The following is a 55158-nucleotide window of genomic DNA, read 5'->3' on the forward strand; positions in this document are numbered from 1 at the left end:
CCCCCCCCCCCCCCCCCCCCCCCCCATCCCCACAATCTTCAAGCTCAAGTCGTCAACCGTCATCATGCCTAGGCTAGTGGCTAACGGCTAACGGCTAACGGCTAACGGCTAACGGCTTACGGCTTACGGCTTACGGCTTACGGCTTACGGCTCAGTTTCTGGCCAGCAGCGAGCGATCATAGCGCACCGTCTTCTCCGTCGGGCTCAGCATCGTGACGCCCTCGCTCTCGCCGCCTCTGGACAGGCTCTCGAAGATCACCCGGTAGGCGAGCACGGCCTGCACATAGTCACGGGTCTCGCGGAAGGGGATGCTCTCGACGAACAGGTCGAACGCTGCCGGCGCGTCGCGCAGCCAGCGGTCGACCCGGCTGGGGCCGGCATTATAGGCGGCCGCGGCGGCCAGGCGGTTGCCGCTATAGCGATCGATCAGCTCGCCCAGGTAGGTGCTGCCCAGGCGGATGTTCACCCCGGGGTCGAGGATGCCGTAGGGGCCGGGGTCGCCGATCCCCAGGCGCCGGCCGAGCTGGGCCGCGGTGGCCGGCATCAGCTGCATCAGGCCCCGGGCGCCCGCGGGGGAGAGGGCCACAGGATTGTAGGCGCTCTCGCGCCGGGCGATGCCCATCAGCAGGTAGGGGTCGACGCCGGCCATGCCGCCCCAGCGCAGGAAGTCATCGCGATAGGCCTCGGGGAAGCGCCACGCCAGGGCGTCCCACATCTGGCCGACGATGGTGGTCTGCACCAGCTCGGCGAGCCAGCCCTGCTGCGCGGCGTAGTCGGCCAGGGCCCGGGCCTCCCCGGGGGTGGCTCGGGCCACGGCTCGGTACCATTCGCTGCTGGCCAGCCCGGGTTCATCGATCCGCCGCAGCGCCTCGGTACGCCGTACCACCGGCCAGTCGGCGACGTTTCGGCGGGTGGCCGCGTCGACGCTGTGGCGCTCCAGGTTCAGGGCGTAGGGGCGACCCAGGCGATCGGCGGCAGCAAAACCGAAGAAGTTTCGCTCACCGGCGGCTGCGGCATAGGCCGCCTCCGCGGTGGCGGGGTCGCCCTGCTGTTCCAGGGCGCGGCCCATCCAGTACTGCCAGCGGGCCTCCCGGCGGGTCGCGTCGGGCATGCGATGCACCCAGTCGATGACCCCTTGCCAGTCACGCTCGGCCAGGGCCGAGCGCACGCGAAGCTCCAGCAGCTCGGCATCGCCGAGGCGTGCCACGACCTCGTCGCGCCAGCCACCGTGCTGCTCGACGTCGCGCACCATCGCATAGAAGGCCAGGTCACGCTCGATGGCGTCGCGATGGCGGGGCGCCAGCGAGAGGTGCGGGGCGATCTTGCGCCAGGCCTCCAGGGCCGCCTCGGTGTCGGCGCGGGTGAAGCCGTGCATGGCCGCGGCGAACAGCGGCCCGCTGCCCCGGCAGCCGGGCCCCGCACAGGCCGGGACCTCGGTCACGGCCGCATAGTCCTTCTGCAGCCGGTCGAGGCTGGTCCTGGCGGACTGCCAGTCGGCGTTCAGCTGCCGGCCCAGGTAGTTCATCAGGCCGGTCTCACCGGCCTGCCAGGCGAGCATCATGCGCTCCCAGATATGCGCCTGGCCGATCTCGCCCCGGGCGCGCAGGGTGTCGAAGAGGGTGTCGCAGGCATCCGGCTGGGAGCGGCCGACGAGCCAGAGCTCGCGGCCGCCCCGGGCGGCGTCCGCCGGCGCGCGATCGAGCAGGGCGGTGTAGTAGTAGCACTGGCGGGCGGTGCCCTCGGGCACGCCGTCAGCGACCGCCAGCAGGCTGGCCGGGCGCCCGGCGTGGCCGTACTTGGCGATCGCCTGGCCGCGCATCCAGTCGCTGAGCGGGGAGTCCTCGTGGCGCTCGATGAAGGCCAGTACCCGGTCGGGATCCACCTCCGGCAGGCGCTGGCGCAGCCGGTGGTAGTCGACGTAGCCGGCGAGGACATGATCCTCGATGGCGTCCCGGTCGATCTTTTCCCACTGGGCGTTGCGGGCGGCCTCCAGGGCCTCCCGCATGGCGCGGTCATCGGCCTGGCCGGCCAGGGGCAGGCTACACAGGATGGCGGCGATCAGGGCCTTGCAGCGGCCGAATGACGGGGACATATCGTGACCTCTTGCGGTTCGCGGTCGTCAATCTGCCATGGTGGCCGATGGCAGGGCACTTGAGTAGTGTCGCCGTTGCCCGACAGGCAGCGGCTGTCCGTGAGGGAGTGGATATCCTATCGTGTAGCGGTATTCCCGCCTGTCGGCAAGGAGATCGAGATGGCCAGATTCCGTGGCGGCTTGCTGGTGGCGCGGCTGCGGCGTCGCGCCCACGTGCTGGGCCATATCGGCCGCGCCCTGCGACTGTTCCTGCCCATGACCCGCGATGTGCTGCTGCGACGCTACCGCCCGGTGCCGTGGGGGGCCTTCCTGTGGATGCTGGCGGCCCTGGCGTACCTGGTCTCGCCGCTTGACCTGATCCCCGATATGTTCGTGCTGCTGGGGTTGGTGGACGATGCGGTGATCGTCGGCTGGCTGTTGACCCGGGTCGACCGGCGTCTGGCGGGCTATCGTGCCTGGCGGGAGCGCGGGGCGGGGAGTGACCCGCCTTCCGGCGACGATCGAGGCGACGTGGAGCCGCCATCTTGATACGATCGTTTGAAATCTTCGTTTCCCTGTTGCCACCTGCGAGGCCCGGATGACCCACGGCCAGACCCCGAGCGACGCCGACTGGCGTCGCGCCCTGACGCGCTTCGTCACGGCGATCACGCACACCCGTGAATTGGGCCTCGAGGTGCTCGAGGTCACCCCCGAGGTGACCACCATGCGCCTGCCCTGGTGCGACGACCTGCTCGGCGATACCGCCCGGGGGCTGGTGCACGGTGGGGTGCTGACCATGCTGCTGGACACCGCCTGCGGTTCGGCAGTGTTGCCGGCCCTACCGGCGCCGGAGATCTGTCCGACCCTGGACCTGCGGGTCGACCACTTCCGGCCGGGGGTGGCGGGGCGGGCCATCCTCGCCGAAGCGCGCGTGATTCGGGTCACCGAGTCGGTGGTCTTCACTGAGGGCATCCTGTGGCAGGAAGCGGGGCGGCCGCTGGCCCGAGGCATTGGCAACTTCGTGCGGCTGGGGCCGCGCAATACGCCCGACGGCTTCGCCGAGGCGCTGTTCGCGGAGGAGGACGACCATGCGTGAGGGCTTCGACAATGTCGAGTGGCTGGCGAGGACCCGCGCCGAGGGCGATGTCGAGGCCTGGTTGGCCCTGGTGCCCTACGCCCGGCGCATCGGGGTCTCGGCGGTCTCCGACGACCCGCAGGGCGAGGGCCTGCTGTTCCGCCTCGACCCCCGCGAGGGCAATGTCGGCAACGTCCTGCTGCCGGCGCTGCATGGTGGGGTGGTGGCCGCCTTCATGGAGACCGCGGCGACCCTGGACCTGATGCTCGCCACCCGTGCGCCGCGCCTGCCGCGCATCGTCGACATCTCCATCGACTATCTGCGCACGGCGCGGGTGGTGCCGACCCTGGCCCGCTGCAGCCTGCTGCGCGAGGGGCGGCGCATGGGCAACGTGCGGGTCTGCGCCTGGCAGGAGAGCGAGGCGGTGCCGGTAGCCACCGCGCGGTTGCACTTCGTGCTCGGCGATCCCGCCGAGGCAGGCGCTTGAAAAACGGCTACCGGGCCCCATATCGACGACAGTTCCGTACCGGTGGCCTCGCCACCATCGTCATGTCGAAAGAGGGGTCCCAGCCACATGACTACCGCGACTCATGAGGAAACCCTCGGCTTCCAGACCGAGGTCAAGCAGCTACTGCACCTGATGATCAACTCCCTGTACTCGAACCGGGAGATCTTCCTGCGCGAGCTGATTTCCAACGGCGCCGATGCCTGCGACAAGCTGCGCTACGCGGCCCTGGACAACGACGCGCTATACGAAGGCGACAGCGAGCTACGCATCGAGATCGACCACGACGCCGAGGCGGGCACCGTGACCGTGCGCGACAACGGCGTCGGCATGAACCGCGACGAGGTGATCGAGAACCTCGGCACCATCGCGCGTTCCGGCACCGCCGAGTTCCTCAAGCAGCTCTCCGGCGAGCAGCAGAAGGATGCCCGGCTGATCGGCCAGTTTGGTGTCGGCTTCTATTCCGGCTTCATCGTCGCCGACGACATCACCGTGCGCACCCGCAAGGCCGGCAGCGCCGAGGCCGAAGGCGTCGAATGGCATTCCCGGGGTGAGGGCGAGTTCACCGTTGCCGATATCGAGCGCGAGGTCCACGGCACCGAGGTCGTGCTGCACCTCAAGGAGGATGCCCGCGAGTTCGCCGACGACTTCCGCTTGAAGAGCCTGGTGCGCAAGTATTCCGACCATATCGAGGTGCCGGTGCGCATGCCCAGGGTCGAGGCCGCCAAGGACGAGGACGGCAACGACATCGAGGGCAGCGAGACCACCACCTGGGAGACCGTCAACGAGGCCACCGCGCTCTGGGTGCGGCCCAAGAGCGAGATCTCCGACGACGAGTACAAGGGCTTCTACAAGCACGTGGCCCATGACTTCAGCGATCCGTTGACCTGGAGCCACAACAAGGTCGAGGGCAAGCTCGAGTATACCAGCCTGCTCTACGTGCCCGGCCGTGCGCCCTTCGATCTCTATGAGCGCGATGGCGCCCGGGGCGTGAAGCTCTATGTGCAGCGCGTCTTCATCATGGACGACGCCGAGCAGTTCCTGCCGCTTTACCTGCGCTTCATCAAGGGCGTGCTGGATACCCGCGACCTGTCGCTCAACGTCTCCCGCGAGCTGCTGCAGCAGGATCCCAAGGTCGAGAAGATCAAGTCCGCCCTGACCAAGCGGGCGCTGGACATGCTGGGGAAGCTGGCCAAGGACAAGGCGGCCTACCAGACCTTCTGGAACACCTTCGGCAGCGTGCTAAAGGAGGGCCCGGCGGAGGATTTCGCCAACCGCGAGAAGATCGCCGGCCTGCTGCGCTTCTCCACCACTCAAACCGACAGCACCACTCAGGACCAGTCGCTGGCCGACTACGTCTCGCGCATGAAGGACGGGCAGGAGAAGATCTACTACATCGTCGCCGACGGCTTCAATGCGGCCAAGTCGAGCCCACACCTGGAGATCTTCCGCAAGAAGGGCATCGAGGTGCTGCTGCTGCATGACCGCATCGACGAGTGGCTGATGAGCCATCTCGACGAGTTCGAGGGCAAGCACCTCGTCGACGTGGCCAAGGGTGAGCTCGATCTCGGCGACGTCGAGGACGAGGAGGAGAAGAAGGCCCAGGAGGAGACCGCCAAGGCCAAGCAGGACCTGGTCAAGCGCGTCAAGGAGGCGCTGGGTGACGAGGTCCAGGAGGTCAAGGTGACCCACCGCCTGACCGACTCGCCGGCCTGCGTGGTGCTGCCCGAGCACGAGATGGGCTTCCAGATGCGCCGCATCATGGAGGCCGCCGGCCAGCCGATGCCCGAGGTCAAGCCGATCCTCGAGCTCAACCCCGAGCATGCGCTGGTAGCGCGCCTCGAGAGTGTCGAGGGTGAGGGCTTCGAGGACCTGGCGCGTATCCTGCTCGACCAGGCGATCATCGCCGAGGGCGGCCACCTCGACGATCCCGCCGCCTACGTCAAGCGTCTCAATGCGTTGCTGAGCGCTTGATTCCCATTCGGCCGTCCATGGCTGGCACCTCCTCAATTGCTGCCGGCCGCCCCAATGGGCGGCCGGCATGCGTTCAGAGCACGTTCCAGTAGCAGTGCCGCTGGGTCTCGCAGCGTGAGACTCGGTATTCTAGTGCTTCGCCCTGAAGCCCACGAGCAATCCTGCGGATCTCCAGCAGCGGCGAGCCTAGCGCCACGCCTAGATGCTTCTCCTCCTGAGCACCCGCTGCCACCGCGAAGAGACGTTCTTCCGCTTTTGCCACGCTTTGTCCGAATCGCTGCTGGTAGAGCTGGTAAAGAGTGTTGGGCAAAGTCTGGGGCTCTTTTTCCAGTGCCGGGAAGCGAGCCGCATCGACTACCAGATCCTCCAGCAGCGCCGGCATCTCGTCCAACTCCCTTACCCGCTGGATGTGCACCACTACTGTTCCTTCTTTAGTCCCCAATACCTCTGCCTCATCCGCCGTGGCCGTTCGGCGCTCGCGAAGCAGCACCCGGGTCACGGGTAGCGAGCGAGTACCATCGATGCGTGTGAGATGGAAGAACTGGAACAGTGAGCGGTCACTGTCGTGGGTTGCAACCACGGTGCCCTTGCCCTGATGACGAATCACCACATGATCGCTGGCCAGGGCATCTACAGCCTTGCGCAGAGTGCCTACGCTGACCCCGTACTCCTGCGACAGGGCTGACTCGCTGGGGATGAAGGTACCTGGTGGCCAATCCCCTGAAACGATGCGTGATAGCAGTGCCTCCTTGATCTGCTGGTAGAGCGGTCGATAGCTGGGTTTCAGCGGGTCGTTCATGTGCGGTCCCTTGGCTGTGTTGCCTGTGCAGCATCCGTTTCCATCGAATGCTACGGCGTTGAAGGATGATAGCAAAAAAACATGTAGATGACTTGACTACCCTGTATCATATGTCATATATATGAATTGAGGCTTCGCAGTATCCCGTTCGCCACAGTCGTGATCTCGAGCTCGAATCGAGATAACGCCAACAGACCTCACAAGTGGAGAAGAAACATCATGAGCATCGACTTCGTAGTACATGATGCCGACGACAGCGTCGGCGTCGCGGTGGTCGAGGGAATTCAGGCCGGTCAGGAACTGACCGGGTGGGTCATGCAAGAGGATCAGACCATTACCTGCAAGGTGAGCGATCCCATTCCCATTGGCCACAAGCTGGCGATCCGCGACCTGGCCGAAGGTGACACCGTCATCAAGTACAGCGTAGATATCGGTCGCGTTATCAAGCCGATCAAGAAGGGCGAGCACCTGCACGTCCACAATGTCAAAACCAAGAGGTGGTAAGCATGGAAATCAAAGGTCGCAAGTTTCTGGGCTATCGTCGCGAGAATGGTCGTGTCGGTGTCCGCAACCACGTCATCGTGCTGCCGGTCGACGACATTTCCAACGCTGCCGCGGAAGCCGTGGCCAACAATATCAAGGGCACCCTGGCCATTCCGCATCCCTACGGTCGGCTTCAGTTCGGCGCCGACCTGGACCTGCACTTCCGCACTCTGATCGGCACCGGCTGCAACCCCAATGTCGCCGCCGTCATCGTCATCGGCATCGAGCCGGGCTGGACCAACAAGGTCGTCGACGGCATCAAGGCCACCGGCAAGCCGGTCGAGGGCTTCTGGATCGAGCAGAACGGGGATCACAACACCATCTGCGCCGCCTCCAAGAAGGCTCGCGAGTTCGTGCAGCACGCCAGTGAGCTGCAGCGAGAGGAGTGTGACGTCGACGAGCTGTGGGTCTCCACCAAGTGCGGTGAGTCCGATACCACCTCGGGCTGCGGCGCCAACCCCACCGTCGGAGCGGCGTTCGACAAGCTGTATGAGGCGGGCTGCACGCTGGTGTTCGGCGAGACTTCGGAGCTGACCGGGGGCGAGCATCTCGTCGCCGAGCGTTGCGCCACTCCGGAAGTTCGCGAGCAGTTCCAGGCGATGTTCGATCGCTACAGCGACATGATCGACCGCCACAAGACCAGCGATCTCTCCGAGTCCCAGCCGACCAAGGGCAACATCGAGGGCGGGCTGACCACCATCGAGGAGAAGGCGCTGGGGAACATCCAGAAGATCGGCAAGCGCTGCCAGGTCGACGGGGTGCTGGACAAGGCCGAGCATCCCGACAAGCCGGGTCTGTGGTTCATGGACTCTTCGTCCGCCGCCGCCGAGATGGTCACCCTGTGTGCTGCCTCGGGCTACGTGGTGCACTTCTTCCCCACCGGCCAGGGCAACGTGATCGGCAACCCGATCCTGCCGGTGATCAAGATCTGTGCCAACCCGCGGACGGTACGCACCATGGGCGAGCACATCGATGTTGATGTCTCTCACCTGTTGAAGCGTGAGATCAACATGGAAGAAGCCGGCGACCAGTTGCTCGAGATGATGCTGCGCACCGCCAATGGTCGAAATACCGCGGCCGAGGCCTTGGGACATCGTGAGTTCGTGCTGACGCGTCTCTACGAGAGCGCTTGATATCAACGACACACCCCCGCCCCACGGTGGGGGAGTTTCCTTTGCCTTCATCGAGAGAGGAGGTGCCTCTTCGTTTTCTAACTTCTAAGGCGTCGGGTTAGTGACAAGCCCGACGGTGCAATGCATGCAAGCTCAAGACGACAACGACAATATCTGGAGGTACGTCATGCGAGTCACTCACTCAATCGCCCTGGCCACGGGGTTCGGAATGGCCATCGTCGGCAGTTTCACGCCTCTGGCAGCTGCGGATGACTTTCCCAGCAAGGATGTTCAGTACGTGATTCCGTTCGGGCCCGGCGGCGAGTCCGATATCAGCGCCCGGCTGCAACAGAAATACTTCGAAGAGATCACCGGCGAGCAACTGGTGGTGCAGTATATGCCCGGGGGCGGCGGCGCCGTGGGCTGGTCCCAGCTCTCGGACATGTCCAACGACGGCTACAGAATTATGGGCTCCAACCTGCCTCACATCATCCTCAAGCCCATGGGCAAGGACGTCGGCTTCCAGACTGAGGACCTGAACAACTTCTTCTACTTCCATTACTCGCCCGACGCCATCTTAGTGCGCAACGACAGCCCCTACGAGACCCTTGACGACCTGATCCAGGCCGCCGAGCAGACCCCTGGGGCGGTGACCTTCTCCGGCAGCGGTACCTACAGCGCCAACGACGTGGCAAACACCCGCTTCCAACAACTCGCCGACATCACCACCACCTACATCCCGTTCAAGGGCACCGGGGCGGCGGTGACGGCGCTGCTCGGCGGCCAAGTCCAGGCCGAGTGGGGCTACACCACGGTGGCCGCCAACCATCAGGACAAGGTACGCATGCTGGCGGTAGCGGCCGAGGAGCGTCACCCCATGTTCCCGGACGTGCCGACCTTCAATGAGCTTGGCTACGACATGGTCGGCGGCGCCTACCGCGGCATGGCAGTGCCGGAGGGCACGCCCGAGGAGGTTCAGCAGGAACTGTCCGAGATCTTCCAGCAGATCAACGAGAATCCTGAGTTCCAACAGGAGATGCAGGACCTGGGCTTCGTGTTGATGGACGTCCCGCTCGAGGAGATGGACGCCTTCATGGCGGAGCGTCAGGAGGTCTACGAGGCCACTGCTCGTGAACTCGGCCTGATCGACTGATCCGGGGAGGAGCCGCATGGAGATTCTCAGCTATACATTGGGCGCCCTGTCCCCGGTGAACCTGGGGTTGGCGCTACTCGGGGTGGCCTCGGGGATCATCATCGGGGCCCTGCCGGGGCTATCGGCCACCATGGCGGTGGCGGTGCTGGTCCCGGTAACCTTCGGCATGGCGCCGGAATCGGCGCTTATCATGCTGGGGGCCATCTACACCGGGGCGATCTATGGCGGCTCCTATTCTGCCATCCTGGTCAATACGCCGGGGACCCCCTCGGCCATCGCTACCACCTTCGACGGCTTCCCCATGGCCAAGCGCGGCGACGGCGACCTGGCGGTCACCCTCTCGACGCTGGCCTCGGTCGCCGGCGGGGTGGTCGGGGTGCTGGCCCTGCTGACCCTGGCACCGCTGCTGGCCCAGGTGGCCCTTAGCTTCGGGCCTGTGGAGTACTTCTGGCTGGCGATCTTCGGGCTGACGCTGATCTCGGCGCTGTCCGAGGGGTCCACCCTCAAGGGGTTCATGGGGGCGGGCTTCGGGCTGCTGCTCTCGACTATCGGTGTGGCCGTGGTGGGCGGCGACACTCGCTATACCTTTGGCTCCCAGGTCCTGCTGGGCGGCATCGAGACGGTATCGGCGCTGATCGGCCTGTACTGTATTCCCGTCCTCATCGATCTCGTGGCGACGCCCGAGGCACACCTCAAGGTCGATGAAGAGCAGCGTGGCATCCGCCTGCGTGAGGGTCTGGGGCATGCCTGGCTCGGCAAGCTCAACCTGCTGCGCTCCGCCACTATCGGAACGGTGGTGGCCATCCTGCCCGGCGCCGGGGGCTCCATTGCCAGTCTGGTGTCCTACTCCGAAGCGCGGCGCGCCTCTCGCGACGCCTCGAGCTTCGGCAAGGGTAATCCCCAAGGCGTGCTGGCCACCGAGTCGGCCAACAACGCCACCGTGGGCGGTGGCTTCATTCCCACCCTGGTACTAGGCATCCCCGGCACTCCGCCGGACGCGGTGATCCTGGGTGCGCTGCTGGTACAGGGCTTCCGTACCGGGCCGGAGCTGTTCACTACCAACGCCAGCATCACCTACACCTTCATCGGCGGACTCTTCCTGGCTACCTGCCTGCTGCTGCCGCTGGGGCTGCTGATTGGCCGCTATGCCTTCAAATCGATCATCACCATCCCCAAGGCACTATTGGTGCCGACCATCGCCTTCATGACCGTGATCGGGACCTATGCCATCCGCAACAGCGTCAGCGACGTGGTGATCATGCTGACCTTGGGCGTGGTGGGATGGCTGCTCAATCGCTACGGATTCCGGCCATCCCCCATCGTGCTGGGGCTGATTCTCGGCCCCATCGCCGAACAAGGCTTCGTGCAGGGCTTCCTGATGGGTCGGGCCAGCGGGGCCGTCGTATCGACCTTCTTCGGCGGTCCCATAAGTTTAACCATCATCGCCCTCTCGGTGCTCAGCGTCTTCTATCCCATGATCAAGGTGCGCCGAGCCCGGCGGCGCGGCCATGACGGTGGGGGTTCTCACCAGGAGGTTTCGTAATGATGAAGGCACGTCCCAGGATGCAGGCCACCTGTTCGGCCCGTTCCGAATTCCTGCTGCCGCTTCTGTTCATCGCCGTGAGCGGGCTATGTATCTGGCAGGCCCGGGACATGAGCCAGCTCGGTGCCATTTTCCCCGTCACTATCGCTGTAGTGATCCTGATCGCCGGCGTGCTGCGGCTCGGCCAATTGGTCATGCATGGGGTGCACAGCAATGTCGGTCGAGAGCGGGGGTCTACTCCGCGCCGGGTGCTGCTGGTGCTCGCCATGACTGCCTGGGCGCTGATCATGCCCTGGGCCGGCTTCCTGCTGGCGGGGCTGGCAAGCTTCGTCACCTTGATGCTGATTGCCCAGCACGAGCCCTGGACGCCGCGCCGGCTGCTGGGCCACCTGATCGCCGGCGCCGTGCTGGTGGCCGGCTTCTATGGCCTCTTTGCTTTGCTGCTCAATGTGCCGCTGCCGGTGGGCAAGTGGTGGATGGGCTAAAGCGCTTTACTGCGACCACACAACGACGAATGCTGGGCTTGGCCCGGCGAGAGGAGAGGACCCCCATGGGCAAGATCGTGGTTTCCGAATTCATGGACGAGGGCGCTGTCGTCAGCCTCGAGGATCGCTTCGAGGTGGTCTTTGATCCCGGCCTGGTGGAGGATCGCCGGGCCCTGTTGGCGGCCGTGGCCGACGCCGAGGGCATCATCGTGCGCAACCGCACCCGGGTGGATGCCGAGCTGCTGGCCGCTGCGCCCCGCCTCAAGGTTGTGGGGCGCCTGGGCGTTGGGCTCGACAACATCGACCTGGCCGCTTGCGAGGCCCGGGGGGTGGCGGTCAAGCCGGCCCATGGCGGTAATGGTAGCTCGGTGGCCGAGTACGTGCTGACCGGTGCCCTGATGCTCCGTCGACAGGCCTACTTCGCCAGCGTTGCCATGTTGGCGGGGGAGTGGCCACGTCAGGCGCTGATTGGTCACGAGGTGGCCGGCTGTACATTGGGACTAGTGGGCTACGGTGCCATCGCTCGGGAAACCGCCAAACGTGCCAGGGCCCTGGACATGACGGTGGCGGCATACGATCCCCACCTGTTGGCGGATGCCCCAGAATGGGCGGGCGTGACCCGTCACGAGAGACTGGACACGTTGATCGCATCCGCCGATGTGGTCAGCCTCCACGTGCCGTTGACCGAGGCCACCCGCCATCTGATCGACGCCGCGGCTCTGACCCGGATGAAGCCCGATGCTGTGCTGATCAATGCGGCCCGTGGCGGTACCGTTGACGAGGCTGCCCTAGCGGAGGTGCTGCGCCAGGGGCGCCTGGCAGGGGCCATGCTGGATGTCTTCGAGAAGGAGCCGTTGCCCGCCGGATCGGTGTTTGAGGGGGTCCCCAACCTCATCGTGACACCGCATATCGCCGGTGTCACCGAGGAATCCAACGCCCGCATCAGCGAGATGACGGCCCACAACGTCATGGGCGTCCTGACACGCACTGCGGAGGTGCACCAATGAGCGAGAGTGTCGAATTAGGGCTCGGTCAGGCCCGCGAGTTGGCCATGGCCGCAATGCGTGGCCGGGGCTTTGGCGAGGCCGAGGCGGCGGTCACCGTCGAGGCCCTTTTGGAGGCGGAGCAGGACGGCCTGCCCTCTCATGGATTGGCACGACTGCCATTCTATCTAGATCAGGCAGTCAGCGGTAAGGTCGACGCTCGAGCGGTACCACGCCTAGAGACTGATGGTGCCGTAGTGCGGGTGGACGCCTGCCATGGCCTGGCCTTTCCCGCGGTAGCTCAAGGGCTCGAGGTTGGCTATGAGTGTGTCGAGGGGTTAGGGGTGGCTGCGGTAGCCATTTCCTGCTCTCACCACTTCGGAGTCGCTGGTGCTCCGGTAGAAGCGGCTGCGCGGCGAGGCTACCTGGCGCTGGCTTTTAGCAATGCGCCTTCAGCCATGGCCCCTTGGGGGGGTAAACGGCCATTGTTCGGGACAAACCCCATTGCATTCGCTTGTCCGCGTAGAGGTTGTGACCCGCTGCTGATTGACCTTTCACTGTCCAAGGTGGCCCGTGGCAAGGTGATGCTGGCAAAGAAACGTGGTGAACCCATTCCGGAGGGGTGGGCACTGGATCCTGACGGCCTGCCAACCTCCAGCCCGGATGCGGCAATTGCCGGCAGCATGGTACCCGCTGGTGACGCAAAAGGGGCGGCCCTAGCGCTGATGGTAGAATTGCTTACTGCAGGTCTAACAGGTAGCAATTTCGGCTTCCAGGCTAGTTCCTTCTTCGACGCCGATGGTGCGCCGCCTAGCATAGGACAACTGATTTTGTTGATGGATCCGAAGCGCTTCTCCTCAGGTTTCGTAGAACATGCAGAAACAATGTTCGAGGCGATGCTGGATCAGCCCGGTGTCCGGATACCAGGGGAGCGACGCTTCCGACTGCGTCGAGAGGGGCGTGTGCGGGTGGTGTTGTCCTCCAGCCTGCTGCGCGCCCTTGAAGCCCATGCTGCAGCATGCTGAGCGGCTAATCTTTCGTTGAAAGCTGGCCAGTCGACTCCCGGAATACAAGTGGGGCATCGAGCAGTTGGTGATGGGGGAGCATTTCGCCACTGATGCGAGCGATCAGCGCATCGGCCACTTGTTTGCCTATTTCGTTGGCCGGCACGGCGACCGTGGTCAACGGTGGTGTCATGAAACGCGCCTGAGGTAGGTCGTCGAAGCCGGTGATGGAAAGCTCGTCGGGGATGCGCATTCCTACTCGCTGTGCGGCCAGCATGACTCCGAAGGCAAGGGTGTCATTGCCGCAGAGGATTGCGGTAGGCGGTGCGTCCAGTCCCATCAGGGTCTCGAAGGCCAGGACGCCCTCGGCGATACCATATTCCACCGTGACGATGCGTTCCGGTGGTGGGGCACAACCTGCCGCTTCGGTTTCCTGGAGAAAGCCCTCTAGACGAGCGCGGGCTCGATCGTTGCCTGCAGTAGGAGCACTGACGATCGCGAGGCGACGGTGGCCCAACTGCAACAAGTGGTTTGCTAGGTTACGTGCCGGGAGCGTGTTATCGAAGCCGATGTTGGGCCAGTCAGGGTCATCCTCTGCGTGCCAGCAGCTCAGGAAGGGTAGACCTCGTCGCTGCAGCAGGGTCTGCACCCCTTGAAGGTGGTCATGTCCAATCAGCACGACGCCATCGATACCCTGCTGTACCAGAGTTCGCAGGGCCTGGAGCTCATCATCCAAGTCATAGCGATAGGTGGCGATCAACAGCCGGCAGTCGTGGCGCTTTAGCCGTTGTTCTAGGCTGTCAATCATGGCTCCGAAAATGGGATTGTCCAGCGTCGGGACGAGCGCCCCGATGGCACCGATGCGCCTTGAGGCCAGTGCCCTAGCCGTGCCATCAGGGACATACCCGAGTCGGTCTATAGCGGAGTTGACGCGCTCGCGCAGCCGCTCGCTGACATGGGGAGCCTCGTTGAGGACGCGCGATACCGATGCCGTTGAAACCCCGGCCTCTCGGGCCACATCACCCAACAACGTGCGCTGCACCTCCTTGCTCATGATTCTGGCACCTCTTTAGTCTATGTGAATCAGTTAATTGTGCCGATAGAAGGACGAGGAAAATTTTTTCTGGACAAGTCATATAGATGAGTCTAGCTTGGAGTCATGGGCTGTAAGCGCTTACAAGTTACTTGCCGTCAGTATAGGTCTCCGTGGGGGATCGGCAAGCAGGCGCCGCACCCTGGACCGGTTGAGGCGCGCGGGGCCTCGCCGGGCAGACGACAACAATTTACCGTGAGAGGCACGCAACATGTCGGATTCACCACGCAAGGCAAGCGAGACCCTGGGTGGCCTGATATGGCTGGCCATAGGTCTGTACGCTCTCTTCTTCCTCAACGTCGTCATGCAACGCTTCTTCCCGGGGATATACGACATTGCGTCGGCTCTGGAAGCGGCACTGCTGGTGGTCGCAACCGCCTTCTTCATCTCCGGATGTCTAAGGCTCGAATCACGACAATCCTCCACGCCATGACCCTGAGTCTGGCCAAGCATTAACAACAATTCTGAGGAGCAAGCCCATGTCACCTTTCAAGAAACCGTTTTTCCAAGACCTCGATACCACTGGTGGGCCCTCTCGGCCTGAGCGCCGACAGTTCATGGGTGCCGTGGCTCGCTACGGCTTCAGCGCCGCGGTGATCGGTGCCGCCGGCGGCACCCTGTTCTCCGAGCAGGCCATGGCCCAGACGTCCCAGGAGGAGAGCGAGCGCGCCGCCGCTGCCGAGGTCACCCTGACGCTGGCCACCGGCTATACCCTGGGGTCTTCCCGGGCCTATCCGATCATGCAGCTCAACTTCAAGGAGAACCTGCAGAACTTCACCGGCGGCCGGCTCTACGTCAAGCTGGCACCGGGTGGGCAGCTTGGTGCTGGCGGGGACCTGGTGAGCAAGGTGCAGAACGGTACCATCGCCATAGCGCAGCATTCTATCTCCAACCTTTCCCCGTTCGCCCCCGAGGTCGACCTGATCAACATCCCCTACTGGTGTGGCGATAACCAGCGCCTGGTCAACCTGGTGACCTCCGATAGCTGGCGCGATGTGGTCCACCACAAGGTGGAGGAGCGTGGCTTCAAGGTGCTGAGCTACGTCTGCATCGATCCGCGCACCGTGGCGGTGCGTAAAGGCCTGCTCGACGGTCCGGTGCGGACCCCCGAGGACATCGCCGGTATCAAGTTCCGGGTGCCGTCCTCGGCGATCCTGCAGAAGGTCTATCGCCTGGCCGGCGCGAACCCCACACCGGTGGCCTGGGGCGAGACCACCTCGGCGATTCAGCAAGGCGTCGCCGATGCCCTGGATCCCAGCGTTCAGGCGTTGCTGGTGTTCGGCTTCACCGACATCCTGGCCAGCATCTCCACCATCCAGTCGGTCCCCGACGCCCAGGTCTATACCTGTAACAAGAAATGGTTCGATGCCCAGCCCGCCGAGATTCAGGAGGGCATCCTCCAGGCCGCCGATGTCACCTTCCGCGAGAACCTGGCCAAGGTGCCGGCGGCGCGGGCCTATGCCTACTTCCAGATGCGCCAGGCCGGGGTCGAGATCTATTCGCCCACCGAGGACGAGCTCGCCCAGTGGAAGGCGCGCTGCGGCCACCAGTTGCCGGCCTGGGACGACACCAAGCGCGAGCTGGCCGGCTCCCTGGAAGTATTCGATGAATTGCTGGCGGCTACGGAGGTGTCGAATGGCTACTACGTCGACAACAACGCCTAAGAAGGATGCCTGGCATGCCTTCCGCCTGCGTTGCGATCGCATCGATCGCAAGAGCGAACGCTGGTTGCTGCTGACTTTTTATGCGCTGATCATCTTGACGGTTGCCATTGAAGTCATCCGCCGATTTTTGCTGGATTATTCCTCCGTATGGGGGGAGGAACTGGCTCGCTACTCCTTCATCTACCTTGCCTGGATCGCCGCAGCCGCGGCGGTCCGTGACCGCGCCCACATTCGTATCGATGTGCTGGTCAATCTCGGCGGCCCGAAGATGAAGCGACTGGGCTGGTGGCTCTCGGACATTGCCACACTGGTGCTGGCGGTATGGGCGTTGTGGCTGTCGATCTCACCGGTGCTGACATCGTTGAACTTCGGTTCGGTGACCCCCGGGCTGCGCCTCTCTCAGGCTATTTTCCTTATGGCGATCCCGATCGGCTTCCTGCTGATCGCATCCCGGGTGGTGCAGACGATGCTGGCGGACATCCGTCGCATGCGGCGCGGTGAACCGCCCTTCGATGGCCACAAGTTGTTTGACTGAGGAGGTCCGCTATGGAGTTTATGACGATTGGGCAGGCCACCGCGGATCTGGGCTGGACCTTCTATGGGCCCCTGCTGGCCCTGGTCGGGCTGATCGTGCTGGGGGTGCCGATCTGGGTGGCCATCGGCCTGGGTTCTTTGGGCATGCTGACGATGACCGAGACCCTGCCATTGTCGGTGTTCGGCGAGTCATTGTTCGAAGGCATCAACGCCTTCGCACTGATCGCCGTGCCGTTGTTCATCTTAACCGGCGATGCCCTGGTGCGCTCGGGACTCTCGGACAAGCTGCTCGATGTGGCCGAAGCCAGCGTCGGCGGCATGCGAACAGGGCTCGGCAGTTCTACGACCCTTGGCTGCGGTTTCTTCGCCTGCATCTCCGGCTCCGACGCCGCCGGGGCGGCAGCAGTGGGACGCATGACCATCCATCGCCTGGTGGAGCGAGGTTATCCCTTGCCGGCTGCCTGTGCGCTGGTGGCCTCCGGGGCCTGTACCGGTATCCTGATCCCGCCATCGATTGCTTATATCGTGATGGGTCTGGTGCTCGGAATGTCGGTTTCGACGCTATTCCTGGCGGCTGCCATCCCCGGGGTGCTGGTGATGCTCTCGGTGATGACTACCAACGTGGTGCTCAATCGCCTCTATGGTTTCGAAGGAGATCGGGCGCCTTTCTCCTGGCGTCGTTGGGCCTCCACGGTATGGGATGCCCGCTGGGCACTGTTCGTGCCGGTGGTGATTCTGGGGGGGATCTATTCGGGGATCTTTACCCCGACCGAGGCGGCGTCGGTGGCCGTGGTGGTGGTCGTGCTGATAGGCATCCACCAGGGGCGCCTGACCCTCGGTGATATTCCTCGAATGCTGGAGTCTTCGGCACGGGTCTGCGGCGTTATCGTGCCGATCATCGCCGTGTCGCTGCCTCTCGCCCAGACGCTGGCTAGCCTGGACATTCCACAGACTCTGGTTGGTGGTATAGGCGGCCTCACTGAGTCTCCCATTCTCATAATCCTGATGATGATTGGCATTCTGGTTCTGGCGGGATGCGTAATGGAAACTACGCCCAACATCGTGATCTTGTCGCCATTACTGCTACCAGTGGCTCTAAGCGTGGGGATGAACGAATTCCATTTCGCGATCTTGATGGTGACCACCCTGGGCTTGGGGTTTATCACGCCACCCTTGGGGCTTAATCTCTTCGTGGTTTCGGGATTGACGGGAAGCTCAGTGTTGGCCATTGCACGCTACGCCTTCCCCTTCGTACTGGGCATGCTGCTGGTGGTACTATTGATTGCCTTCGTGCCTTGGCTATCGACCTGGTGGTTGTAGGTCCCGAGGAGGTTCTCATCATTAGAGGTTGATTGATTAACCATATTGTAAGCGCTTACATAGTCGGTATGGCGACGTGAATGCTGCCCTGGTAATGCGAGCGAGGTGTCGCGACACGCCAGGGCAGGGTATGGCAGAAGTATCGTGGCCGACCCGCCCTTAAATCCGAGCCCATCCGGGCGTCGGTGAGTCAACGACAAACCCAAGCAAGAGGAAACAACAATGGCGATTCACTACTACAAGAAGGCTGAGAAGAACGCGTCGACCGGTTACGACCAGACCCAGGAAACCGTCTCCCGCATGCTGGCCGAGATCGAGGCCGAAGGGGAAGACAAGGCGAAGGAGTACTGCCGGTCCCTGGACAATTGGGAAGGGGATGTCGTGGTCGGCCGCGAGCAGATCGAGGCGGCCAAGGCCAAGGTGCCGGAACAGCTCAAGCAGGACATCCAGTTTGCCTATGAACGTGTTAGCCGCTTCGCTGCCGCCCAGCGCGACAGCATCGGCGAGTTCGAGACCGAGTTGTCGCCGGGACTCTTTGCCGGCCAGAAGCTGATCCCGATGGAAACCGCCGGCTGCTATGTGCCCGGCGGCCGCTATGCACATATCGCTTCGGCGATCATGAGTGTGGCTACTGCCAAGGTGGCAGGCGTCAGGAATGTCGTGGCTTGTTCGGTGCCGCGTGACGAGCAAGGTATTCACCCCGCGATTCTCTATGCCATGGACCTGGCCGGGGCCGACACCATCCTCCAGATGGGCGGCGTACAAGGCATCGCCTCCATGGCCTTTGGGCTTTTCACCGGTAAACCGGCCGATATTCTCGTAGGTCCCGGTAACCGATTCGTGGCTGAAGCTAAGCGCCAATTGTTCGGGCGCTGCGGTATCGACATGTTCGCCGGACCTACTGAGATCGGCATCATAGCCGACCAGTCAGCCGACCCCGATATCGTAGCTGCTGACCTGGTGGGTCAGGCCGAGCACGGCCCGGACACTCCGGTCTGGTTGTTCACGATGTCACGAGAACTGGCCGATGCCGTTGCTGAACGCATGCCCGACCTGATCGCCGCACTGCCCGAGACCCAGCGCAAGGCGGCAGAGATCGCATGGCGTGATTACGGCGAAATCATCCTCTGTGACACCCGGGAAGAGGTCGTCGAGGTCAGCGACCGCTATGCCTCCGAGCACCTGGAGTTGCAGGTCGAAGACCTCGACTGGTGGGTGGAACGAGTCACCAGTTACGGGTCGCTGTTCGTCGGTGAAGAAACCACCGTGGCCTTCGGCGACAAGTGCTCCGGGACCAACCATATCCTGCCGACCAAGGGGGCGGCCCGCTATACCGGCGGCCTGTGTGCCCAGAAATTCCTCAAGATCGTGAGCTATCAGCGTCAGAGCCGCGAGGCGACGCGTAGCGTGGCGGCGGCCACCGCCCGCTTGTCGCGTTGCGAAGGCATGGAAGCGCATGCCCGCACCGGCGACGTTCGCCTGGCCAAGTACTACCCGGACGAGACCTTTGATCTGGTGATTCCCGAGGAGGTGTAAGATGCAGCCAGCCTTCGATCTCGACGGCCGTGTTGCCCTGGTCACCGGGGGCAGCAGCGGCCTGGGGCGGGCCATGGCCGAGGCCCTGGCCGCTGCGGGCGCCAGGGTAGTCGTCGCCGCCCGGCGGCGTGAGGCCCTGGAAGCGAGCGTGGCGGCGATCGAAGAGGAGGGCGGCCAGGCGGCCGCCCTCGTCGCCGACCTCGCCGACCCCGCTGCCCTGAATGAGGTCGCTCGACGGGCGGCCGAACCCTTCGGCACGGTGGCCATCCTGGTCAATGCCGCTGGCGTCAACCTGCGTCAGCCCATCGAGGAGGTCGACCTGGCCGCCTGGCAACTGACCCTGCAGCTGCACCTGGGCACCCCCTTCTTCCTGTCCCAGGCCCTGGTGCCGGGCATGCGAGGGCTGGGGTACGGGCGCATCATCAACCTGGCCTCGCTGCAGTCCCAGCGGGCCTTTCCCGACAGCGCGCCTTACGGCGCCGGCAAGGGTGGCATCGTGCAGCTGACCCGCGCCATGGCAGAGGCCTGGTCCCGTGATGGCATCAACGCCAATGCCATCGCCCCTGGGTTCTTCCCTACCGAGCTCACGGCGCCGGTGTTCGACGACCCGGCTTCGGCCGAGACCCTGGCCGGCCGCACCGCCATCGGCCGCAACGGCTCCCTGGCCGACATCGCCGGCCCCACGGTCTTCCTGGCCTCCCCCGCGTCCGGCTATGTCACCGGTCAGACGCTCTACGTCGACGGCGGCTTTACCGCCAAGTGAATTCACAACACAAGGAAATCATATCATGCAAGCGCTCTATTATATCGGGCCGGAACGGCTCGAACTGCGCGAGACCGAGGAGGCCCCGCTGACTCCGGGCGAGTCCCGGGTGCGTATCCTGGCCACCGGCATCTGTGGCTCCGACCTGCATGCCTTCCACGGACATGATCCGCGCCGCCAGCCGCCGCTGATCCTCGGCCATGAGGCCGCCGGCGAGGTGGTGGAGGGGGCCCTGGCCGGCAAGCGCGTGACCATGAACCCGCTGATCGTCTGCGGCCACTGTGACTACTGTCTCGAGGGACGCCAGAACCTCTGCAGCAATCGCACTATGATCGGCATGACCCGCCCCGGGAGCTTCGCCCAGACACTGACCATCCCCGATCACTGCCTGATCGAGTTGCCCGATTCCCTGCCCGCCGTGGCGGCGGCACTGACCGAGCCGGCGGCCACCGCGCTTCACGGCATCAACCGGCTCGAGCGGTTCCTGTCCAGGCCACTCTCCGAGGCTCGGGTACTGGTGATCGGTGCCGGCGCAGTGGGTCTGCTGGTCGGACTGATCCTGCGCCACAAGGGAGTGCGCCACCTGCAACTCGCCGACACCAACCCGCTGCGCAGGCATACCGCCGAGCAGGCCGGGCTCGCGTCTTTTGACCCTCTGGACGAGCCAACGGAAGAGGATGCCTTCGAGGCCGTCTTTGATTGCGTCGGGGCGGCGCCCACCCGGGATGTGGCCGTGCGCTCCGTGCGACCCGGCGGAGCCATCATGCACCTCGGGCTGCAAGATAACGAGGGTGGACTCGACACCCGGGCTATCACCCTCAAGGAAGTGACCTTCCTCGGCGCCTACACCTACACACCTACTGACCTGCGGGCCACCGTCGACCTGCTGGATTCGCAAGCGCTCGGTCCCCTTGGCTGGGTTGAGGTGCGCCGACTTGATGAAGGGGCTGCCGCTTTCGCCGAACTAGTCGCAGGCCGTACCTCTGCGGCCAAGGTAATCCTGGAACCCTGATGTGCCTGTGACGCCCCCAGATGAGTCATCCCAACGAAGCGCCTCGGCACTTCGCCGGACACGCCACAATAACGACGACAGCCCGGTGCGGCATTGCACTGTTGAGGTTGAAAAATAACCTCACATCAGCCTCATGTCCTTGGCTGGGCAGGACAGGGTTAGGAGAGCAGGCAAATGAAACCACAGATATTCTCGACGCCTGAGGCAGGCTGGTCCTCTCGGCTGATTCGTCGGTTCGGAAGTTTCCGCGCTATCGGCCGTGGCCTGCTCGTGTGCGTCACTATTGCTCTGGCCACCACCTTCATCGCCGATCACTATGGAGGGCCGACACTCCTTTACGCCTTGCTATTTGGCATGTCACTGCACTTTCTGAGTGAAGAGGGGCGTTGCCGTGAGGGTATCGAGTTTGCCGCTCGCACTGTGCTCCGGCTTGGCGTAGCTCTGTTGGGAGCACGAATGACACTGGAGCAGGTTGGAGACCTGGGTCTTGGTCCTGTGCTCACTGTGGTTGCGGCAGTGGGTCTGGTCATCGTCTGTGGAGCAGCGTTAGCCAGGGTCCTGGGACTCCCTCGAGATCTCGGTCTGTTGACAGGAGGTGCGGTAGCCATCTGTGGTGCGTCGGCGGCCCTGGCCCTGTCGGCGGTGATGCCGCGCCATGAAACCAGCGAGCGTAATACTATCCTCACGGTAGTAGGCGTGACAACGCTCTCGACCATGGCGATGGTGACCTATCCGCTGATCGCCGGGGTCCTTGAACTCACAAATGCCCAGGCTGGTATCTTCCTGGGTGGCACGATCCACGACGTGGCCCAGGTGGTGGGTGCTGGCTACATGATCTCGGAACAGACCGGCGATATCTCGACGTTGGTCAAGCTGGTGAGGGTTGCCATGCTGGTGCCGGCAGTCATGGTCTTCATGTGGCTGTTTCGTGCGTCACGCCAGGAGGAGGGGGCGGCGACCAAGGTGCCGATGCTGCCGGGCTTCCTGGTGGGCTTCGTGGTCTTGGTCCTAGTCAACAGCCTGGGGCTCATTCCCGAGACAGTGAACGAGGGGATGTCGACCCTGTCTCGCTGGTGCCTCGTCACCGCTATCGCGGCGCTTGGCATCAAGACGTCGTTCCAGAAGCTTGCGGTGGTGGGGTGGAAGCCGGTGATCCTGATGGCTCTGGAGACCGTGATTCTGCTGGCCATAGTGCTTGGCGTGGTGCTGTTCGCTGGTTTGGGGACTCAGTGAGCGGTGTCACGTATGTCGATGCGGTGGTTTCAAGGGCAGCTTGAGATCAGGTGTTTGCCGCCATAATTGGGCGCGTGTCCCAAGTCCACCTATGGCACCAAGCGAGGTAGACACGGTAGCTTATGGGCCCACTGGTGATTTTCCTTGATGTTTCGGCTAGCTTGGGCGTTTATTTTCAAGGTGATATCAAGTCCGTGGTGGACATTGTGGTCACCATACCGCAGCTTGAGTTTCCTATCTGGCTTAGGTATGACTAGTCAGACTAGGGCATGCAAAATCCAAATACTGTGCGGAGATCAACGTGAAAATTGGCGCACCGAAGGAGACTGCCCGGGGGGAAGCGCGCGTCGCGCTCACCCCCGAGAGCGCGAAGCAGATCCAGAAATTGGGACATGAGTGTCTCGTCGAGGCCGGGGCCGGGGTGGCCGCCGGCTTCACCGATGACGCCTACCGCGAGGCCGGGGTCAGCGTCGTCGACGGCACCGAGGCGCTGTGGACCGAGGCTGAGGTAGTCATCAAGGTCCGCGAGCCCTCCGAGGAAGAGGCCCGCCGGCTGCGCGAGGGCCAGACCCTGATCGCCTTCTTCTGGCCGGCCCAGAACGAGGACATGCTCGAGCTGTGCAAGGCCCAGGGGGCCACCGTGATCGCCATGGACATGGTGCCGCGTATCTCCCGGGCACAGAAGATGGACGCGCTCTCGTCGATGGCCAACATCGCCGGTTATCGGGCGGTGATCGAGGCGGGCAACAACTTCGGGCGCTTCTTCACCGGCCAGGTGACCGCCGCGGGCAAGGTGCCACCGGCCAAGGTGCTGGTGATCGGCGCTGGCGTGGCGGGCCTCTCTGCCATCGGCACCGCCACCAGCCTGGGGGCCGTGGTGCGCGCCTTCGACGTGCGCCCCGAGGTGGCCGAGCAGATCGAGTCGATGGGCGCCGAGTTCCTGTTTCTCGACTTCGACGAGAGCCAGGACGGCGCGGAGAGCGGCGGCTACGCCTCGCCCTCCAGCCCCGAGTTCCGCGAGAAGCAGCTCGAGTGCTTCCGCGAGCAGGCCCCGGACGTCGACATCGTCATCACCACCGCGCTGATCCCCGGCAAGCCGGCGCCCAAGCTGTGGCTGGAGGACATGGTCGAGGCCATGAAGCCCGGCTCGGTGATCATCGACCTGGCGGCCGAGAAGGGCGGCAACTGCGACCTGACCAAGCCCGACGAGAAGGTGGTGAGCGACAATGGCGTGACGGTCGTCGGCTATACCGACTTCCCCTCGCGCATGGCCACCCAGGCCTCGTTGCTCTATTCCACCAACATCCGCCATATGCTCACCGATCTTACCCCCGAGAAAGACGGGGAGATCGTGCATGACATGGAGGATGACGTGATCCGCGGCTCTACGGTGACCCACCAGGGCGAGGTCACCTTCCCGCCGCCGCCGCCGAAGGTCAAGGCCATCGGCGCATCCAAGCCCAAGCCCAAGGAGAAGGAGCCGACCCCGGAGGAGAGGAAAGCCGCGGAACATGCTGCCTTCAAGGCGCAGACCAAGCGCCAGGTGACCCTGCTCGCCGTGGGCGGCGCGCTGATGCTGCTGCTCGGCCAGGTGGCCCCGACGTCCTTCATGCAGCACTTCATCGTCTTTGTGCTGGCCTGCTTCGTGGGCTTCCAGGTGATCTGGGGCGTCAGCCATTCGCTGCATACGCCGCTGATGGCGGTGACCAACGCGATCTCCGGCATCATCATCCTCGGGGCGGTCCTGCAGATCGGCTCCGGCAGCGTCGTCGTCGGCGTGCTCGCGGCGATCTCGGTGCTGATCGCGTCCATCAATATCGTGGGTGGCTTCCTGGTGACACGCCGGATGCTGGCCATGTTCCAGAAATCCTGAGCGGCGGAGAGACGACATGTTGGGTCAAGGATTCGTATCTGCCGCGGCGATCGCGGCAAGTGTATTGTTCATCCTCTCGCTGGGGGGGCTGAGCAACCAGGAGAAGGCCAAGCGGGCCGTCTGGTACGGCATCGTCGGCATGGCCGTGGCGGTGTTCTTCACCGCCTTCGGGCCGGGCATCGGCGGCTACTGGTGGATGATCCCGATGATGGCCATCGGCGCGGGCGTCGGCGTCTACGTGGCCGGCAAGGTCGAGATGACCGAGATGCCGCAGCTGGTGGCGGCGCTGCACAGCTTCGTGGGCCTGGCCGCGGTCTTCGTGGCCTGGAGCGCGGACCTGGAGAGGCGCCGGGTGATGGCGGCGCGGGCCTTGGATGCCTCGATGGAGGAGTTCTCGGCCTTCGCCGCCCTGGTGGCCGAGAAGACCCCCGCCGAGCTCACGTTCCTGCAGGTCGAGGTGGTGCTGGGGATCTTCATCGGCGCGGTGACCTTCACCGGCTCGGTGATCGCCTTCGGCAAGCTGGCCGGCAAGATCGACGGCAAGCCCAAGCAGCTGCCCGGCGGGCACCTGCTCAACGCCGGGGCGGCGGCCCTGTCGCTGCTGCTGGCCATCCTCTATCTCAACGGGGCCGGCTTCTGGACCCTGCTGGTGCTGGCGGCGCTGGCCTTCTTCATCGGCTACCACCTGATCATGGGCATCGGCGGCGCCGACATGCCGGTGGTAGTGTCGATGCTCAACAGCTACTCCGGCTGGGCCGCGGCCGCCATCGGCTTCACGCTCTCCAATGACCTGTTGATCGTCACCGGTGCCCTGGTGGGCTCAAGCGGCGCAATCCTGTCGTACATCATGTGCAAGGCGATGAACCGCAACTTCATCAACGTCATCCTCGGCGGCTTCGGCGGCAGCCAGGGGCCGGCGGCGGAGATCGAGGGCGAGCAGGTGGCCATCGACGCAGGCAGCGTGGCCAGTGCCCTCAACGATGCCGACAGCGTGATCATCGTACCGGGCTACGGCATGGCGGTGGCCCAGGCCCAGAACGCGGTCAGCGAGCTGACGCGCAAGCTGCGCGCCGCCGGCAAGAACGTGCGCTTCGGCATCCATCCGGTGGCGGGTCGCCTGCCGGGGCACATGAACGTGCTGCTCGCCGAGGCCAAGGTGCCCTATGACATCGTGCTGGAGATGGACGAGATCAACGACGACTTCCCCACCACCGACGTGGTGATCGTCATCGGCTCCAATGACATCGTCAACCCGGCCGCCCAGGAGGACCCTAACAGCCCCATCGCCGGTATGCCGGTGCTCAAGGTCTGGGAATCCAAGCAGGTGTTCGTCTGCAAGCGGGGCCAGGGGACCGGCTACTCTGGCATCGAGAACCCGCTGTTCTTCAAGGAGAACACGCGGATGTTCTACGGCGATGCCAGGTCGAGCATTGACTCGCTGCTGCATCTGATCGACTGAGCCGGGTGCGTCCGGGCCGGATTGCCGGCCCGGGTTCCGACATCTCGACACGCCCCTTCGCGGGGCGTTTTTTCGTTACACTCCTCTCATCCACTCAGCTTCCCGGGGCGACCATGTCAGACCAATCCATGCGCGTGGCGGTGCTCGGCGGCGGCAGCTTCGGCACCGCCCTGGCCAGCATCGCCGCCGACAACGGGGCCGAGGTGCACCAGTGGTTGCGCGACCCCGACCTGGCGGCACAGATCACTCGCGAGCACCGTAACGGCCGTTACCTGCCCGACTTCGCCATCAATGCCGCGGTGGTGGCCTCCACCGAGATGGCCGAGGTCCTCGAAAGCGCCGAGCTGGTGCTGGTGGCCATTCCCTCCAAGGCCTTCCGCGAGGTGGTGCGCCAGGCGCGGCCCTTCCTGCACGAGGCGCAGATCCTGGTCAGCACCACCAAGGGCATCCAGGAGGAGGGCTTCAAGCTGATGAGCCAGATCCTCGAGGAGGAGACCGGCTTTGCGCATATCGGCGTGATCTCGGGGCCCAACCTGGCCTCAGAGATCGCCGCCAAACAGCTCACTGCCACGGTGATCGCCAGCGACGACCCGCAGACCCGTACCCGCGTGCAGACCGCCCTGGGCTGCGACTACTTCCGGGTCTATGCCAGCAACGACCGCTTCGGGGTGGAACTGGGCGGGGCGCTCAAGAACATCTATGCGATCGCTGCCGGCATGGCGGCAGCGCTGGGCATGGGCGAGAACACTCGCAGCATGCTCATGACCCGGGCGCTGGCCGAGATGAGCCGCTTCGCGGTGGACCAGGGGGCCAACCCCATGACCTTCCTGGGGCTCGCCGGGGTGGGCGATCTGATCGTCACCTGTTCCTCGGCGCTGTCGCGCAACTATCGGGTGGGCCAGGCCCTGGGCGAGGGCAGGACCCTGGACGAGGCGGTCGAGGCCCTGGGCCAGGTCGCCGAGGGGGTCAATACCGTGCGCCTGGTGCGCGATAAGGCCCATGAGGACGGCGTCTACATGCCGCTGGCCGAGGGTCTCTACCAGGTACTGTTCAAGGGCGTGCCGGCCCGGGACATGGCGCGACTGCTGATGCTCGGCGAGCAGAGCAGCGACGTGGAGTTCGTGCTGCCGCGCAAGGACGTGCAGCAGGATCGTCGCGACGGGGGCGAGCGCCATGGCTGAGCGGCTGTTGATCATGCGCCACGGACAGGCCGGCCAGGGCCGGCCGGATGCGGCGCGCGAGCTCACTGGGCAGGGCGACCGGGAGGCGGCCTGCATGGCGCGCTGGCTCGCCGCCCGCGAGGACCTGGATCTCACGCGCCTGCGCCTGCTGGCCAGCCCCTATGTGCGGGCCCGACAGACGGCGGCGCGGATCGCCGAGCCCCAGGGGCTCGCGGTCGAGTCCCTGCCGATCATCACCCCCGACGATCCCCCCGAGGCGGTGGTCGAGTGGCTGCTCGGCGAGCCCGATGACCGGCCACTGATGCTGGTCAGCCACATGCCGCTGGTCGCCGCCCTCACCGGCCTGCTGGTGGAAGGGCGAGGCGATCGCGGCCCCGGCTTCCCCACGGCCGCCGTGGCCGAGCTCGATGCCGAGGTATGGGCAGCAGGCTGCGCCCGACTTCTCGGTTTCACGGGGCCAGCCGACCTTGGTTAGATCAGGCCGGCGGCCCTGAGCCCGAAGGCCCCCAGGGTGATGGTCAAGCTGGCCATCAGCGTGGTCAGGGCGATGATGTTGGCGGTGAGGATATCGTCGCCGCCCATGGCCTTGGCCATGACGAAGGCCGCGGCGGCGGTGGGGCTGGCGAAGAACAGGAACATCACGCCTAGCGTCGGGCCGGTGAAGCCCGCCGTCAGGGCCAGCAGCGTCGCCGCCGCGGGGACTACCACCATCTTGGCCAGGCTGGCGCTCATGGAGGTGCGGTAACCCTTCTTAAGGGCGCGCGTGGAGAGGGTGGCGCCGATGCAGATCAGCGCCAGGGGCAGGGTGAGCGAGGCGAAATAGTCGCCGGTGGTGGTGAGCCAGGGTGGCAGTGGCACTTCATATACGGCGAAGGGCGTGGCCACGACCACCGCCAGGATCAGCGGGTTGGTCAGGATATGGCGGAAGATGCTGCGCCAGTCGATGCCCTTCGGCGCACCTTCCGCGCGGGGCTGGTAGGCCGTCAGCACGATCACCGACAGCACGTTGTAGCTCAGGATCACCACGCCGAGCAGCAGGCCACCCAAAGATAGCCCCTCGTCGCCGTACATGCCGGCAGCCAGAGCCAGGCCCACGATGCCACAGTTGCCGCGAAACGCGCCCTGGACATAGACACCGCGGAGCGGCCGCCGGACCCGGAGGATGGCCCAGCCCCAGGTCGCAGCGAAACTCGCCAAGGTCGCCAGGGCAAAGAAGCTCAGCATCCAGGGGTCGAGGGTCGCTTCCAGGTCGGCGTCGGCCAGGCCGAAGAACAGCAGCGTCGGCAGGGTGGCCTTGAAGACCAGCATCGAGGCGGTGGCGACGAAGGCCTGGTCAATCCAGCCGGCGCGCTTCAGGCCGATGCCGATGAAGACCATGGCGAATACCGGCAGAGTGATCTCCAGGGTCCGCAGGAAGAGGGTCGAGAGCTCCATGGGGGCCTGGCCTAGCGCGCCAGCCAGAGGCCGACGATCACGGCGGTGATCACGGTGATGAAAAATACCCGATTGCGGGCGCGGGTATCTCGGGCGGGCTTGCGGGGATCTTCCACCACGGGGGCTCCTGTCGATTGGCCTGTCGCCGTCGGGCGACTTGGCGGATCATGGTAATCCCGTTAGCCTGCTATCGCCAGAAGGGTGCCGGCCGGGCACCCGCGAGCAGGACCCGCGAGCAGGAAGAGTTCATGAGCAGATCCGACCACGCCTCACGCATTCCCCTCGTCTTCGCCCACGCCAACGGCTTCCCGGGCCAGAGCTACCGCAGCTTCCTGGCGCCGCTGGTTGAGCGGTTCGACGTGCATCCGCTGGATCGCCTGGGCCATCATCCCGATTTCCCCGTCGGCCACAACTGGCTGGCCCTGCGCGACGAGTTGCTCGAGCACCTGGCCCGCTTCCCGGGCCCGGTGGTCGGTGTGGGCCACTCCATGGGTGGCGTGCTGATGGCCATGGCCGCCGAGCGCGCGCCAGAGAGGTTCCGCTGCGTGGTGATGCTCGACCCGCCGCTGATGCTCGGCCTGGACGCCCTGGTCATGAAGGCCGCCAAGCGGCTGGGTCTGGCCGATCGCGTCACGCCGGCCGGCCGCACCCTGGGGCGTCGCGACAGCTGGCCCAGCCGGGAGGCGATGGTCCAGTACCTGCGCCGCCGCGGGCTGTTTCGCGGCTTCACCGATCGAGCCCTTCACGACTACGTGGACGGCGGCACCCGGGAACTCGACGATGGCCGCGTGGTGCTGATCTACGATCCCGACATCGAGGTGCAGATCTTCCGCCACCTGCCCGATCACCTGGATGACCTGCCCGCACGGGTTCAGGTCCCTCTCGGCGTGCTCGCGGGCCGCGAGTCCCGGGTGCTCACCGCCCACCGCCGGCGCCGGCTGCGCCGCCGAGGGGTGCGCGTCGCCGAGGTCTCGGGGGGGCACATGTTTCCCATGGAGGTCCCCGAGGAGACTCGCACGGCCCTGGTGGACATGCTCGACGACCTGCTGGAGCCGCCGGCATGAGCGAACTGCGTTCCCTGAGGCTGGCCGGGGGCCGCCTGGCGGCGCTGGCCTGGGGCGATGACCAGGCCCCCACCTGGTTGGCGCTGCACGGCTGGCTGGACAATGCCGCCAGCTTTTCACGCCTGGCGCCGCGGCTGGTCGCCGCCCTCGGCATTCGACTGGTGGCCATCGACTTCGCCGGTCATGGCCTGTCCCGCCACCGTCGTGGCGACTATGCGCTCTGGGACTACTGCCACGACCTCCTCGATGCCTGCGACCACCTGGGCCTCGCGCGGGTGCCTCTGCTGGCCCACTCCATGGGGGCCGGCGTGGCCTGCTTGACGGCCGCCGCCCTGCCGGAGCGCGTCGAGTCACTGGTACTGCTCGACGGCTTGGGGGTCTTGACCACCGAGGCCGACGAGGCGTCTGCCCAGCTGCGCAAAGGCCTGCTCGCCGATCGACGCCCTCTCTCGCCGGCGCCGCGCTATCCTGATAGTGAGACCGCCGTGGCGGCGCGGGTGGCCGGCGGGGCGACGCCCATCGATGCCGAGACGGCGCGCCCGCTGGTGTCACGTAACCTCGAGGCGTTGCCCGATGGCCATGTACAGCTGCGCACCGATGCCCGGCTGTTGCGCCCGTCCTTGGTGCGGCTCTCGCCCGCGCAGGTGGACGCCATGCTGACGGCGATCCGTTGCCCGGTGCTGTTGGTGGAAGGGGGAACCGGCATTCTCGGAGAGCGGACTCGGGCGCGCCAGGCCCGGTCGGCGGTGACGAGGCTGACACGCGTCGTGTTGCCGGGGGGCCACCACCTGCACCTGGAACCATCGGCGGTCGCCGGGGTGGCGGAGGCCATCGTCGAGTGGCACGACAAGCGGGACGTGGCAGACGAGAAGGAGGATGTACGATGAGCCAGCAGCGAGAAGCCGAGGAGTCAGGGCAAAAGAGCGTGGCGCTGGTGCTTGGCAGCGGTGGCGCGCGCGGCTATGCCCATATCGGGGTCATCGAGGAACTCGAGGCGCGGGGCTACCGGGTAGTGGCGATCTCCGGTTGTTCCATGGGCGCCGTGGTGGGCGGCGTCTATGCGGCGGGGGAGCTGGCCGCCTACCGCGACTGGGTCTGCCGGCTGGACTACTTCGACGTACTCAAGTTGGTCGATGTCACCTGGAGTCCCATGGGGGCCATGAGGGCCAACAAGGTGATGGACAAGCTCGAGAGCCTGATCGGCGATACCCGCATCGAGGACCTGGCGATCCCCGTGACCACCGTGGCCACTGACCTGACCCGCCAGCGCGAGGTGTGGTTCCAGAGCGGCTCGCTGATCGAGGCGCTGCGCGCTTCCATCGCCGTGCCCGGGGTGATCACGCCGGTACATCGCGGCGACCAGGTGCTGGTGGACGGCGGGCTGCTCAACCCGCTGCCGATCATCCCCACGGTGTCGGCCCAGGCGGATTTCGTGCTGGCGGTGAATGTCACCGCCCATAGCCCGCGCCCGGTGACCCTGGAGGAGCTGCTGCCCCCCGAGGAGGTCGCCGAGGAGCAGGCGCGCGAGAAATCCCGGGATGCCGGTGGCGTCGACTTCGCCAGCTGGATCAACGGGGTTCGCGGGGCCGCCCGACGACTGTTTTATGGCTTCGGCAACAACCATGACAGCGACAGTGGCGACAAGAGCGAGGTGGAAGCGGCCCTGGAGGGCGGTCGCCGCGAGTGGGGGCGCCTGGACATGGTGCTGGCTTCCTTCGATATCACTCAGGCGGCCCTGGCCAAGTACAAGGTGGCGGGCTACCCGCCGGATGTGCTCATCGAGGTGCCCAAGACGGTCTGTGGTGCCTACGAGTTCCATCGCGCCGAGGCGCTGATCAGCCTCGGCAGGCACCTGGCGGTGGAGGCGCTGGACCGCTTCGAGGGGCGTGCCCATCCCGGCTGGGGGAGCCCGTCCATCGTCGTTGAAAGGCCCGCCAAGGAAAGTCAGGAAGGAGAGGAGGTGTCCTGAGCGGTGTCAGGCCTGGTGGCCGCGCCGCCTGAGCAACACGTAGACCGCCCCGGTACCGCCGTCGATTGCGGTCGCCGAGCAGAAGGCCAGTACGCTGGGCCACTCCCGCAGCCAGGCATTCACGTGACTCTTGATCACCGGGTAGTCGCTGGTGGTGCCCCAGGCCTTGCCGTGCACGACCAGCACGCAGCGTCGGCGGCGCGTCGCGGCGTCGCGCAGGAAGGCCTCCAGTTCCTGCCGGGCCTCCTCGAGGGTATGGCCATGCAGGTCGAGCCCCGCCTCCCAGCCGATGCGTCCGCGCTTGAGCTGCTGGCGGGTGCGCCAGGGCAGGTCGGGCAGCGCGAAGTCGAGGAACTCGGAGGGCCGCACCGGCTCCACCCGGCCGTCAGAGGTGCGACCGGCCGCGGCGAGGTCATCGCTGGCCGAGGTCGCGGCGGCCCGTCGCTCGGCCGCGGCGGGGTCCCCCTGGCGCCGCCGACCGGGGTCGGCCCGGTTGTTGACGATCGGGCGTACGCCGGCGTCGCGCAGGGCCTGGCGAAAGGCGCTGATCTCGTCCTCGTCCGGGGGATGGCGGTCTCGGCTCATGGGGCATTCGGCTTGTGAAGCAAAGCGCCAGTATACCGCCCCTGCCGTGGCTGTGAACCGCGGGCCCGGTTACAATCGTGTCTCGTCTCACCGAACCCTCCGACTCCAGGATGCCCCGTGGCCGAATCTCTCCCTGATGCGTCTTCCTCCACCCTCGTGCTCAGCGACCAGGCCCTCGCCGAGGGCCTGATCACCCTGCGTGACTGCCTGCGCTGGGCCGCCAGCGAGTTCCACCTGGCGGGCCTTTTCTACGGCCACGGCACCGATTCCGCCTGGGACGAGGCCGTGGCGCTGACGCTGGGCGCCCTGCACCTGCCCTGGAACGTCGACCCGGCGGTGCTCGAGGCGCGGCTGCTGCCCATGGAGCGGGCTCGCATCGTGGCGCTGGTGCGGGCCCGCATCGAGACCCGCCGCCCGCTGCCCTACCTGCTGGGCGAGGCCTTCTTCGCCGGGATCCCCTTCAGCGTCGATGAGCGGGTGCTGATCCCCCGCTCGCCCATTGCCGAACTGATCGAGCATGGCTTCGCCGCCTGGTTCCCCGTCGAGCCGCCGGCGCGCGTGCTCGACCTCTGCACCGGCTCTGGCTGCATTGGCATCGCCACGGCGCTGCACCTGCCCGGCTGCGAGGTCGACCTGGCCGACATCAGCCCCGACGCCCTGGCCGTGGCCCGGCTCAACATCACCCGCCACGACGTGGGCGAGCGGGTGCGGGCCGTGGAGTCCGACCTCTTCGCGGGGCTCGCCGGGCAGCGCTATGACCTGATCGTCTGCAACCCGCCTTACGTGGATATCCGCGACCTGACCACCATGCCCGCCGAGTTCCGCCATGAGCCGGCCCTGGCACTGGGCGCCGGGGCCGACGGCCTGGATATCGTGCGGCGCATCCTGCGCGAGGCCCGCGACTACCTCGGCGAAGCGGGCGTATTGATCGTCGAGGTCGGCAACTCCGACCACCACCTGGAGGCCGCCTTCCCCGAGGTGCCCTTCCTGTGGCTCGAATTCGAGCGCGGCGGCCAGGGGGTGTTTGCCCTGACCGCCGCGGAACTCGACGCCCATGCGGCGTCCTTCGCCTGATTCCCATCTCCCGACCCAGGAGAAGCGCCCATGTCCGGCAACACCTTCGGCAAGTTGTTCACTGTCACCACCTTCGGCGAGAGCCATGGTCCTGCCCTGGGGGCCATCGTCGATGGCTGCCCGCCGGGACTGCCGCTCACCGAGGAAGACCTACAGCATGACCTGGATCGCCGTCGCCCCGGCAGTTCCCGCCACACCACCCAGCGGCGTGAGCCCGACCGGGTGCGGATCCTCTCCGGCGTCTTCGAGGGAGTGACTACCGGCACGACCATCGGCCTGATGATCGAGAATATCGACCAGCGCTCCAAGGACTACTCGAAGATCAAGGACCAGTTCCGCCCGGCCCATGCCGACTACAGCTACCACCACAAGTACGGCATTCGCGACTATCGCGGCGGCGGGCGCTCCAGTGCCCGGGAGACCGCCATGCGGGTGGCGGCCGGGGCCATCGCCAAGAAGTATCTTGCTGCCCAGGGGATCGCCATCCGCGGTTACATGAGCCAGCTCGGCCCGATCGCCATCGACTTCAAGCAGTGGGAGGCGGTGGACGACAATCCCTTCTTCTGTCCCGACCCGGACCGCGTGCCCGAGCTCGAGGCCTACATGGACCAGCTGCGCCGCGACCAGGACTCGGTGGGGGCGAAGATCAGCGTGGTGGCCGAGGGGGTGCCGCCGGGGCTCGGCGAGCCGGTGTTCGACCGCCTGGATGCCGAGCTGGCCCACGGCCTGATGAGCATCAACGCGGTGAAGGGGGTGGAGATCGGCGACGGCTTCGCCGCCGTGGCGAGCCGCGGCAGCGAGCATCGCGACGAGATGACCCCCGAGGGCTTCCTCTCCAACCATGCCGGCGGGGTGCTCGGCGGCATCTCCAGCGGCCAGGTGATCATCGCCCATCTGGCGCTCAAGCCTACCTCCAGCATCACCACGCCCGGGCGCAGCATCGACGTCCACGGCCATCCGGTCGAGGTGGTCACCAAGGGGCGTCATGACCCCTGCGTGGGCATCCGGGCCACGCCCATCGCCGAGGCGATGATGGCGCTGACCCTGATGGACCACCTGCTGCGCCACCGTGGCCAGAATGCCGAGGTCCAGGTTTCTACCCCGCGACTGCGCTGAGCCGTGCCACCCGGCATGGCTGCTACACTTGAGGGGACCATCCACAAGAGTGACGCCATGAAGATCAACGTCGAGTTTGACCTGACCCCCGAGGAGTTTCGCCAGGCGCTGGGCCTGCCTGACGTGGAGGCCTTCCAGAAGGACCTGCTGAACCGTATCTACAAGCAGATGGAGTCGGGAACGGAAGGGTATGACCCGATGAGCCTGATGCAGCCCTTCCTGCAGCAGCCAGGCTTGTCCCAGAATCTCTCACAGGGCCTCTCCCAGGGCCTGTCCAGCTTCGGCAACTACCAGCAGATGATGCTCGACATGCTGACCAAGGCCGCCAGTTCCGCGGGAAGCGGCAGCGGGGCCGCGAGCGGAGACCAGGAGGGAGGCCAGGATGCGGATGCCGGACAGGCCGAGAGCTCGGGAAAGAGCGGCGGCGGCTCAGCGAGTAAGTCCAGCGCCGGCAGCACCTCCCGCAAGTCCACGGCCACTGCCCGCTCCCGCAGCAAGCGCGAGAGCTGAAGGCGGACATTGACGGGGCTTGTGCGACCTTCGCGGGCGGCGTCAATCCGGTTGCAACAGAAGAGGTGGCAGACTAGGCTTTGTGCAGTGCAATAAATCGTTCGTTACCGATCCTCGAGGAGGAGTTCGACATGCAAGACCAAGACAAGATGATCGACGCATTCAACGAGCAGACCCGCCAGTTCTTCGAGCCGATGCGCAAGCTCAACTCGCTGATGCTGAACAACATGGAGAAGATGACCCAGTATCAGATGGAGTCCATGAAGCGCTACAGCCAGATGGGTACCGAGCGCATGCGCGACGCCAGCGAGGTCAGCGATGCCGAGAGCATGCGCGACTTCGGCACTCGCCAGACCGAGATGATGAACGAGCTCTCCAAGCAGATGCTCGAGGATGCCAAGGCGATGAGCGAGATGAGCCTGGAGTTCAAGGCCGAGCTCGAGAAGCTCTACGCCGAATCGGGCAAGCAGCTCGCCGAACAGGCCGAGAAGGCCGGCCAGGCCGCCAAGGGCGGCGCACCGGCGTCGGATGAGCCCGCCAAGGCGACCAGCCAGTCCACGTCGCGCAAACGCTGATATCACGGTAACCTAGCGCCTGTCCGGTGCCCGGGTCACGGGGGCCGGACAGTGCCGTTGTTGGCCATGCCTTGCCCGCGCAAGATGGTGCGGTAATAGACGTATATGGCCTAAGGCCGGTGCCAGTGTCCGGCCGTCAGCAACACCGGCCTTCATGAATAACAGGAGGGGTCAATGCAGTCAGGGGTGCAAGCACCGACACAGGTCGAGCTCGAGGCGTGGAACGCCCAGCTCGCCGCGATCGGCGAGGAATACAAGGCCTTGATGCAGGATCTGCTGGCGCGCATGGTGCCCAGCGATGCCGCGGAATCGGTCCATGACGACATGCGCCAGTGCTTCCAGGCCGGTGCCCAGTCGCTGATGCAGAACCCGCCCCTGCTGTGGCAGACCCAGTCGCGGCTGCTCCAGGACCAGTTCCAGCTGTGGCAGCAGTCGCTGCGCAGCCTCGCCGGCGAGGAGGTCGAGCCGTTGATCACCCCGGGCAAGGGCGATCGCCGCTTCCGGGATGATGCCTGGCGCGACGATCCCTATTACCTGGCGATCATGCAGCAGTACCTGCTGTTCTCGCGCATGGTGGAAGAGCTGATCGAGCGCCTGGATGGCCTCTCTGAGGACCAGAAGCGCAACCTCGGCTTCTACGCCCGCCAGCTGGTCAATGCCATGGCGCCGACCAACTTCGTCACCACCAACCCCGAGGTGATGCGCAAGACCATGGAGACCCGCGGCCAGAATCTGGTCGAAGGCCTGGCCCGGTTGCGCGAGGACCTGGCCAACTCCGCCGAGGGTCTAAACGTCACCATGACCGATCGCAGCGCCTTCGCGATCGGCGAGAACATCGCCGTCACCCCCGGGGCGGTGGTCTTTGAAAACGAGCTGATCCAGCTGATCCAGTACACGCCCACCACCGAGCAGGCCTACAAGACGCCGCTGCTGGTGGTGCCGCCCTGGATCAACAAGTACTACATCCTCGACCTGCGCCAGGACAACTCTCTGGTTCGGTGGCTGGTGGAGCAGGGCCATACCGTCTTCCTGATCTCTTGGCGCAACCCTGGGCCGGAACAGCGGGATCTGAACTGGGCCGACTATATGCAGCTGGGCCCTATCGACGCCATGGGTGCCATCGAGCAGGCCACCGGCGAGAAGTCGGTCAACCTGATGAGCTACTGCATCGGCGGGACCCTGGCCGCCTCGACCATGGCTTACCTGACCAGCACCCGGCGGGGTCGCAAGGTCAAGTCGGTGACCTATATGGCCACCCTGCAGGACTTTCGTGATCCGGGCGAGATTGGTGTCTTCCTCTCCGACACGGTGCTCGACGGCATCGAGGCCAAGCTCGAACGTGACGGCTACCTCGACGGCCGCGTCATGGCCTACTCCTTCAACCTGTTGCGCGAGAACGACCTCTTCTGGTCCTTCTACATCAACAACTACCTGAAGGGCGATGCCCCGGCCCCCTTCGACCTGCTCTACTGGAACACCGACGGCACCAACCTGCCGGCCGGGACCCACGCCTGGTACCTGCGGCACATGTACCTGGAGAACCGCCTGGTCCAGCCGGGTGGCATCGAGCTCGACGGGGTCAAGATCGACCTGCGCAAGATCTCCACACCGAGCTACTTCATCTCCACCCGCGAGGACCACATCGCCAAGTGGAACAGCACCTACTACGGCGCCCTGTTGCCCAAGGGGCCGGTCAAGTTCGTGCTGGGCGGCTCCGGCCATATCGCCGGCATCGTCAACCCGCCGAGCAGGAACAAGTACGGCTACTGGACCAACGACGCGCTGCCGGACACCGCCGAGGAGTGGCTGGAGGGTGCCGAGCAGCATGAAGGCTCCTGGTGGCCCCACTGGCAGGCGTGGATGACCGAGAACGGCTATGTGGACACCGAGAAGTTGGTGCCGGCTCGACAACCCGGCGATGGCGAGCTCGATATCCTCGAGCCGGCCCCGGGACGCTATGTGCGCATGACCATTCCCGAGGTGCTGGGCGAAAACCCGACTTCGTCGGAAGCCTGAAGCTATAAGCTGGAAGAGCGGCGCTTCGCGCCTGGAAGCTGGAAGAACACACAACCCCGCCGTAATGGCGGGGTTGTGTGGTTATGGGCTAGGCGTATGCTGCCTTCGAGCTTCGAGCTTCGAGCTTCGAGCTTCGAGCTTCGAGCTTACGGCTTCCTGCGCAGCCGCAGCCCCGCCAGTACCAGCAGGGCGGCCAGCAGCCAGGCGGGCCAGCTGCCCGTGCGGGTGAAGGGGGTGAGGCCTTGCATGGGCGTGACCTCGCCCTCGAGCACGGTGGCCTCGAACTGCGGTGCCCGGGCCGTGACCTTGCCCCGGGGGTCGATGAGGGCGGTGACGCCGTTGCTGGTGGCACGCACCACCGGGCGGCCGTTCTCCAGGGCCCGCAGGCGGGCCATCTGCAGGTGCTGCAGTGGCCCGATGGAGGCACCGAACCAGGTGTCGTTGGAGACCGTGAGCAGCACCCCGGCATCGCGGGCTCGCGAGGCCACCAGGTCGGCATAGATGATCTCGTAGCAGATGGCGTTGCCGAGGGTCAGCTCACCGGCGCGGATCGGCGCCTGGTCGGTCGGACCCGGGGTCATGGTCGGTGCCGGCAGGTCGAAGAAGGCGATGGCTCCGCGCAGCAGGCTCTCCAGGGGCAGGTACTCGCCGAACGGCACCAGGTGGGCCTTGCGATACTCGCCCTCCACGTCGCCCCGGCCGACGACGCTGTTGTAATAGAGGCCGCCATCGTCGCGCTGCAGGACGCCGGTCAGCAGGTCGGTGCCCGCCGGCAGGCTGGCCAGGGCGCGCTCGAGGATGGGCGCGGCCTGGTCCTCGAACATGGGCAGGGCGGCCTCGGGCCAGATCACCAGGTCGACGTCTTCGCCCAGTCCGCGGGTCATCGAGAGATAGGTGTCAACTGCACGGCGCTGCCCCTCGGGGGTCCACTTGATCAGTTGGGGGAGGTTGCCCTGCAGCAGGGCGACGCGTACCGGCTCGCCGGCGGGGGAAGACCACTGGGCGGGCAGGGCCAGCGGCACCAGCCATAGCACGGCGAGCGGCGCGGCGGCCCACCAGCGGCGCCGCAGGACCTCCACGCCCAGGCTGCCCGTCAGGGCGGTGATCAGCGTCAGCAGGTAGATGCCGCCCACCGGCGCCCAAGGGGCGAGGGGCGAGTCCACCTGGCCACTGCCCAGCAGCAACCAGGGGAAACCGGTGAACAGCCAGGTGCGCAGCCATTCGCCGAGCACCCAGGCGCCCGCAAAGCTCAGCGCCGCCAGGCGCGGCCCGCACAGCCGCCGGTAGAGCCACAGGGTGACGGCGAAGAACAGCGCCAGGCCGGCGACGAACAGCGCGGTGAGGAAGAGCGCCAGGGGCACGCCGGTGTAGCCGTAGTCATGGATCGAGACGTAGACCCAGGAGGCCCCGGAGCCGAATAGCCCCAGGCCATAGCACCAGCCGCGAAGCGCCGCCTGGGCGGGCGTCAGCGCATGCAGGCCCAGGTAGACGAGGCCGGCGGCTACCGGCCCCAGCCACCAGAGCGTGAAGGGGGCGGCACTCAGGGTCGTGAGGCCGCCGGCGAGCAGGGCTGCCAGGCAGCCCAGTGACGGGGTCAGGCGGGCGTCAGCCATGGGGTCCATCCGTGGTCATGGGGGCGCGTCACTCCTCGGCGCTCTCCTCGCAGGGCTCGGCCTCGAGCAGGCGGATGCGACGGTTGTCGGCGTTGAGCACCGTGAAGCGCCAGCCACCGATCTCGGTGTGCTCGCCGCGTCCCGGCAGGTGGCCGAAACGCTGCATCACCAGGCCGCCGAGGGTATCGAACTCGTCGTCCGAGAAGCGAGTGTCGAAGCGGTCGTTGAAGTCCTCGATGGTGGTCAGGGCGCGAATGGCATAGCGCTCGTCCCCCAGTGCGCGGATATCGATCTCTTCGTCGATGTCGTGCTCGTCCTCGATCTCGCCGACGATCTCCTCGAGGATGTCCTCGATGGTGACGATGCCCGCCGTGCCGCCATACTCGTCGACCACCACCGCCATGTGGTTGCGGGTGTCCTGGAACTCCTTGAGCAGGCTGTTGAGGCGCTTGGATTCGGGCACGAACATCGCCGGTCGCAGCACCTCGTCGAGCTGGAAGGGCAGGCCGTTCCCCTGGCCGCCGCGCAGCAGCGGCAGCAGGTCCTTGGCCAGCAGGATGCCCTTGACCTCGTCGAGGTTCTCGCCGATCACCGGATAGCGGGAATGGCCGGTCTCGAGTATCACCGGCAGATATTCCTCGAGGGGCTGGTCGAGAGCGATGGCGGTGATCTGGGAGCGCGGGATGAGGACCTCGCGCACCTGCTGGTCGCTGATGTTCAGGGCGCCCTCGATGATCATCATGGCGTCCTGGTCGAGCTTGAGGCGCGAGCCTGCCTGACGCAGAAACTCCAGCAGTTCGTCGCGGGAGCTGGGTTCATCGCTGTCGCTGGACAGGGCGCTGAACAGCTTGTCGAGCCAGGACTTGCTGCCCTGGCTGCTCGATCGATCTTCGCTCATGCGTCGGCTCTCTCGTCCTCGGTATCGGAATCGCGATTCGACGGCGCATAGGGGTCGGCGATCCCCAGCGACGCGAGTATCTCACGCTCGAGGGCTTCCATGGCCTCGGCCTCGGTGTCCTCCAGGTGGTCATGGCCTAGCAGGTGCAGGGTGCCGTGGACCACCATGTGAGCGTAGTGAGCGCGCAACGACTTGTCCTGCTCGGCGGCCTCGCGGGCCACCACCGAGTGGCAGACCACCAGGTCACCGAGCAGCGGCAGTTCGACCCCGGGCGGGCTCTCGAAGGGAAAGGACAGCACGTTGGTGGGCCTGTCCCTGCCGCGGTAGTCGCGATTGAGGGTCTGGCCCTCGGCTTCGTCGACGAAGCGGATGGTGAGCTCATGGCGTGGCTCATCGGCATGGCGCGCCAGCACCGCGGCCACCCAGGCCTCGAGCTCGCCCTGGGCCGGCAGGCCGTCGGCCTCGAGGGCGACCTGGCGGTCGATGAGGAGGGGGCTCATGAGTCGGCAGGCCCCTGGTCGTCGTGGCGTTGCTTGTCCTGCCGGGCGCGCTCCAGGCGATCCTGTCGCAGGAGCTCGCGCTCCTCGCGCTGGGCGCGCTCGGAGGCTTCCTGTTCGGCCTCGAAGTGGTCATAGGCCTCGATGATGCGCTGCACCAGGGGGTGGCGCACCACGTCCTTGGCGGCGAAGTGGGTCACGCCGATGCCGGGGGTCCCCTTGAGCACCTCGAGCACCTGGATCAGCCCCGAACTCTGGCCGCGGGGCAGGTCGACCTGGGTGACGTCGCCGGTGATCACCGCCGTGGAGCCGAAGCCGATGCGGGTCAAGAACATCTTCATCTGCTCGCGGGTGGTGTTCTGGCTCTCGTCGAGGATGATGAAGGCGTTGTTGAGAGTGCGCCCGCGCATGTAGGCCAACGGGGCGATCTCGATCACCTGGCGTTCGATCAGCTTGGCCACCTGCTCGAAGCCGATCATCTCGTAGAGGGCGTCATAGAGCGGGCGCAGGTAGGGATCGATCTTCTGGGCCAGGTCTCCGGGCAAGAAGCCGAGCTTCTCGCCGGCCTCCACGGCCGGGCGCACCAGCAGGATGCGGCGCACTTCCTGTTGGTTGAGCGCCTCTACCGCCGCCGCCACGGCCAGGTAGGTCTTGCCGGTGCCCGCCGGGCCGATGCCGAAGTTGATGTCGTGGGCGCGTATGCTCTGCACGTAGCCCTGCTGATTGAAGCCGCGGGGCTTGATCAGCGTGCGCGGGGTCCGCAGCAGCACCTCGTCCTCCGGCTCGCCGCCTTCCTCCTCGTCCAGCGCCTCCAGGCCCGACTCCTGCAGGAAGAGGTGCACGGTGTCCGGCTCCAGGTCGGTGGCCTCGGTCTCGCGGTAGAGGTGTTCCAGCACGTTGGCGGCGGCCTTGACGCGATGGGTCGGTCCGGCGAGCTGGAAGATGTTGCCGCGGTTGCGAAGCGTGATGCCGAGCCGCGACTCGACCAGCTTGAGGTGCTCGTCACGCTGGCCGCAGAGGTTGGCTAGGCGACGCGGGTCGTTGGGCTCGAGGTTCAGGGTGACGATGCGGTTGGCCGGAGAAGATGGCTGGCTCAAGACAGGGGAATCCGTGCAGGGAGAATGTAGGGTCAGCTTACTGCCCCGGCGCTGGCCGGGGCAATCGTGACACTCAGAAGCGAGCGGGGGAGGCCAGTTCGCCGCGCAGCGAGTTGGGCAGCGCCTCGCTGATCTCCACGTCGACGAAGACGCCGATCAGCTCGAAGGGGTTGGCGGCACGGAAGTTGACCACGCGGTTGTTCTCGGTGCGCCCGGAGAGCTGGCCCGGGTCCTTCGGCGAGAAGCCGGTGACCAGGATGCGCTGGGTGGTACCCACCATGCGCCGGCTGATCTGCATCGCCTGCTGGTTGATGCGCTCCTGGAGGATCGCCAGGCGCTGCTTCTTGACGCCTTCCGGGGTGTCGTCCGGAAGGTCGGCCGCCGGCGTACCGGGGCGTGCCGAGTAGACGAAGCTGAAGGAGTGGTCGAAGCCGATGCGGTGGATCAGGTCCATGGTGGCCTCGAAGTCCGCCTCGGTCTCGCCGGGGAAGCCGATGATGAAGTCCGAGGAGAAACTGATGTCCGGGCGCAGTGCGCGGATGCGCTCCATCTTGTCGACGTACTCCTCGACGGTGTGGCCGCGCTTCATGGCCGCGAGCACGCGATCCGAGCCGGCCTGCACCGGCAGGTGCAGGTGGCTGACCAGCTCGGGGATCTCCGCGTAGGCCTCGATCAGGCTGTCGGTAAACTCCACCGGGTGGGAGGTGGTGAAGCGGATGCGGTCGATGCCCTCTACCGCCGCCACGCAACTGATCAGCTCGGCCAGGTCGATCTCGTCGCCCAGCTGGTTCTCGCCGCGGTAGGCATTGACGTTCTGGCCCAGCAGGTTGATCTCGCGCACGCCCTGGTCGGCCAGGTGGATCACCTCGTCCATCACCGCCTCGAAAGGCCGCGAGACCTCCTCACCGCGGGTATAGGGCACCACGCAGAAGGTGCAGTATTTGGAGCAGCCCTCCATCACCGAGACGAAGGCGGTGGCGCCGTCGGAGCTCGGCTTGGGCAGGTGGTCGAACTTCTCGATCTCAGGGAAGGTGACGTCGACCACCGAGATCTGGTCGTTGCGGCGCGAGTCGAGCATGGACGGCACCCGATGCAGGGTCTGGGGCCCGAACACCATGTCGACATGGGGCGCGCGCTTGCGCAGCGCCTCGCCCTCCTGGCTGGCCACGCAGCCCCCGACGCCGATCACCAGGTCGGGGTTGGCCTCCTTGAGCTTCTTCCAGCGCCCCAGCTGGTGGAACACCTTCTCCTGGGCCTTCTCGCGGATGGAGCAGGTGTTGAGCAGGATGACGTCGGCATCGCGCTCGTCGTCGGTGAGCTCGAGCTGGTGGGATTCGCCGAGCAGATCCGCCATGCGCGCGGAGTCGTACTCGTTCATCTGGCAGCCGTGCGTCTTGATGAAGAGTTTCTTCGCCATAAGAATAGGTCGCGGCTTCTGGCGCGACGGTGCACCGTTGGATGGACGTTGGCGGGCGGCCGAATGGCCACCCGGGACAAGACCCGCCATTATACGCCGCGGCCGCCATCGGGGCCAGCTGCCGGCCGGCGCGACTGTGGTACCCTGTGTGCCTTACGCGACAGAGCCGCTCCACGCGAGCCTTGGACAGCCAGGACAACGGCATGACGATACACAGACTCAAGATTCTGACACTGGGCGTGGCGCTCGCGACGCTCCCCCAAGCCCTGCATGCTCAGGAGGCGGCCAACGCCACCGCCTGGGTGTCGGACGAACTTTCTACCTATGTGCGCAGCGGCCCGACCGACGGCTACCGAATCATCGGCACCCTGACCGCCGGTGAGCCGGTGACGGTCCTGGAGACCAGCGGCGACTACAGCCGGGTGGAAGACGGAGACGGCGACACCGTCTGGGTGCTCAGCCGCGAGCTGCAGGAGGCCCCCAGCGCCCAGCAGCAACTGCCGGCGCTGGAAGCCCGGGTGGAGGAGCTGACCAATGAGCTTTCCGGCATCAACGACACCTGGGAGAGCCGTACCGCGTCGATGACCGAGACCCTCGAGGTCCGCGAGCAGCGCATTGCCGAGCTCGAGGCGCGTAACGCGGCGCTCGAAGGGGAGACCGAGCAGTCGCGCGCCACCATCCGCGAGCTCCAGGCCCGCCTGGATACCCAGGAGGAAGACTTGCTGATGCGCTACTTCATGTACGGTGGCGGGGTTGCCGGGGCCGGCCTGCTGGTGGGGTTGATCGTGCCCCACCTGCCGCGCCGTCGCCGCAAGCGCGATCGCTGGTTCTGATGCCGGCTTGGCTGGGGGAATGATGGCCAACGAATGGCGGGAGCGCTGGCGCGAGGGGCGCATCGGTTTTCACCGTGATCGGCCTCACCCGGCGCTGGTCCGTCACTGGCCTGGCCTGGGAGTGCGGGCCGGCACCAAGGTGCTGGTGCCGCTGTGCGGCAAGAGCCTGGACATGCGCTGGCTGGCGCGCCATGACCACCCGGTGTTGGGCATCGAGCTGGCCGGGCAGGCCATCGAGGCGTTCGTCGCCGAGGGCGTAGGGGAGGTGACCCGCTATCGCCAGGCCGGCTTCGACATCTGTCGCCAGGGCAGCGTGGAGCTGTGGTGCGGCGACTTCTTCCACTTCCATATCGAACAGGCGGCGGAGATCGGGGCCTTCTACGACCGCGCCGCCCTGATCGCCCTGCCGGCGGCCACCCGCCAGCGCTACGCCTTCCATCTTGCCCAGCTGATCTCCCCCGGTGCCCGAGGGCTGCTGATCAGCCTGACGCGCGGCCCCGGCGGGCCACCGTTCAGCGTCTCCGCCGAGGAGGTGCGCGAGCTGTTTGCGCCCAACTTTCGCGTCACCCACCTGGAGGACGGCGAGCCGGAGCCCAGCGGCTTTCGCGAGAGTGCCTGGGCGCTGGAGCGCCGCGGCCCGCTGGTCTGAGCGGATTCAGCGCGCCAGCAGTCGTCCCAGCTCGGGGTCGCGGAAGGCGCGGTCGAGGCCATCGGAGAGCAGCTCGTTGACCATGCGGGTGTTGGCCTTCTTGTCGGGGCGCATGGCATAGCTCTGGGTGCGGCGCGAGGTATAGGTGCCGGCATAGGTGTTGCCGGCGTTGATCGCCTCGGCGATCAGTACCGCCTCGAGCCGTGCCTCGTCGATAAGGGGACGGCTCTCGCCACGCTCGTAGCCCAGGTGATCCAGGGTCAGCGTCAGGCTGGGGCGTCCCTCGGCGCGCGCCGTGGTCGGGGTGAAGCCCATTTCCCGCACGGCGCGTTCCGCCTCCGCCTGCAGCCGCGGCACCAGTTCGTGAGCGTTGACGGTGATCACGGCGGTGGACATGGCGCTGCCGGTGCGGGTCCCGATCACCTCGCTGTCGCGACCGTCCACAGCCGTCACGGTGACCGCCTGGCCGCTGCCACTCTGCGGCACCCGGGCGGTGCGCTTGGGGTCGAGCTGCAGGTAGTGGGGGCTGGCACAGCCGGCCAGCCAGCCGGTGGCGAGGAGCAGGGCACAGGCCCCCAGGACGTGACGACGCTGCATGGAAGGTCTCCCGATGATGGCAGGGCCCCGAGTATATCCCCCGGACCTAGGCGCGGGAACCGCTGTCGCGACCCGTTCCGTGCGAGCGGTTACACTGCAGGGATAGCCACAGGAGCCGCGACATGATCCGACCCGCCACCCGGGAGGAGTTCCCACAGCTTGTCGACATCTGGCTGCGTGCCTCTCAGAAGGCCCACCCGTTCATCTCCGAGGCCTGCTGGAGGGCACGTGCCGATGACATGGCGCTTCGCCGCCTGCCCGCCTGCGAGGTGCAGGTGCTGGAGGCCGGCCGACGCGTGATCGGCTTCTGCGCCATGCATGGTGACCGCCTCGAGGCGCTGTTCGTCGACCCCGAGGTGCAGAGCTTCGGGCATGGCACCGGCCTGATGGCCCACGCCATGGAGGGCCACCGCACCATCACCCTCTGGGTCTATTCCCGCAACGTGCGCGCCGTCTCCTTCTACCGGCGGCTGGGCTTTTGCATCGTCGATGAGCGTGAGGACCCGGAGACCGGGGAGCAGGAGTCGCTTATGGCCTGGTCCCGCTGAGGCGCCTGGCGAGGTCCAGGCTCTCGCGGGGCTCTGGTAGAATGCCCGGGATCGCCTGCCCACCCCATGACGGACGACCCCATGACCGACACGACCCGCGACTTCCTGATCGCTCCTTCCATCCTCTCCGCCGATTTCGCCCGGCTGGGCGCGGAAGTGGATGATGTGCTGGCCTCCGGCGCCGACATCATCCACTTCGACGTGATGGACAACCACTACGTCCCGAACCTCACGATCGGGCCGATGCTCTGCGAGGCCCTGCGCAAGCATGGGGTGAGCGCGCCCATCGACGCCCACCTGATGGTCAGGCCGGTGGATCGGCTGATCGGGGACTTCATCGACGCGGGGGCCAGCTACATCACCTTCCACCCCGAGGCCTCGGACCATATCGACCGCTCGCTGCAGCTGATCCGCGACGCCGGCTGCCGGGCGGGCCTGGTGTTCAACCCGGCCACGCCGCTCTCCTATCTCGACTACGTGATGGACAAGGTCGACATGATCCTGCTGATGAGCGTCAACCCGGGGTTCGGGGGCCAGTCGTTCATCCCCGGGACCCTGGACAAGCTGCGCGAGGCGCGGCGGCGCATCGATGCCTCGGGTCGCCCGATCCGCCTGGAGATCGATGGCGGGGTGAAGGTCGACAACATCGCCGAGATCGCCCGGGCCGGGGCCGATACCTTCGTGGCCGGCTCGGCGGTGTTCAAGGCGCGCAACGAGGCCGACCCGCACCGCTACGACAGCGTGATCCGAGAGTTCCGCGACCAGCTGGCCAGAGCATAGGGCGCCCCGTGGAGAAGTCGCTTCCCGCTCCCCTATGGCACCTCTATCTGGTGGAGACCGCCGGCGGTGCGCTGTACACCGGGATCACCACCGACGTGGCCCGACGCCTGGCCGAGCACCGTGCCGGCCGGGGGGCCAAGGCGCTGCGCGGCAAGGGGCCGCTGGTGCTTCGCCACCAGGAGCCCGTCGGCAGCCGCGGTGAGGCCTTGCGCCTGGAGGCACGCCTGAAGCGCCTGACCGCGTCGGCCAAGCGCACCTGGCTGACACAGCGGAAGGCGGCGACGGCAGAGGTCCTGCTGACCTGACGACCTGTTCGGATGAGGCGCCTGGGTCAGTGAAGCTTCATGCGCGGCTTGAGGAAGCGGTTGATGCCATCCACCACCACGATGAGGCCCGTCTTGAGGGTGCCGTGGATGGCGCGCTGGTGCATGCGGTAAAGCGAGGCATAGAAGAACTTCGCCAGGTGTCCCTCGATGAACAGGCTGCGTGCCGAGGCCCCGCGCATCAGGCTGCCGACGGCTTCGAAGTGCGCCAGCGAGATCAGCGACCCTCGGTCCCGATAGACGAAGGGCTCGAGCGGCTTGCCGTCCAGTTGGGCGAGCAGGTTGCGATAGAGCGTCGAGACCTGCTGGTGGGCGGTCTGGGCGCGCGGGGGCACCGTGCTGCCATCTCCCTGGGGGCAGCTGGCACAGTCTCCCATGGCGAAGACATGGGGATCCTCCGTGCTCTGCAGGGTCGCGTGGACCTTGAGTCGGTGGTTGGATTCCGTCGGCAGTCCCAGCTCGGAGAGGAAGGGCGGGGCCTTGATGCCGGCCGCCCAGACGCCGAGATTGATGTCGATGCGCTGGCCATCGGCGGTATGAATCGCGCTGGCCTCTACGCGAGTCACGCGGGTGGCAGCATGAAGTTTCACGCCGAGGCCCTCGAGTTCCTGATGGACCGCCTGACTGATGCGTTCGGGCAGGGCCGGCAGGATCCGGGGGGCGGCTTCGATCAGGTGAACCTCGAGGTGGTCACTGTCCAGGTCCGTGACGCCGTAGCTGTGCAGCATGCGCGAGGCTTCATGGAGCTCTGCCGCGAGTTCCACCCCGGTGGCGCCGGCGCCGACGATGCCGACGACCATGCGGGCATGCCGTTCACTGCCCGGGTCGCTGTGACGCAGGAAGGTGTTGAGCATGTCCCGGCGGAAGGCTTCGGCCTGTTGCGGGCTGTCGAGGAAGTGGCAGTGCTCGTCGACGCCCGGCGTGCCGAAGTCATTGCTGACGCTGCCCAGTGCCAGCACCAGAAGGTCATATTCCAGCGTGCGAGAAGGCAGCACTTCGCTGCCCTCCTCGTCGAGGATGGGGGCCAGGGTCAGAGTCCTGGCCGTGCGGTCGACGTTACTGAGGGTGCCGCGCTGGAAACGGTAGCCGTGGTGGCTGGCATGGCCCACGTAGGCGATCTCGTCGAGTCCCGAGTCCAGCGCCCCGGTGGCGACCTCATGCAGCAGCGGCTTCCAGATGTGCGTGGCATTGCGGTCGACCAGCACGATCTCGGCGCGCCCGCGCCTGCCGAGCTTGCGGCCGAGCCGCGAGACCAGTTCGAGGCCGCCGGCGCCACCTCCGACCACGACGATTCTTGGCACACTCATGCAGCGACTCCAGTAAGGGAAGGGTCTCCAGCATAAGCCCTTGCCCGATTTCCTGCCCATGGCCTGTCCGGCATAATGGCCGCCCGACTGCATCGCGAGAGGCATCATGCACCCCATACTGAACGACATCCGCCTGGTGACCTTCGACCTGGACGGCACCCTGATCGACTCGGTGCCTGATCTGGCCTTGGCCGTGGACGCGGCGCTGGCCGATCTGGGCCTGCCCGCTGCCGGCGAGACCAGGGTCCGCGACTGGGTGGGCAACGGCTCGCTGGTGCTGATGGAGCGGGCGTTGCGGTTCGCAACACAGGTTAGCGAGGTGCCGGGGACTGATCGCAGAGGGGGTCCTATGCCAGGGGTGAGGAGCACTGCTCCGAACGGGCTGGCCATGGATGGCCAGCACCGGCCCTGCGAGCGAAGCGGGACGCGAGAGCGAAGCAGGGCATCGGTAGCGCCCAGGGAGGGGTTCACAGCGCCCCCTCGTAGATCAGTCGCCGGAAAAGCCTCGCGTGAAGGCGGTGAAGAAATCGATAAAGTGTTGCTGGAGCAGGCCCACACCGACTTTCTTGACCACTACGGTCGCGACCCAGGCGCTCATACCCGGCTCTATCCCGGGGTTCGTGAAGCGCTGGACGGCCTGCGCGATCGGGGTCTTCCGCTGGCACTGGTGACCAACAAGCCGAGCGCCTTCATCGCGCCGATCCTCGAGGCCTTCGGCCTGCAGGCGCACTTCGGCCTGTGCCTGGGAGGCGACAGCCTGGCGCAGAAGAAGCCCGACCCGGCCCCGCTGTTGCATGTGGCAGCCCACTTCGACATCTCACCCTCGGCCTGCCTGATGGTCGGTGACTCTCGCCACGACATCGAGGCCGGACGCGCCGCGGGGTTTCGCACCCTGGCCGTGCCCTACGGCTACAATCACGGCGAGCCAGTGCGCGACAGCGGGCCAGATGGCGTGGTTGAATCGCTGGCGGAACTCGTTTAACGTGATTTTGGCTAATGCTATAAGCGCGGCCCAATCAATATGTTATTGCTATAAGACGCGGAAACCCCTTGATGATCAGCCGCACGAAGCCGGACACCCTCTCGACCGCTGGTGGCGCCATGGCCGCCGTACGACGCCTGCCCCGTTCGCCTGCCCCGTTCGCCTGCCCGCGGCGGCTGGCGATGGTGACGCTCGCCTCGCGAGCCTGATCCGCGGCGCTTCTGCGCCCACCATTGCCAACCCGTCATATCGAGGACCCGGGCATGATGACTCCCGAACGCTTCCGCGAGCTGGCCGACGCCGGCTACAACCGCATCCCGGTCACCCGCGAGGTGCTGGCCGATCTCGACACGCCGCTCTCCACCTATCTCAAGCTGGCCGACGAGCCCTGGACCTTCCTGCTGGAGTCCGTGCAGGGCGGCGAGAAGTGGGGTCGCTACTCGATCATCGGGCTGCCCTGCCGCGAACGGCTCGAGGTCCGGGGCTTCACCGTCAGCCATATCATCGATGGCGAGCTCCAGGGCGCCGCCGAGGTGGAGGATCCGCTCGAGTGGATCGAGCAGTTCCAGGCCCGCTTCAAGGTGCCACGCCTCGATGAGCAGCCGCGCTTCGACGGGGGCCTGGTGGGGTACTTCGGCTACGACACCATCCGTTACATCGAGCCGCGCCTGCGGGGTGTCGAGAAGCCCGACCCGATCGGTGTGCCGGACATCCTGCTGATGGTCTGCAACGACCTGGTGGTGTTCGACAACCTCTCCGGGCGACTGGCGCTATGGACGCATGCCGACCCCGCCGAGCCTGAGGCCTACGCCCGCGCCCTGGACCGGCTGGAACGCCTGGAGATCCGCCTGCGCAGTGCCACCTTCAACACCATCAGCCCCGGTACCGGGCGCGCCGCGGTGGAGGAGGGGCACTTCACCTCGGGCCTCACCGAGGAGGGCTTCAAGGCGGCCGTGGAGAAAATCAAGGAGTACGTGCTGGCCGGCGACGTCATGCAGTGCGTGCCGTCCCAGCGCATGTCGATCCCCTACCAGGCGCCGCCGCTCGACCTCTACCGGGCGCTGCGCAGCCTCAACCCCTCGCCCTACATGTTCTACCTGAACCTGGGCGATCATCAGGTGGCGGGCTCCTCGCCGGAGATCCTCACGCGGTTGGAGGACGGCGAGGTCACGGTGCGGCCCATTGCCGGCACCCGCAAGCGCGGCCACAGCGAGGAGGAGGATCGTGCCCTGGAGGCCGACCTGCTGGCCGACCCCAAGGAGCTCGCCGAGCACCTGATGCTGATCGACCTGGGGCGCAACGACGTGGGACGCATCAGCGAGACCGGCTCGGTGAGGGTGACCGACAAGATGGTGGTGGAGCGCTACTCCCACGTCATGCACATCGTCTCCAACGTCGTCGGACGCCTGAAGCCGGGCCTTTCCGCCATGGACGTGCTGCGCGCCACCTTCCCGGCGGGCACCGTCTCCGGCGCCCCCAAGATCCGCGCGCTGGAGATCATCGACGAGGTGGAGCCGGTCAAGCGCGGTGTCTACTCCGGTGCCGTGGGCTACCTCTCCTGGCACGGCAACATGGACACCGCCATCGCCATCCGCACGGCGGTGATCAAGGATGGCCAGCTGCACGTGCAGGCCGGCGCGGGCATCGTCGCCGACTCGGTGCCCGAGATGGAGTGGCAGGAGACGCTCAACAAGGGCCGCGCCCTGTTCCGCGCCGTGGCCATGGCCGAACGCGGCCTGGACAACCTCGAGTGACCCCTGATTCCTGTCGCCCGGCGCTGGCCGGGCGAGTGCCGGAGAGCGCACCATGTCCGTGCTGATGATCGACAACTACGACAGCTTTACCTTCAACGTGGTCCAGTACCTCGGGGAGTTGGGCGCCGAGGTGGTGACCCACCGCAACGACGCCATTACCCTGGAGGAGATCGAGGCCCTGGCCCCGAGCCACCTGGTGATCTCGCCGGGGCCCTGCACCCCCGACCAGGCCGGCATCTCCATGGCGGCCATCCACCGCTTCACCGGGCGTATCCCCGTGCTGGGTATCTGCCTGGGGCACCAGGCCATCGGCCAGGTCTATGGCGGCAAGGTGGTCCGCGCGCCCCAGGTGATGCATGGCAAGACCTCGCGGATCCGCCACCTCGGCCAGGGCGTGTTCGGGGGCCTCGAAGACCCGCTGGAGGTGACGCGCTACCATTCGCTGGTGGTGGCACGCGAGGGTCTGCCCGACTGCCTCGAGGTTACCGCCTGGTGCGACGACGACGATGTCACCCCGGGGCTGATCATGGGGCTGCGCCACCGTGAGCTGGATGTCGAGGGCGTACAGTTCCATCCCGAGTCGATCCTGACTCGCCAGGGCCACGAGCTGCTGGCCAACTTTCTCAAACGTCATGTCTAGGCGCCGCTGAGCCGAGCCTGAGTCGAGGCTGATTAGAGGATAGTGATTATGCAGATGCGAGAGGCCATCGGTGCGGTGATGCGCCGTGAGAACCTGAACTTCGCCGAGACCCACGAGGTGATGCGCCAGATCATGACCGGCGCGGCCAGCGACCCCCAGATCGCCGCCTTCCTGGTGGGCATGGCCATGAAGGGCGAGACCGCCGAGGAGATCAGTGCCGCGGCCCAGGTGATGCGCGAACTGATGAACCCGGTCCGGCTGCAGGCCGACAACGTGGTCGACATCGTCGGCACCGGCGGCGATGGCGCCAATCTGTTCAACGTCTCCACCGCGGCGAGCTTCGTGGTCGCCGCGGGCGGGGCGCACGTGGCGAAGCACGGCAACCGCGGGGTCTCCTCCTCGTCGGGCAGTGCCGACCTCTTCGCCGTGGCGGGCATCAACCTGAACCTGGATGCCGAGCAGGTGGGCCGCTGCATCGAGCAGGTGGGCGTGGGCTTCATGTTCGCTCCCAACCATCACCCGGCGATGCGCTATGCCGTGGGCCCGCGTCGCGAGATGGGGGTGCGCACCCTGTTCAATATCCTGGGGCCGCTGACCAATCCCGCTGGCGCCCCCAACCAGGTGCTGGGGGTCTATGCCCCCGAGCTGGTGCCGCTGATGGCCGAGGTGCTCCGGCGCCTGGGCAGCGAGCACGTGCTGGTGGTGCATGCCGAGGATGGCCTCGACGAGATCTCGCTGGCGCAGCCGACCCTGGTCGCCGAACTGAAGGACGGCGAGATCCGCGAGTACACCATCACCCCCGAGGACTTTGGCATCGAACGCCACTCTCTGGATCCGCTACGGGTCAAGACCGCCGAGGACAGCCTGCGACTGGTCGAGCAGGCCCTGGTGGGCGAGGGGCCGGCGGCGGACATCGTGGCGCTAAACGCCGGCGCGGCCCTCTACGTCTCGGGCGTGTCCGACAGCCTCGCGGAGGGCGTGGCCATGGCCCAGGACGCCCAGGCCTCCAAGTTGCCGCTCGAGAAACTCAGGGAGCTCGCCAACTTCACCCGCGTGTTCACCCAGTGAGGCCCGACATGACCGATCCCCGTTCCCTGCCCACCATCCTCGGGCGCATCCTGGCCCGCAAGGAGGAGGAGGTCGCCGAACGCCGCCGTGTCGTCTCCGAGCAGGAACTGCTGCGCCTGGGCGCCGAGCAAGCCGCGCCGCGGGGCTTCGTCGCCGCCCTCGACCGCGCCATCCAGGCCGGCGATCCGGCGGTGATCGCCGAGATCAAGAAGGCCTCGCCCTCCAGGGGGGTGATCCGCGAGGACTTTCGCCCCAGCGAGATCGCCGCGAGCTATGCCGAGGGCGGTGCGGCCTGCCTCTCGGTGCTCACCGATGCCGACTTCTTCCAGGGCCACGAGGATTACCTGATCGAGGCGCGCGAGGCCTGCGACCTGCCGGTGATCCGCAAGGACTTCATCACCCACGGTTACCAGGTTAGCGAGGCGCGCGCCCTCGGCGCCGACTGCATCCTGCTGATCGTCGCCGCCCTCGACGATGCCCGGATGGCGGACCTGCATCGCCAGGCCGTGGAACTGGGCATGGACGTGCTGGTGGAGGTGCACGACGCCCGGGAGCTCGACCGGGCGCTCAAGCTCGACCTCGACCTGGTGGGGATCAACAACCGCGACCTGCACACCTTCAATACCCGGCTCGGGACCACCCTGGAGCTGCTGCCGCGCATTCCCGCCAGCGTCAGCGTGGTCACCGAGTCCGGCATCCATACCCGCGACGACGTGCTGCGCATGCGCGAGCATGACGTCAACGCCTTCCTGGTCGGCGAGGCCTTCATGCGCGAGGCGGAGCCGGGCGAGGCGTTGCGGCGGCTGTTTTTCTGATCCTCCTGCGCAAGCGGCAGCGGGCAGCCTTCGGGTTGCCCGTTGTGGTTTCCGGCATCGGGCGTGGCTCAGAAGGCGGGAGAGTCCGGGTAGACCAGGCTGATCAGGCGCTCCCCCGGCTGGGGTTCGAGGGGGGACTGGTCGCTGGCGACGCGGATCTGCTCCTGGACATCGATGCAGAACAGCGGCAGCAGGCGACGCACATGGGTCGCGACATCGGCGTCGACGTCGAAGGCCTCGTTCAATCGCGTGGTTCTCACCTCCGCCCCCTGGGCCACCAGGCTCGCCAGCTTGTGCCAGGTCACCTGCTCGCCGAACAGGCGGGGCAGCTCGGCCAGTTGCCGGGGCCGCTCCCTCTCGGCGTCGCGCTCCCCGTCGATCTCCAGCTGGAAGACCTTGCCATGACCCAGTCTCCCCTCGAAGTGCAGGGCGGCCAGGTCGTTCTGTTCGCGATAGGGGGAGAGGGGCAGGAAGTGCCCCAGGCCGGTCATCTCCAGGTGCTCCTGGGCATGCGCCGAGGTCGGGTTGCCGAAATAGGTGGGAAGGCCGGTCATGCGCGCCTCCTTCAGGGCGTCACGGTCATGGTCGCAGAGGCGCACGTCGAAGCCCGCCTCCTGGAGGGCCTGGTCCACGGCGCGTGCGACCGGGTTGGCGCCGAGGATCAGGAACCCCCTGGGCGGCGGGGTCGTGACGCCGAGCGCACCGGCGATGGGGCGGGAGAGCAGGCCCTGGATCACCACCGTGGCGATGATCACCATGAAGGTCACCGGCACCAGCATCTCGGCCCCTCCAGCCCCTGGGCCTCGAGCTTGAAGGCGAACAGCGAGGCCACCGCTGCCGCCACGATGCCCCTCGGCGAGATCCAGGCCAGCAGTGCCTTCTCCCGCCAGTCGAGCCCGCTGCCCGCGGTGCAGAGCCACACGGTCAGCGGTCGCGCCACCAGCATCAGTACCCCCAGGTAGGCCCAGGCCGGCCAGCCCAGCAGGGCCAGCTATCGAGGTCGAGCCGCGTGTCAACCCCGAATAGAAATGTCCGCGTTCTACCGATCTAAGATGTCCGGTCGTTACCGATGGATGGCGAGTCCGATCAGTTCTCGGCCTCGGCTGCCTCCTCCTGGTCAGCGGTGGGTTGTGGCTCCATCTGTGGGCGCTGGTTGAGCAGGCCCGCCTTGCGCTTATCCTTGAGCCGCCAGGCGAGCCACTGGCAGGCGAGGGAGAGGAGACCGATGCCGGTGAGCAGGACGGCGGGGCTTTCCATGGCGAGCTTCCTGGCGAGGGGGCGGCGCTAGCGGCTCTGCTTGAGCACCGCCAGCAGGGCCTGCAGCGGATGGGACAGGCCCTGGTCCGAGAACCGCGCCACCTGGCTGCGGCAGGAGTAGCCGGTGGCCAGCAGGCGGCCGGCGTTGCTGTTCTCCTCCACCACCGGCTGCCACGACTGGGCGTAGATGGTCCGGGAGGTCTCGCGGTTGCGCGCCTCGTGGCCGTAGGTGCCCGACATGCCGCAGCAGCCGGTGGCGACGAGCTCCAGCTCCAGGCCGAAGGCGGCGAACAGCTGCTGCCACGCCTTGGGGCTGCCCGGGGCGTTGGTCGTCTCGGTGCAGTGGGAGAGCAGCCTGAAACCCGGGTCATCGACGCTCAGGCCATGGGGTGCGGCCCGGTGCGCCAGGGTAGAGGACTGAGTGACCAGCCACTCCTGCAGCATCAGCACCTCGGGCACGGCGTCCGGCCCCAACGCCTTCACGTACTCCTGGCGATAGGTCAGGGTCATGGCCGGGTCGATGCCCACCAGCGGCACGCCGAATTCGGCCAGGGTCCAGAGGCGTCTGGCCTGCGTCCGTGCGGTGCGCGCGAAGGCCCCCAGGAAGCCCTGGACATCGAGCGGCTTGCCGTTGGGCGAGTAGGGCGCGACGAAGACCCGCACGTCCAGGCGCGAGAGCAGCTCGACGATGTCCATCACCAGCCTGGCTTCGAAGTGGCTGGTGAAGGCGTCCTGGACGAGCACCACACTGCGCGCCTTCTGCGCCTCGGTGAGCAGGCCGAGCGACATCGGCGTGGCCTGTGCCACGCCCCAGGCGGCCAGCTG

57 protein-coding genes (1 of these 57 only partly in view) are annotated in these 55158 nt (G+C 66.3%); 41 read left to right on the top strand and 16 right to left on the bottom strand.

The features are described from left to right. Positions 1 to 151 precede the first annotated feature (151 nt). Positions 152 to 2092 (bottom strand): transglycosylase SLT domain-containing protein, encoded by a 1941-nt coding sequence (locus tag OP498_RS15255; protein WP_280547831.1) that lies wholly within the window; start codon positions 2090 to 2092, stop codon positions 152 to 154. 159 nt (positions 2093 to 2251) lie between these two features. Here OP498_RS15255 and OP498_RS15260 point away from each other — a divergent pair, with 159 nt between their 5' ends. The 4 genes from OP498_RS15260 to htpG all read left to right on the top strand — a co-directional run bounded on the left by OP498_RS15260 (position 2252) and on the right by htpG (position 5625). Then, complete coding sequence (locus OP498_RS15260; protein WP_280547830.1) at positions 2252 to 2620, top strand: DUF1232 domain-containing protein; 369 nt, start codon at positions 2252 to 2254, stop codon at positions 2618 to 2620. A 49-nt stretch (positions 2621 to 2669) separates the two neighbouring features. After that, positions 2670 to 3167: a PaaI family thioesterase gene (locus OP498_RS15265; protein ID WP_280547829.1), complete on the top strand. Its 498-nt coding sequence runs from the start codon at positions 2670 to 2672 to the stop codon at positions 3165 to 3167. Beyond that, entirely contained in the window at positions 3160 to 3633 is a 474-nt protein-coding gene (locus OP498_RS15270; protein WP_280547828.1) for a PaaI family thioesterase, read from the top strand. Before OP498_RS15265 ends, OP498_RS15270 begins: the two co-directional genes overlap by 8 nt. Positions 3634 to 3720: 87 nt before the next feature. Further along, the gene (htpG, locus tag OP498_RS15275; protein ID WP_280554252.1) at positions 3721 to 5625 is read left to right on the top strand and encodes a molecular chaperone HtpG; all 1905 of its coding nucleotides are present in this window, start codon (positions 3721 to 3723) and stop codon (positions 5623 to 5625) included. Between the two features lie 73 nt (positions 5626 to 5698). Here the strand turns inward: htpG and OP498_RS15280 are convergent, their stop codons facing one another. Then, positions 5699 to 6424 carry a GntR family transcriptional regulator gene (locus tag OP498_RS15280; RefSeq protein ID WP_280554253.1) on the bottom strand — a complete coding sequence of 242 codons (726 nt, stop codon included), beginning with the start codon at positions 6422 to 6424 and terminating at the stop codon, positions 5699 to 5701. 219 nt (positions 6425 to 6643) lie between these two features. On the opposite strand from OP498_RS15280, the gene OP498_RS15285 reads away from it, so the two are divergent. The 7 genes from OP498_RS15285 to OP498_RS15315 all read left to right on the top strand — a co-directional run bounded on the left by OP498_RS15285 (position 6644) and on the right by OP498_RS15315 (position 13268). Continuing rightward, a complete protein-coding gene (locus tag OP498_RS15285; protein WP_280554254.1) occupies positions 6644 to 6928 on the top strand; it encodes a UxaA family hydrolase in 285 nt (94 codons plus the stop codon). A 2-nt stretch (positions 6929 to 6930) separates the two neighbouring features. Further along, positions 6931 to 8100, top strand: coding sequence for a UxaA family hydrolase (locus tag OP498_RS15290; RefSeq protein WP_280554255.1), 1170 nt, complete (start codon positions 6931 to 6933; stop codon positions 8098 to 8100). A 166-nt stretch (positions 8101 to 8266) separates the two neighbouring features. Beyond that, positions 8267 to 9232 (top strand): tripartite tricarboxylate transporter substrate binding protein, encoded by a 966-nt coding sequence (locus OP498_RS15295; protein WP_280554257.1) that lies wholly within the window; start codon positions 8267 to 8269, stop codon positions 9230 to 9232. Between the two features lie 16 nt (positions 9233 to 9248). Next, positions 9249 to 10775, top strand: a complete 1527-nt coding sequence (locus OP498_RS15300; RefSeq protein WP_280554258.1) for a tripartite tricarboxylate transporter permease — start codon at positions 9249 to 9251, stop codon at positions 10773 to 10775. Next, positions 10775 to 11260: a tripartite tricarboxylate transporter TctB family protein gene (locus OP498_RS15305; RefSeq protein WP_280554261.1), complete on the top strand. Its 486-nt coding sequence runs from the start codon at positions 10775 to 10777 to the stop codon at positions 11258 to 11260. Before OP498_RS15300 ends, OP498_RS15305 begins: the two co-directional genes overlap by 1 nt. A 65-nt stretch (positions 11261 to 11325) precedes the next feature. Continuing rightward, complete coding sequence (locus OP498_RS15310; RefSeq protein ID WP_280554262.1) at positions 11326 to 12267, top strand: hydroxyacid dehydrogenase; 942 nt, start codon at positions 11326 to 11328, stop codon at positions 12265 to 12267. After that, positions 12264 to 13268, top strand: a complete 1005-nt coding sequence (locus OP498_RS15315; RefSeq protein ID WP_280554264.1) for an Ldh family oxidoreductase — start codon at positions 12264 to 12266, stop codon at positions 13266 to 13268. The genes OP498_RS15310 and OP498_RS15315 overlap by 4 nt, the downstream gene beginning before the upstream one ends. Positions 13269 to 13272: 4 nt before the next feature. Here the strand turns inward: OP498_RS15315 and OP498_RS15320 are convergent, their stop codons facing one another. Then, positions 13273 to 14301 (bottom strand): LacI family DNA-binding transcriptional regulator, encoded by a 1029-nt coding sequence (locus OP498_RS15320; protein ID WP_280554266.1) that lies wholly within the window; start codon positions 14299 to 14301, stop codon positions 13273 to 13275. Between the two features lie 250 nt (positions 14302 to 14551). Here OP498_RS15320 and OP498_RS15325 point away from each other — a divergent pair, with 250 nt between their 5' ends. The 12 genes from OP498_RS15325 (at position 14552) to OP498_RS15380 (ending at position 27390) form a co-directional block, all read left to right on the top strand. Then, positions 14552 to 14773, top strand: a complete 222-nt coding sequence (locus OP498_RS15325; protein ID WP_280554269.1) for a hypothetical protein — start codon at positions 14552 to 14554, stop codon at positions 14771 to 14773. A 46-nt stretch (positions 14774 to 14819) separates the two neighbouring features. Next, on the top strand, positions 14820 to 16004 hold the full coding sequence (locus OP498_RS15330; protein ID WP_280554271.1) for a TRAP transporter substrate-binding protein: 1185 nt from the start codon (positions 14820 to 14822) through the stop codon (positions 16002 to 16004). Further along, entirely contained in the window at positions 15976 to 16539 is a 564-nt protein-coding gene (locus OP498_RS15335) for a TRAP transporter small permease (RefSeq protein WP_280554274.1), read from the top strand. The genes OP498_RS15330 and OP498_RS15335 overlap by 29 nt, the downstream gene beginning before the upstream one ends. An 11-nt stretch (positions 16540 to 16550) precedes the next feature. Beyond that, entirely contained in the window at positions 16551 to 17858 is a 1308-nt protein-coding gene (locus tag OP498_RS15340) for a TRAP transporter large permease (RefSeq protein ID WP_280554276.1), read from the top strand. A gap of 222 nt (positions 17859 to 18080) precedes the next feature. Continuing rightward, on the top strand, positions 18081 to 19394 hold the full coding sequence (gene hisD, locus OP498_RS15345; RefSeq protein ID WP_280554277.1) for a histidinol dehydrogenase: 1314 nt from the start codon (positions 18081 to 18083) through the stop codon (positions 19392 to 19394). A gap of 1 nt (position 19395) precedes the next feature. Continuing rightward, positions 19396 to 20157: an SDR family oxidoreductase gene (locus tag OP498_RS15350; RefSeq protein WP_280554278.1), complete on the top strand. Its 762-nt coding sequence runs from the start codon at positions 19396 to 19398 to the stop codon at positions 20155 to 20157. 25 nt (positions 20158 to 20182) lie between these two features. Beyond that, the gene (locus OP498_RS15355; RefSeq protein WP_280554279.1) at positions 20183 to 21169 is read left to right on the top strand and encodes an alcohol dehydrogenase catalytic domain-containing protein; all 987 of its coding nucleotides are present in this window, start codon (positions 20183 to 20185) and stop codon (positions 21167 to 21169) included. Between the two features lie 174 nt (positions 21170 to 21343). Beyond that, the gene (locus OP498_RS15360) at positions 21344 to 22402 is read left to right on the top strand and encodes a putative sulfate exporter family transporter (protein ID WP_280554281.1); all 1059 of its coding nucleotides are present in this window, start codon (positions 21344 to 21346) and stop codon (positions 22400 to 22402) included. A gap of 301 nt (positions 22403 to 22703) precedes the next feature. After that, positions 22704 to 24275 carry a Re/Si-specific NAD(P)(+) transhydrogenase subunit alpha gene (locus OP498_RS15365; RefSeq protein ID WP_280547826.1) on the top strand — a complete coding sequence of 524 codons (1572 nt, stop codon included), beginning with the start codon at positions 22704 to 22706 and terminating at the stop codon, positions 24273 to 24275. Between the two features lie 16 nt (positions 24276 to 24291). Next, on the top strand, positions 24292 to 25734 hold the full coding sequence (locus tag OP498_RS15370) for an NAD(P)(+) transhydrogenase (Re/Si-specific) subunit beta (protein WP_280547825.1): 1443 nt from the start codon (positions 24292 to 24294) through the stop codon (positions 25732 to 25734). A 113-nt stretch (positions 25735 to 25847) separates the two neighbouring features. Continuing rightward, positions 25848 to 26915 (top strand): NAD(P)H-dependent glycerol-3-phosphate dehydrogenase, encoded by a 1068-nt coding sequence (locus tag OP498_RS15375; RefSeq protein ID WP_280554282.1) that lies wholly within the window; start codon positions 25848 to 25850, stop codon positions 26913 to 26915. Further along, on the top strand, positions 26908 to 27390 hold the full coding sequence (locus tag OP498_RS15380; RefSeq protein WP_280547823.1) for a histidine phosphatase family protein: 483 nt from the start codon (positions 26908 to 26910) through the stop codon (positions 27388 to 27390). The genes OP498_RS15375 and OP498_RS15380 overlap by 8 nt, the downstream gene beginning before the upstream one ends. Here the strand turns inward: OP498_RS15380 and OP498_RS15385 are convergent. Next, positions 27387 to 28349: an AEC family transporter gene (locus OP498_RS15385; RefSeq protein ID WP_280554284.1), complete on the bottom strand. Its 963-nt coding sequence runs from the start codon at positions 28347 to 28349 to the stop codon at positions 27387 to 27389. The two genes, OP498_RS15380 and OP498_RS15385, sit on opposite strands and share 4 nt — an antisense overlap. 248 nt (positions 28350 to 28597) lie before the next feature. Between OP498_RS15385 and OP498_RS15390 the strand changes: the two genes are divergently transcribed. Genes OP498_RS15390 through OP498_RS15400 form a run of 3 tightly spaced genes read left to right on the top strand, consistent with a single transcriptional unit; the run spans position 28598 to position 31382 of the window. Beyond that, positions 28598 to 29413 (top strand): alpha/beta hydrolase, encoded by an 816-nt coding sequence (locus tag OP498_RS15390; RefSeq protein WP_280547821.1) that lies wholly within the window; start codon positions 28598 to 28600, stop codon positions 29411 to 29413. Then, positions 29410 to 30300 (top strand): alpha/beta hydrolase, encoded by an 891-nt coding sequence (locus tag OP498_RS15395; protein WP_280547820.1) that lies wholly within the window; start codon positions 29410 to 29412, stop codon positions 30298 to 30300. The genes OP498_RS15390 and OP498_RS15395 overlap by 4 nt, the downstream gene beginning before the upstream one ends. Next, positions 30297 to 31382 carry a patatin-like phospholipase family protein gene (locus tag OP498_RS15400; protein WP_280554285.1) on the top strand — a complete coding sequence of 362 codons (1086 nt, stop codon included), beginning with the start codon at positions 30297 to 30299 and terminating at the stop codon, positions 31380 to 31382. Before OP498_RS15395 ends, OP498_RS15400 begins: the two co-directional genes overlap by 4 nt. A 6-nt stretch (positions 31383 to 31388) precedes the next feature. Here OP498_RS15400 and OP498_RS15405 read toward each other — a convergent pair whose 3' ends face one another. Further along, the gene (locus tag OP498_RS15405; protein ID WP_280547818.1) at positions 31389 to 31967 is read right to left on the bottom strand and encodes a Smr/MutS family protein; all 579 of its coding nucleotides are present in this window, start codon (positions 31965 to 31967) and stop codon (positions 31389 to 31391) included. Between the two features lie 117 nt (positions 31968 to 32084). Between OP498_RS15405 and prmB the strand changes: the two genes are divergently transcribed. The 5 genes from prmB to phaC all read left to right on the top strand — a co-directional run bounded on the left by prmB (position 32085) and on the right by phaC (position 37258). Continuing rightward, on the top strand, positions 32085 to 33041 hold the full coding sequence (prmB, locus tag OP498_RS15410) for a 50S ribosomal protein L3 N(5)-glutamine methyltransferase (protein WP_280547817.1): 957 nt from the start codon (positions 32085 to 32087) through the stop codon (positions 33039 to 33041). Positions 33042 to 33071: 30 nt separating this feature from the next. Further along, on the top strand, positions 33072 to 34157 hold the full coding sequence (gene aroC, locus OP498_RS15415; RefSeq protein WP_280554286.1) for a chorismate synthase: 1086 nt from the start codon (positions 33072 to 33074) through the stop codon (positions 34155 to 34157). 57 nt (positions 34158 to 34214) lie between these two features. Beyond that, a complete protein-coding gene (locus OP498_RS15420) occupies positions 34215 to 34667 on the top strand; it encodes a hypothetical protein (RefSeq protein WP_280554287.1) in 453 nt (150 codons plus the stop codon). A gap of 131 nt (positions 34668 to 34798) precedes the next feature. Further along, complete coding sequence (locus tag OP498_RS15425; protein WP_280554288.1) at positions 34799 to 35242, top strand: phasin family protein; 444 nt, start codon at positions 34799 to 34801, stop codon at positions 35240 to 35242. A gap of 174 nt (positions 35243 to 35416) precedes the next feature. Continuing rightward, positions 35417 to 37258, top strand: a complete 1842-nt coding sequence (gene phaC, locus OP498_RS15430) for a class I poly(R)-hydroxyalkanoic acid synthase (RefSeq protein WP_280554289.1) — start codon at positions 35417 to 35419, stop codon at positions 37256 to 37258. A gap of 146 nt (positions 37259 to 37404) precedes the next feature. Here the strand turns inward: phaC and lnt are convergent, their stop codons facing one another. The 5 genes from lnt to miaB form a co-directional block, all read right to left on the bottom strand. Next, complete coding sequence (gene lnt, locus OP498_RS15435) at positions 37405 to 38871, bottom strand: apolipoprotein N-acyltransferase (protein WP_280554290.1); 1467 nt, start codon at positions 38869 to 38871, stop codon at positions 37405 to 37407. Positions 38872 to 38899: 28 nt separating this feature from the next. Continuing rightward, positions 38900 to 39769, bottom strand: coding sequence for a transporter associated domain-containing protein (locus OP498_RS15440; protein WP_280547811.1), 870 nt, complete (start codon positions 39767 to 39769; stop codon positions 38900 to 38902). Beyond that, complete coding sequence (gene ybeY, locus OP498_RS15445) at positions 39766 to 40269, bottom strand: rRNA maturation RNase YbeY (RefSeq protein ID WP_280547810.1); 504 nt, start codon at positions 40267 to 40269, stop codon at positions 39766 to 39768. Before ybeY ends, OP498_RS15440 begins: the two co-directional genes overlap by 4 nt. Continuing rightward, complete coding sequence (locus OP498_RS15450) at positions 40266 to 41363, bottom strand: PhoH family protein (protein WP_280547809.1); 1098 nt, start codon at positions 41361 to 41363, stop codon at positions 40266 to 40268. Before OP498_RS15450 ends, ybeY begins: the two co-directional genes overlap by 4 nt. 73 nt (positions 41364 to 41436) lie before the next feature. Beyond that, entirely contained in the window at positions 41437 to 42780 is a 1344-nt protein-coding gene (gene miaB, locus OP498_RS15455) for a tRNA (N6-isopentenyl adenosine(37)-C2)-methylthiotransferase MiaB (protein WP_280554291.1), read from the bottom strand. Positions 42781 to 42983: 203 nt separating this feature from the next. Here miaB and OP498_RS15460 point away from each other — a divergent pair, with 203 nt between their 5' ends. Both OP498_RS15460 and OP498_RS15465 read left to right on the top strand, forming a co-directional pair. After that, positions 42984 to 43613 (top strand): TIGR04211 family SH3 domain-containing protein, encoded by a 630-nt coding sequence (locus OP498_RS15460; protein ID WP_280547807.1) that lies wholly within the window; start codon positions 42984 to 42986, stop codon positions 43611 to 43613. A gap of 22 nt (positions 43614 to 43635) precedes the next feature. Next, positions 43636 to 44262 (top strand): thiopurine S-methyltransferase, encoded by a 627-nt coding sequence (locus tag OP498_RS15465; protein ID WP_280547806.1) that lies wholly within the window; start codon positions 43636 to 43638, stop codon positions 44260 to 44262. Positions 44263 to 44268: 6 nt separating this feature from the next. Here OP498_RS15465 and OP498_RS15470 read toward each other — a convergent pair whose 3' ends face one another. Then, positions 44269 to 44859: a YajG family lipoprotein gene (locus OP498_RS15470; RefSeq protein WP_280554293.1), complete on the bottom strand. Its 591-nt coding sequence runs from the start codon at positions 44857 to 44859 to the stop codon at positions 44269 to 44271. Between the two features lie 122 nt (positions 44860 to 44981). Between OP498_RS15470 and OP498_RS15475 the strand changes: the two genes are divergently transcribed. The 3 genes from OP498_RS15475 (at position 44982) to OP498_RS15485 (ending at position 46492) form a co-directional block, all read left to right on the top strand. Further along, positions 44982 to 45407: a GNAT family N-acetyltransferase gene (locus tag OP498_RS15475; protein ID WP_280547804.1), complete on the top strand. Its 426-nt coding sequence runs from the start codon at positions 44982 to 44984 to the stop codon at positions 45405 to 45407. An 81-nt stretch (positions 45408 to 45488) separates the two neighbouring features. Continuing rightward, entirely contained in the window at positions 45489 to 46187 is a 699-nt protein-coding gene (rpe, locus tag OP498_RS15480) for a ribulose-phosphate 3-epimerase (protein ID WP_280554294.1), read from the top strand. 8 nt (positions 46188 to 46195) lie between these two features. Continuing rightward, a complete protein-coding gene (locus tag OP498_RS15485; RefSeq protein WP_280554295.1) occupies positions 46196 to 46492 on the top strand; it encodes a GIY-YIG nuclease family protein in 297 nt (98 codons plus the stop codon). Between the two features lie 26 nt (positions 46493 to 46518). Here the strand turns inward: OP498_RS15485 and OP498_RS15490 are convergent, their stop codons facing one another. Then, positions 46519 to 47817 (bottom strand): NAD(P)/FAD-dependent oxidoreductase, encoded by a 1299-nt coding sequence (locus tag OP498_RS15490; RefSeq protein ID WP_280547801.1) that lies wholly within the window; start codon positions 47815 to 47817, stop codon positions 46519 to 46521. Positions 47818 to 47923: 106 nt separating this feature from the next. On the opposite strand from OP498_RS15490, the gene gph reads away from it, so the two are divergent. The 5 genes from gph (at position 47924) to trpC (ending at position 53076) form a co-directional block, all read left to right on the top strand. Continuing rightward, a complete protein-coding gene (gene gph, locus OP498_RS15495) occupies positions 47924 to 48799 on the top strand; it encodes a phosphoglycolate phosphatase (protein WP_280547800.1) in 876 nt (291 codons plus the stop codon). 266 nt (positions 48800 to 49065) lie between these two features. After that, positions 49066 to 50553, top strand: coding sequence for an anthranilate synthase component I (gene trpE / locus OP498_RS15500; RefSeq protein WP_280547876.1), 1488 nt, complete (start codon positions 49066 to 49068; stop codon positions 50551 to 50553). 52 nt (positions 50554 to 50605) lie between these two features. After that, positions 50606 to 51193, top strand: a complete 588-nt coding sequence (locus OP498_RS15505) for an aminodeoxychorismate/anthranilate synthase component II (protein ID WP_280554296.1) — start codon at positions 50606 to 50608, stop codon at positions 51191 to 51193. Positions 51194 to 51241: 48 nt separating this feature from the next. Next, on the top strand, positions 51242 to 52261 hold the full coding sequence (gene trpD, locus OP498_RS15510; protein ID WP_280547798.1) for an anthranilate phosphoribosyltransferase: 1020 nt from the start codon (positions 51242 to 51244) through the stop codon (positions 52259 to 52261). An 8-nt stretch (positions 52262 to 52269) separates the two neighbouring features. Beyond that, positions 52270 to 53076: an indole-3-glycerol phosphate synthase TrpC gene (gene trpC, locus OP498_RS15515; RefSeq protein ID WP_280547797.1), complete on the top strand. Its 807-nt coding sequence runs from the start codon at positions 52270 to 52272 to the stop codon at positions 53074 to 53076. A gap of 68 nt (positions 53077 to 53144) precedes the next feature. On the opposite strand, the gene OP498_RS15520 is transcribed toward trpC, so the two are convergent. From OP498_RS15520 to OP498_RS15535, 4 genes are all read right to left on the bottom strand, one after another. Further along, positions 53145 to 53855 (bottom strand): NAD-binding protein, encoded by a 711-nt coding sequence (locus OP498_RS15520; protein WP_280554297.1) that lies wholly within the window; start codon positions 53853 to 53855, stop codon positions 53145 to 53147. Continuing rightward, on the bottom strand, positions 53840 to 54022 hold the full coding sequence (locus tag OP498_RS15525) for a hypothetical protein (RefSeq protein WP_280554298.1): 183 nt from the start codon (positions 54020 to 54022) through the stop codon (positions 53840 to 53842). The genes OP498_RS15520 and OP498_RS15525 overlap by 16 nt, the downstream gene beginning before the upstream one ends. Before the next feature lie 140 nt (positions 54023 to 54162). Then, positions 54163 to 54333, bottom strand: a complete 171-nt coding sequence (locus OP498_RS15530) for a hypothetical protein (RefSeq protein WP_280547795.1) — start codon at positions 54331 to 54333, stop codon at positions 54163 to 54165. Between the two features lie 27 nt (positions 54334 to 54360). After that, positions 54361 to 55158 carry the 3' portion of an FAD-linked oxidase C-terminal domain-containing protein gene (locus OP498_RS15535; protein WP_280554300.1) on the bottom strand. Its footprint extends 2442 nt past the window's final position, so 798 of the gene's 3240 nt are visible here — the last part of the coding sequence; its start codon lies beyond the right edge, outside the window; its stop codon occupies positions 54361 to 54363.

It is taken from the genome of Halomonas sp. 25-S5 (genome assembly GCF_029889845.1).
Classification (GTDB): Bacteria; Pseudomonadota; Gammaproteobacteria; order Pseudomonadales; family Halomonadaceae; genus Halomonas.

Excerpts from the sequence above, each read along its gene's own strand:
- rpe (WP_280554294.1), top strand. The coding sequence starts at position 45,489 with ATGACCGACACGACCCGCGACTTCCTGATCGCTCCTTCCATCCTCTCC.
- OP498_RS15320 (WP_280554266.1), bottom strand. The coding sequence starts at position 14,301 with ATGAGCAAGGAGGTGCAGCGCACGTTGTTGGGTGATGTGGCCCGAGAG.
- htpG (WP_280554252.1), top strand. The coding sequence starts at position 3,721 with ATGACTACCGCGACTCATGAGGAAACCCTCGGCTTCCAGACCGAGGTC.
- ybeY (WP_280547810.1), bottom strand. The coding sequence starts at position 40,269 with ATGAGCCCCCTCCTCATCGACCGCCAGGTCGCCCTCGAGGCCGACGGC.
- OP498_RS15265 (WP_280547829.1), top strand. The coding sequence starts at position 2,670 with ATGACCCACGGCCAGACCCCGAGCGACGCCGACTGGCGTCGCGCCCTG.
- aroC (WP_280554286.1), top strand. The coding sequence starts at position 33,072 with ATGTCCGGCAACACCTTCGGCAAGTTGTTCACTGTCACCACCTTCGGC.
- OP498_RS15420 (WP_280554287.1), top strand. The coding sequence starts at position 34,215 with ATGAAGATCAACGTCGAGTTTGACCTGACCCCCGAGGAGTTTCGCCAG.
- OP498_RS15375 (WP_280554282.1), top strand. The coding sequence starts at position 25,848 with ATGTCAGACCAATCCATGCGCGTGGCGGTGCTCGGCGGCGGCAGCTTC.
- OP498_RS15525 (WP_280554298.1), bottom strand. The coding sequence starts at position 54,022 with ATGCTGGTGGCGCGACCGCTGACCGTGTGGCTCTGCACCGCGGGCAGC.
- trpD (WP_280547798.1), top strand. The coding sequence starts at position 51,242 with ATGCAGATGCGAGAGGCCATCGGTGCGGTGATGCGCCGTGAGAACCTG.
- OP498_RS15335 (WP_280554274.1), top strand. The coding sequence starts at position 15,976 with ATGGCTACTACGTCGACAACAACGCCTAAGAAGGATGCCTGGCATGCC.
- OP498_RS15260 (WP_280547830.1), top strand. The coding sequence starts at position 2,252 with ATGGCCAGATTCCGTGGCGGCTTGCTGGTGGCGCGGCTGCGGCGTCGC.
- OP498_RS15460 (WP_280547807.1), top strand. The coding sequence starts at position 42,984 with ATGACGATACACAGACTCAAGATTCTGACACTGGGCGTGGCGCTCGCG.
- OP498_RS15360 (WP_280554281.1), top strand. The coding sequence starts at position 21,344 with ATGAAACCACAGATATTCTCGACGCCTGAGGCAGGCTGGTCCTCTCGG.
- OP498_RS15395 (WP_280547820.1), top strand. The coding sequence starts at position 29,410 with ATGAGCGAACTGCGTTCCCTGAGGCTGGCCGGGGGCCGCCTGGCGGCG.
- OP498_RS15300 (WP_280554258.1), top strand. The coding sequence starts at position 9,249 with ATGGAGATTCTCAGCTATACATTGGGCGCCCTGTCCCCGGTGAACCTG.
- OP498_RS15530 (WP_280547795.1), bottom strand. The coding sequence starts at position 54,333 with ATGGAAAGCCCCGCCGTCCTGCTCACCGGCATCGGTCTCCTCTCCCTC.
- phaC (WP_280554289.1), top strand. The coding sequence starts at position 35,417 with ATGCAGTCAGGGGTGCAAGCACCGACACAGGTCGAGCTCGAGGCGTGG.
- OP498_RS15385 (WP_280554284.1), bottom strand. The coding sequence starts at position 28,349 with ATGGAGCTCTCGACCCTCTTCCTGCGGACCCTGGAGATCACTCTGCCG.
- OP498_RS15330 (WP_280554271.1), top strand. The coding sequence starts at position 14,820 with ATGTCACCTTTCAAGAAACCGTTTTTCCAAGACCTCGATACCACTGGT.
- OP498_RS15355 (WP_280554279.1), top strand. The coding sequence starts at position 20,183 with ATGCAAGCGCTCTATTATATCGGGCCGGAACGGCTCGAACTGCGCGAG.
- OP498_RS15440 (WP_280547811.1), bottom strand. The coding sequence starts at position 39,769 with ATGAGCGAAGATCGATCGAGCAGCCAGGGCAGCAAGTCCTGGCTCGAC.
- OP498_RS15405 (WP_280547818.1), bottom strand. The coding sequence starts at position 31,967 with ATGAGCCGAGACCGCCATCCCCCGGACGAGGACGAGATCAGCGCCTTT.
- OP498_RS15470 (WP_280554293.1), bottom strand. The coding sequence starts at position 44,859 with ATGCAGCGTCGTCACGTCCTGGGGGCCTGTGCCCTGCTCCTCGCCACC.
- OP498_RS15475 (WP_280547804.1), top strand. The coding sequence starts at position 44,982 with ATGATCCGACCCGCCACCCGGGAGGAGTTCCCACAGCTTGTCGACATC.
- OP498_RS15370 (WP_280547825.1), top strand. The coding sequence starts at position 24,292 with ATGTTGGGTCAAGGATTCGTATCTGCCGCGGCGATCGCGGCAAGTGTA.
- OP498_RS15255 (WP_280547831.1), bottom strand. The coding sequence starts at position 2,092 with ATGTCCCCGTCATTCGGCCGCTGCAAGGCCCTGATCGCCGCCATCCTG.
- lnt (WP_280554290.1), bottom strand. The coding sequence starts at position 38,871 with ATGGCTGACGCCCGCCTGACCCCGTCACTGGGCTGCCTGGCAGCCCTG.
- OP498_RS15280 (WP_280554253.1), bottom strand. The coding sequence starts at position 6,424 with ATGAACGACCCGCTGAAACCCAGCTATCGACCGCTCTACCAGCAGATC.
- trpE (WP_280547876.1), top strand. The coding sequence starts at position 49,066 with ATGACTCCCGAACGCTTCCGCGAGCTGGCCGACGCCGGCTACAACCGC.
- miaB (WP_280554291.1), bottom strand. The coding sequence starts at position 42,780 with ATGGCGAAGAAACTCTTCATCAAGACGCACGGCTGCCAGATGAACGAG.
- OP498_RS15425 (WP_280554288.1), top strand. The coding sequence starts at position 34,799 with ATGCAAGACCAAGACAAGATGATCGACGCATTCAACGAGCAGACCCGC.
- OP498_RS15490 (WP_280547801.1), bottom strand. The coding sequence starts at position 47,817 with ATGAGTGTGCCAAGAATCGTCGTGGTCGGAGGTGGCGCCGGCGGCCTC.
- OP498_RS15465 (WP_280547806.1), top strand. The coding sequence starts at position 43,636 with ATGGCCAACGAATGGCGGGAGCGCTGGCGCGAGGGGCGCATCGGTTTT.
- hisD (WP_280554277.1), top strand. The coding sequence starts at position 18,081 with ATGGCGATTCACTACTACAAGAAGGCTGAGAAGAACGCGTCGACCGGT.
- OP498_RS15340 (WP_280554276.1), top strand. The coding sequence starts at position 16,551 with ATGGAGTTTATGACGATTGGGCAGGCCACCGCGGATCTGGGCTGGACC.
- OP498_RS15325 (WP_280554269.1), top strand. The coding sequence starts at position 14,552 with ATGTCGGATTCACCACGCAAGGCAAGCGAGACCCTGGGTGGCCTGATA.
- OP498_RS15295 (WP_280554257.1), top strand. The coding sequence starts at position 8,267 with ATGCGAGTCACTCACTCAATCGCCCTGGCCACGGGGTTCGGAATGGCC.
- OP498_RS15380 (WP_280547823.1), top strand. The coding sequence starts at position 26,908 with ATGGCTGAGCGGCTGTTGATCATGCGCCACGGACAGGCCGGCCAGGGC.
- OP498_RS15400 (WP_280554285.1), top strand. The coding sequence starts at position 30,297 with ATGAGCCAGCAGCGAGAAGCCGAGGAGTCAGGGCAAAAGAGCGTGGCG.
- OP498_RS15285 (WP_280554254.1), top strand. The coding sequence starts at position 6,644 with ATGAGCATCGACTTCGTAGTACATGATGCCGACGACAGCGTCGGCGTC.
- OP498_RS15305 (WP_280554261.1), top strand. The coding sequence starts at position 10,775 with ATGATGAAGGCACGTCCCAGGATGCAGGCCACCTGTTCGGCCCGTTCC.
- gph (WP_280547800.1), top strand. The coding sequence starts at position 47,924 with ATGCACCCCATACTGAACGACATCCGCCTGGTGACCTTCGACCTGGAC.
- OP498_RS15390 (WP_280547821.1), top strand. The coding sequence starts at position 28,598 with ATGAGCAGATCCGACCACGCCTCACGCATTCCCCTCGTCTTCGCCCAC.
- OP498_RS15270 (WP_280547828.1), top strand. The coding sequence starts at position 3,160 with ATGCGTGAGGGCTTCGACAATGTCGAGTGGCTGGCGAGGACCCGCGCC.
- OP498_RS15290 (WP_280554255.1), top strand. The coding sequence starts at position 6,931 with ATGGAAATCAAAGGTCGCAAGTTTCTGGGCTATCGTCGCGAGAATGGT.
- OP498_RS15350 (WP_280554278.1), top strand. The coding sequence starts at position 19,396 with ATGCAGCCAGCCTTCGATCTCGACGGCCGTGTTGCCCTGGTCACCGGG.
- trpC (WP_280547797.1), top strand. The coding sequence starts at position 52,270 with ATGACCGATCCCCGTTCCCTGCCCACCATCCTCGGGCGCATCCTGGCC.
- OP498_RS15310 (WP_280554262.1), top strand. The coding sequence starts at position 11,326 with ATGGGCAAGATCGTGGTTTCCGAATTCATGGACGAGGGCGCTGTCGTC.
- OP498_RS15520 (WP_280554297.1), bottom strand. The coding sequence starts at position 53,855 with ATGCTGGTGCCGGTGACCTTCATGGTGATCATCGCCACGGTGGTGATC.
- OP498_RS15505 (WP_280554296.1), top strand. The coding sequence starts at position 50,606 with ATGTCCGTGCTGATGATCGACAACTACGACAGCTTTACCTTCAACGTG.
- OP498_RS15315 (WP_280554264.1), top strand. The coding sequence starts at position 12,264 with ATGAGCGAGAGTGTCGAATTAGGGCTCGGTCAGGCCCGCGAGTTGGCC.